Below are 57,554 nucleotides of genomic sequence, written 5' to 3' on the forward strand. Positions count from 1 at the left end.
ACAAGCTTACCCTGGAGGCATGTATTTAAGTGCTGATCAGCCTACTCATTCGCTGCGTTCAACAAAAGTTGACGGAGAAGAACTCATCTTAATTGGCGGAGAAGGCCACAAAGCTGGACAAGGAATTAATACTATGTTCCACTATGAGTCCCTTCAGAGGTTCGCCGAAGAAAATTTTACTGTTCAACATTTTCGTTATAAATGGTCTGCACAAGATTTATTTACGCTTGATAAAATTCCATATATCGGTCCCATTAAAGAAAGCAAGCCAAATATCTTTATTGCTACCGGATTTAAAAAATGGGGCATGACTCATAGCACCATTGCAGCACATATTATTCGAGATGCAATAACCGGAAAAGACAACCCATATGCAGAGTTGTATAATCCATCTCGTTTTTATGCGGATCCTAGCCTTAAGCATTTCTTTCGTCAAAATCTTGATGTGGCTGAACACTTTATTACCGGTAAGTTTTCAATGCCTGAAAAAGGACTGGATCAGCTCCAAAATGATGAAGGGTCGGTCGTATATGTAAACAGCAAACGTACGGGGGCTTATAAAGATCCTCAAGGGAAGCTTCACTGCGTTGATACTACATGCACGCACTTAGGATGTGAAGTGAATTGGAACGCTGGTGACCGGACGTGGGACTGCCCTTGTCACGGTTCTCGTTTTTCTTACGACGGTTCTGTGGTAGAAGGCCCTGCTAAAAAGCCGCTTACACCAGTGGATGTCAATTCAAGCGATAAAAAAAGCACGCCATAGGGCATGCTTTTTTTATCATTATCAATGGATTCACATTTGAGTTTACTCTTTACATCCTTCTTTTCTAAAGTATCGATTATACACCAAAACCATTGCATAAATGACTAAAAAAGAAAACGTAAAGATAATTAACCTTCCAGATTCAGGGACATGATCAAGATAGTCTGTTTCAAAAAACATAACAAACATCAAAAATGGCAATAGAAATAAAAACCAAATAAAATCTCGATCCATAAACATTTTTATAAAAAATAAAATGGCCCCGATGTAGACAATCATCAAAAACATAATCATTCACCAAATTCTATTTAATACTAGAGGTGTTGTAATGATTATATCGGATTTCTCCGGCGAAATATAGAGTCATTGGTTTTAATTTTATAAATTCCTTACAACTTTCAAACTGCTATTTTAACATAATAAGGGAATTTACTGCTGTAAAGACTCTAAGTGAGCAAAGAACTGCGGGTAAGAGACGGATACCGCGTCACGATTTTCAATAATTGTTTCCCCTTCCGCAATACAAGAGGCAACAGCGAGCATCATACCGATACGGTGATCTCCGTGGCTGTTTACATTTGCTCCGTGAAGTTTTGTGCCTCCGTGAATAATCATTCCATCTTCCGTGGCCTCAATATTAGCGCCCATTTTTGTTAACTCATTCACTACCGTATCAATACGGTTTGTTTCTTTGACTTTTAACTCTGCAGCATCTTTAATAACCGTGATTCCTTCTGCTTGCGTGGCAGCTAGTGCAATAATCGGAATTTCGTCGATTAAACGTGGAATTAAATCGCCGCCTACTTCTGTGCCTTTTAAATGAGAAGCTTCTACAACTAAATCTGCATAGGGTTCCGCTGTTTCTTTTGTTTCTTTGACTGTCTCTATCGAAGCACCCATATTTAAAAGCACATCTAAAATACCCGTTCGAGTCGGGTTCATCCCCACTTTTTGAATTTCAATACGGCTGTTTGCAATAATAGCCCCCGCTACTAAAAAGAATGCAGCTGACGAAATATCACCAGGCACTTCTACATGCGTTCCTTTTAACGTTTGACCGCCTTCAATTGAAACCGTTAAGCTTTCTTCTTCGACTTTAACACCAAATGCCTCTAGCATACGTTCTGTATGATCACGTGATTTCGCCGGTTCCGTTACAGAAGTTGTTCCTTCCGCCTGCAGTCCAGCAAGTAAAATAGCTGATTTTACTTGTGCGCTCGCAACGGGAGATGTATAGTGTATACCTTTTGCTTTCCCACCTCGTATAACAAGCGGTGTAAAATTAGCGTCTTTTCGGCCATCTAAATGAATATTCATATCACGAAGCGGACCGGTCACACGCTTCATAGGGCGTTTGGCAATAGATTCGTCTCCAATCAATGTTGAATGAAAGGGTGTATTTGCTAAAATCCCCATCATGAGGCGAATTGTTGTGCCTGAATTTCCAACATCTAAAATATCGGAGGGCTCTTTCAGCGCTTGTATACCTTTTCCTTTTACCACGACGCTTTGTTCATCAATCATTTGAATATCTACACCTAGTTTTTGAAAGCAGGAAATGGTGCTAAGGCAATCATCTCCTGGCAAAAATCCGTTAATCGTTGTTGTTCCTTCTGCAATCGAACCAAACATAACGGAACGGTGAGAAATAGATTTATCTCCTGGAATTTGAATCGTTCCTCGTAAAGCTTTTACTGTCACAATATCTCTCTCCTTTTATGCGTGAAGCGAATCACGAAATTCTTTGGCATCTGAAAAGTAATCAAATAATTCGTGACCGTCACCTTTTTCTACTAATAGTTTTACTTGTTCCATTTCTTTCATCCAGTCATCAAGCAATGTTAAAAGCATAGAACGGTTTTGTTTTAGTATATCTCTCCACATATGAGGATTGCTTGAAGCAATTCTCGTAATATCTCGAAAACCGCCTGCTGCCATTTCCGTGACAAGATGATTCTGTGCTGAATATCCTTTTACTTGTCTTACAAGACTGGTCGCAATCACATGAGGTAAATGACTGACAACTCCAGTGATTTGGTCATGAGTAGCTGCATCAAGCGGTACAAATTGTGCACCTGTAGGCTCTAGCAAATGCATAAGCGCATCTATTTTTTCTTTTTTCTCATTTTCAAACGGCGTTAAAATATAGCGCGCCGAACAAAATAAATCCGCTCGTGCATTGACTGCACCGCTCGTATGAGAACCAGCCATCGGATGCCCCCCAATAAATGAAATACGTTTCTTATTCAGCGCTTGGGCTGCTTTCATAATTTCACCTTTGGTACTTCCGACATCCGTTACGATAACCGTTTCTTTAAGCTTCCAAGTAGAAAGGTCGTGTATCCATGCTGTCGTGTACTCTACTGGAGTAGCAAGCACGATATAATCTGCTTGAGCTGCTTCTGTTTTTATATCTTCAGCTACATAATCAACGATACCTAGCTGGTTGGCTACTTGTACTTCATTTGTATTGATATCAGCTCCAACGACTGTGACGTGACGATGCTTCTTCATAGCTAGCGCTAATGATCCTCCAATAAGGCCGACGCCAATAAGTAATACACGTGTTTTCACCTTTCATTCTCCTCTATTCATTAAAATTGCTTTGCGTATTCTTCATGTTTTTTTACGTTTTCTTGAATTAACTGAATTCGATCTGCCCCAAATTGATCGATAATAGCAGATGCTAGTTCCCAAGCAATCACTGATTCTGCTACAACCGCTGCCGCCGGTACTGCACAGCTGTCTGAGCGTTCAATACTTGCAGCAAATGGCTCTTTTGTATCAATATCTACACTTTGCAGCGGCTTGTATAAGGTAGGAATAGGTTTCATGACACCTCGCACAACAATCGGCATCCCAGTTGTCATGCCTCCTTCTAAACCTCCAGCATTGTTCGTTTTACGCGTATAGCCGTTTTGTTCATCCCATAGAATTTCATCATGGACTTCACTTCCCGGTCTGCGAGCTGCTTCAAATCCTACGCCGATTTCAACGCCTTTAAACGCGTTAATGCTCATAATAGCAGCAGCTAGCTTTGAGTCTAACTTACGATCATAGTGCACGTAACTTCCCACTGCAGTAGGCATTCCTTCTACTACTACTTCCACTACGCCACCAATGCTGTCTCCATTTTCTTTTGCATCATCGATTGCTTTCATCATTTTCTGTCCCGCTTCTTCATCTAAGCAGCGAACAGGTGATGCTTCTGTTTTTTCCTGAAGTTCTGTCAGTGAATCATATGCCGTTTTTTCAGCTTTCACACCGCCGATTTCAAGTACGTGACATGCAATATTTACGCCTACAGCTTTTAGTACTTGTTTGGCAACTGCGCCTGTGGCTACTCGTACCGTCGTTTCACGAGCAGATGAACGTTCCAATACGTTTCGCATATCTCTGTGACCGTATTTAATCGCTCCATTTAAATCCGCATGACCTGGACGAGGTTTTGTAATTTGTCGCTTTACTTCTTCATCATGATCAACTGGATCAGCACCCATAATATTTCTCCAGTGAGTAAAATCTTTGTTTTCAACGACTAAAGCAATGGGTGAACCAAGCGTCTCACCGTGGCGAACCCCGCCTTTAATCTGAACTTGATCTTTTTCAATCTGCATGCGGCGTCCGCGCCCATGTCCCTTTTGTCTTCTTGCTAAATCTTCATTAATCTGTTCGGCTGTTAATTCAAGCCCTGCCGGTACTCCTTCAATAATCGCTGTTAATTGAGGTCCGTGCGATTCTCCTGCTGTTAAATATCTCATATTATCGATTCCTTTCTGTTATAAAAAATAAAAAACTCGCCCCTACGTCATAGGGACGAGTTTTTCTCGCGATACCACCCTAGTTGCAAACATTGCTTGCCACCTCGAATTGTTAACGATCCGCTGACCGCTCTGTAAAAGAGTACTCAAAGAGTGTAATTCGCTCACATTTGTGTACTGACTTCCACCAACCGTCAGCTCTCTGAGACAGGGAAATGTTTGCTACTAGTTTCTCATCACTGTATCACTATGAAATTAAGATAATTTTACTGCTGCACCTTTTAATTCTTCCATGAATTTGTGGAATTCAGGAATGTTCATTTGCTGTGCTGAATCTGATAGTGCTACTGCTGGGTCTGGATGAACTTCTGCCATTACAGCATCTGCGCCGATAGCAATCGCTGCTTTTGCACATGGTAATAGTAAGTCTTTGCGTCCTGTTGAATGTGTTACGTCTACTACAACTGGTAAATGTGTTTCTTTTTTCAAGATTGGAACAGCTGAGATATCTAATGTGTTGCGTGTTGCACGCTCGTATGTGCGGATACCGCGTTCACAAAGAATAATGTTTCCATTTCCACGAGACATAATGTATTCAGCAGCGTTAATGAATTCTTCAATTGTTGCTGCCAATCCACGTTTTAAAAGAATTGGTTTGTCTACAGAACCTGCAGCTTTTAATAGCTCGAAGTTTTGCATGTTACGTGCACCAATTTGAATCACATCTACGTAGTCTAGAGCCGTTTCAATATCTTGAGGAGAAACAATTTCACTAATAATTGATAGGCCTAGCTCATCGCCTACTTGACGTAAGATTTTTAACCCTTCCACTCCAAGACCTTGGAAATCGTAAGGTGATGTACGTGGTTTGAACGCTCCGCCGCGCATTAACGTAATGCCTTGTTCTTTAAGCGCTAAGCCCACTTCTTTTACTTGTTCGTAGCTTTCTACTGCACATGGTCCCATTACAAATTCTAAGTTTCCAGGTCCTACTTTTGTACCGTTGATGTCAACGATTGTATCTTCTGATTTCTTTTTACGAGATACAAGAAGTGCTTTGCGGTGATCGTCTTCTTGAAGCTCTAAGCTTGCTTTGAAAATTTCTTTGAAAATATGCTGAATTGTTGAAGCTTCGAATGGTCCATTATGGTTAGCTAAGATTTGATCTAACGATTTACGTTCACGAACTGGATCAAAGCGATTCACACCTTGTGTACCTTTTACTTTTCCGATTTCTTGTGCGATTTCACCGCGTTTATTTAATAATTCTAAAATTTCTAAATTTATTTCGTCGATTTGTCCTCGTAATTGTTCTAGTGATTTTGTCATTTTAAAAATCCTCCTTTGATTTTATTAACCTTGAACGGATCTTCTCGTTTAGTTTGTATTGAAAAATCCGTTTTACACCTACACAGCCGCTTATGCGGATATACAAAAAGTCCCTACTGATTGTATCAGTAGGGACGAATTGATCGCGGTACCACCCTAATTGCAAGCATTGCTTGCCTCTTCATTAAGATAACGGCTATTGCCGCTTTTGACTATCGCCAAAAGAAAGCTCCAAGAATGTAATTCGCAATCTCTTTTGTACTGATTCGCACCAACCATCAGCTCTCTGAATACAGGGAAGATTTTGCTACTATGCTCTTTTCATCGCTTGTAATGGATATAAAATTATAATGGGCCGAAATACAAAAAGTCCCTACTCACCCTTAAGATTTTTCTTAAGAGTCAGTAGGGACGAAAATTCGCGGTACCACCCTAGTTGCAAGCATTTTGCTTGCCTCTTGATTAAAATAACGGCCAGGCCGTCTTTTCCTGCTCGGAAAAGATGCTCAAGGAATGTACTTCGAAAAAATTTGTGTTCTGACTCGCAGCAACCGTCAGCTCTCTGTTACAGGGAAATTTTTTCTACTAGTGCTCCTATCAACGCTCAGTATTGACTATGTATGTGTACTTGGATAATCAGTTCCGATCGTTTGAAACTGTTTGTCGCTTCCAAGTTGTGTGTAATGTTGTGTGATGTTGATTTGTATTATGAATGGTTTTTTTATCTTCGTCAACACTTTTTATTAATTTTTTTTATTTTTTAAAAACCATAGCTCCTTCAAACCCATCTCTATCAAGAGTTTTGCTACTCTAATTTTTTTCAAACTTGTATTCCATTTCAGATTCATATTCAATAAATCCATGTTTTTGATACAAGCTTTTTCCAGCGGAAGAAGCATTTAACCATATTCGATTTACACCATTTTTTTGGCAGTACTGCATCAAATGTTTTAAAATAGCTGAAGAATAGCCGTGCTTTCGGTGATCAAAAGCTGTATACATATTCATAACATATGCTTCTTTTCCTTGGAGGTTACTCGGTGAAGGCGGACGTATAAAAAAGACGATGCTTCCTGCTGATACAATTTCTCCATCCGCTTTTAAAATAGCCGTATAGCTATGTGGATTATTTATATTTGCAGTAAAATATTCTTCTGTAGCTTTTTGAAACAGCTCCTCGTTCCCGTTTAATTCTCCCAGTTCTTTCATGAGCAACATTCGCAGTTTAACCAAATCCTGAACGTTTTCTAGCGCTGCTTTTTCAACCATGGCTTCCCCTCTTTTCGTCTCTTTTACACAAAAAAACTCTCATTATTTGAGAGCTTCATTTAAGCAAGAAAAACAGCTCCGTATACGAGTGCTCCGACAATAACGAACGCTGGATGCACACGCAATTTTTCCAGTAATAGAAAGCTGGCTGCTACTAAAAATAAAGTTTGCCATATCCCTGAATCACCGTATGAATTCATAAAAAATTCATATGCCATCAAGCCCAGTAAAATGGCGATAACGGGACGAATGTAGTTCGTCATTTTCTTAACATTTGGCGAATCTTTATACTTAAATAATATTCGGAGTAAAATAACTAAAAGTAAAACCGACGGAGCAATCGTTGCAAAAAGAGCAATCACCGAGCCTAAAATCCCTGCCTGCTGATATCCGATAAACCCCGCCATTTTTGTTGCAATCGGACCAGGAAGCGCATTTCCAATTGCCAGCATTTCACTAAACTCTTTGACTGTAAGCCAATGATAGTGATCCACGACTTCTTTTTGAATAAGCGGAATCGACGCAGGTCCGCCTCCATAGCCTAAAATATTTGAAACAAAAAACGCCATAAATAGCTGAATATAAATCATACTGATTCCCTCTTCTGCTTGTGTTCAGCACTTTCGCCTTTTTTTCCTTTTCGTTTTAGCGGAATCCAAGCTGCCGCCATAAGAACAATAATAATGACCGCTGGATGGATATGGGCAAATTCCATTAATCCTAAGCTAATGATCAGTAAGATAATAGCTGGCGTCCATCCTAAACCAGACGTTGATTTTTTAAAAAAGTCCCACGTCATAACCGCGAGCATAACTCCCACTACAGGAACAACTGCTTTGGTCATGCCCATAACCCACGGCTGATCTTTAAATTGCGTTAAAGTTGTTAACAGCAATACCATTAAAAAAACGGTTGGAATAACGGCTGCAAATAAAGCTGTCCCGAGACCCAAAATACCGCCGACTCGATAGCCGATGTATCCAGCCAGCTTTGTAGCAATAGGCCCAGGCAGCGTATTGGCGATTGCTAATAAATCGCCAAATTCATCGTCATCCATCCACTTGTACGTATCGACCACTTCTTTTTTCACGAGTGGAATAGCTGAAGGTCCGCCTCCGTAGCCGAGCATACCTGAGCGAAAAAACGCTATAAAAATATCCAATTGTCGCATTTCTCGCGCTCCTTTCTCTGTGATCTAATAAGCAACGACCGCTCCGTCTGTTCGCGCTTCTGTGCCGCCGTATAATACACCGGTTTGTTCATCTCTTAAAATAATCTGTCCTCTTCCAAACGTATGTCTGCTCGTAGCCACATGAATATCATGCCCTTTGCGTTCTAATGCTTCTACAATATGTGAAGGCAGTTCTTTTTCCACAAGAACCTTTTTATGTTCAATCCACTGCCATCTTGGTGCATCTAAAGCTGCCTGAGGATTTAGATGGAAATCGATCATATTCATGACGACTTGCACATGTCCTTGAGGCTGCATGAATTTGCCCATTACACCGAATGGACCTACAGCGCTTTTATTCTTTGTTAAAAATCCAGGAATAATAGTATGGTAGGTTCGTTTTCCAGGCTCTAATCGGTTATGGTGCTGTGGGTCTAACGAAAAATTATGCCCACGGTTTTGCAGGCATATGCCCGTATTAGGTACGACAAGTCCTGAGCCAAAATCCATGTAATTACTTTGAATGAATGATACCATGTTTCCTTCTCCATCAGCTGTCGCTAAATAGATCGTGCCGCTATGAGACGGCTGTCCGGCTTCGGGAACAAGCGCTTTTTCGCCAATCAGCCCTCTGCGCTTGTTTGCATAAGAATCATTCAACAAATCTTCAACTGCTACTGTCATTTTATCAGCATCTGTAATGAATTTTTGTCCATCTGCAAACGCTAGCTTCATGGCTTCAATTTGCTTGTGATATGTATCGACAGAATCTTTGGCATCGAAAGAAAAGCCTTTTAGCGTATTTAAAGCTAAAAGTGCAATAAGGCCTTGGCCGTTTGGCGGAATTTCCCACACATCATATCCTCGGTAAGAAGTTGAAATTGGCTTCACCCACTCTGCTCTAAAAGCTGCTAAATCTTCTTTTGTTAAAAATCCGCCGTATTTTTTCGAAAAAGCTGCTATTTTATCAGCTAAATCCCCTCTGTAAAAAGATTCCCCATTCGTTTCGGCAATTTCAAGCAGCGTAGCAGCATGGTCCGGTGATCGCCACACTTCCCCTACTTTAGGAGCTGATCCATTGTTGGTAAACGTCTCAAACCAGTGCTTATATTCGTCACCTTTTAACGCATGTGTAAATCGTTCAAACGCTCGTTCCCAATTGTACCCTAAAATCGGGGAGATTGGGAACCCTTCTTGTGCATACGAAATAGCAGGCTGCAGCACTTCTTTTAACGACAGTCGCCCAAAGCGGTTTGACAGTTCCGCCCACGCGCTGGGGGCACCTGGGACCGTAACAGGAACAAAACCGCGAGCCGGCATCTCTTTTATCCCCATGGCACGCAGAGCCTCAATAGAGATAGAAGCAGGAGCAGGACCGCTCGCGTTGAGTCCGTATAGCTCTTCATTGATCCACACAAGAGCGAATGCGTCTCCGCCAATTCCATTTGACGTAGGTTCTACAACCGTTAAACAAGCCGCGGAGGCAATAGCAGCATCTACCGCATTGCCTCCTTTTTTCAACATTTCAAGACCCGCCTGAGCAGCAAGAGGCTGACTAGTTGCTACCATTCCGTTTTTTCCAAACGTACACGTACGCTGCGATGCATAGGGGTGTGTAAAAAAGTATTCGCTCATAGAAAATCTCCTCTTTTCTTTATATGATGAATAAAACGAATCTTTACAGACTAGACAACGCTACCTCTTCCTCGTAAACTTCTAAAGCTGCTTGCAAAGCAGCACCTGCATTCACGCTTGCGCCGTTTCGAATAAGCACTGCTTCAAGACCAGCCAATGTAAAGAGAACGTTGTCTTTTCGACAGCTGTATCCCATTGTACCGATACGCCATATTTTTCCGTGCATCGGCCCAAAAGAACTTGCAATTTCAATTCCAAATTGTTCAAGAAGCGTAGAACGAACTGCCTCTCCGTCAATACCTGGGGGAATTAAAACACAAGTAACGGTTGGAACTTTTGAATGCTCATCTCCGAATAACGATAATCCCATTGCTTTAATACCGGCTACAAGTGCTTTTTCATGGAGGCGATGCCTTGCAAACCTTTCCCCTAATCCTTCTTCTAAAATAACGCGCAGCCCTTCTCTTAAAGCATAGAGCATCGACGTTGCTTCTGTGTGATGATTTAATCTGCGCTCACTCCAATAGTCTTGAAGCTGACTCAAATCAAAATAGTTGCTGATAATATTCGGACGCAGACGAACAGTTTGAGCATCTGCTTTTGTCGCAATTCCTTTTTCAACTTTTTTACGTTCCATAATAATTTTTTCTATACGATCATTGTACGTAATAGGTGCCATGCCGGACGGAACAGATAAACACTTTTGTGTACCTGCAATCAATGCGTCAATGTTCCACTCATCTACTTTTACATCCGTACCGCCAATAGTGGCTACTGCGTCGACGATAAATAAAACATCTTGGTTGCGACATGCAGCACCAATTTCTTTAAGAGGCTGCATTCTTCCTGTAGACGTTTCACCATGAACCATTGCAACAATTTTCGGATTTACTTTTTTTATTTCACGGATAACTGTTTCAGGGTCAAATACTTCTCCCCATTCGCATTCAATATTGTGTACATCAGCTCCGTAGCGCTCGGCAATTTCCGTTAATAAATAGCCGAAGCGGCCGAAAATCGGGACGAACACTTTATCGCCAGGCTCAACTACACTTGCAAGAACTGCCTCAATCCCAGCTCTAGACGTTCCATCAACGGGAAAAGCCCATTTGTTTTTGGTTTGAAATAGTTCACGAAGCATTTCCATGGTTTCGTTCATAATGTGCGTAAATGCGGGGTCAAACTGACCTAAAATAGGTGTTCCTAATGCTCTTAATACGCGGGGATCTGCTTCTACGGGTCCGGGTGTCATAATCGTACGCGGCGGTGTATGAAGCTGTTTTGTTATAGTCATGTCAAATTCCTCCTAGTAGGCAAGTTTATATAATAGTTCTATTAAGACCTTTACTCCTTTTTCTAACTGTTCTCCTTTGGTGAATTCCTTTGGGGAATGGCTGATTCCATCTTGGCTCGGTACGAATAACAAACATGTGGGAACTCTTCGTCCGAATACCTGGGAGTCGTGTCCTGCACCGCTTACTAATTCTCGGGAGGAGATATTCTTTTCCGAGGAAATAATTTTGGAAAGTTCAGATAATTTCTCGCTCATAGCGACAGGTTTTTCATCCATCCAGCAGTCGATATTCACTTCTAAATCCCCTGCTGTTCGCTTTATAATTTCCTTCATTTCTCGTTCTGCTTCTTGTAAAACCTCATACTCATGATGTCTTATATCGACCGTGAATTCTACATATCCTGGTATTACATTCGGTGCATTTGGAGAAAGTGTAATTTTGCCAACCGTTACGTATAAAGCGTTATGATATTTTTCGCTCAATTCAATAAATGCTTTAGCAAGTTTGCAGCTCACATAAAATGCATCTTTTCTGATGTTCATCGGGGTTGTGCCCGCATGGTTACTTTCACCTTTAACAGATACTGTAAATCGTTTCTGCCCGACGATACTAGAAACAATTCCGATATCGCAACGAGACATTTCAAGCTGCTTTCCTTGTTCGATATGCAGTTCAATAAAAGAAGCGATGTCCGTGCGGTATGGCTCGCTGTGGAGGCTTTTTCCGAAATTGAGCTGCTTCATTGCGTCATCCAGCTTAACCCCTTCTTTATTTATAACATGTTTTGCATCACTTTTGCTGTGTAATCCATTCATATTACCTGATCCCCAATACGTAAGAGGAAATCTACTGCCTTCTTCTTCACAAAGTGATACGACCTCTAAGGTTTTTGTAGGGGAGCCATAATGCGCATATAGGTACTGCAGAGCAAGGATACCTGCCACAACACCAAATGCCCCGTCATATTTTCCTCCGTTTATCACGGTGTCGATATGGGATCCTGTTAAAATAACTTGTTGTTCTGAACCCGTTCCTTGCAACCGTCCAAACAAATTTCCTACATCATCGTAATACGTTTTGAGGTGAAGCCCCTTCATTTTTTCTTCCAATGCTTTTTGAGCTGCATTCCACTGTTCCGTATATAAAAGCCTCGTGACGCCTTCTTTTTCATCTAACCCAAACTGTGACAACCAGCTAATGTTTTCTTCGATTTGCTGACAAAGCTTAGATTTTCCCGTCATATCTGCAACCATTGCTACCCCTCCTGCTATCTTCATTTTAAGAAAATGACCGATTGTTTTCATTGACACTTTCTACAATGATTTAGTGTTTTTTTGACTGTTATCACTAAATACGTAAAGTTTTATATACGTCATTTTTTCTAACATTATATGTTATTTACTTTATCTTACAGGATTGAATACACTTCTTCATTAACAATTTATACATTTTTTTCTGAAAATTTTATTTATTTTAACTAAACTTTCTTATAAAATAAAAGATAGATAAAGATATGCGCAGGGAAATGTGAGAATTTTTAACAAAAGGAGTAATGAATAATGGAACTACAAACTCTTTTACGCATTCCAATTTATGAAAAAGCATCTGTAGTAGCCGGGCAAAAAGGAGTCACCCGCAAAGTACATAACGTCAATATGATGGACGCACCCGATATTTTATCTTTTTTAAAAGAAGGAGAATTTTTAATTACAACGGGTTATCATTTCAAAGAACATGAAGAAAGCTTAGCAAAACTTGTAGAAGGAATGGCTAAAAAGAAATGTGCAGGATTGGCCATCAAAACGAAGCGCTTTTTCGAACACGTGCCTGCTTCTATTTGTCAGCTAGCTGATGAACTTCACTTTCCGATCATTGATTTCCAAACGGACGAAACGTTAGGAGCGGTTATTAACGAATCTCTCAGCTTTATTTTAGATAAAAAAACAGCCAAACTTCAGCAAGCGATGGTCACACATCAGCTATTTTCTTCGTACATCTTACAAGGAAAAGGCATTGAGAAAATTATGCAATCTATTCAAACGCTATGCAATGCTCACGTTGCCCTTTTTGATACCCATGGCCATGAACTCTTTTATACAAACAAACGCGAACCCTTTTCACTCCCGATGGAAGAAGCGGTAGCGGGCGCTAAGCAGCTGTTTTTACGAACGGTAAAATATACAACCTTTTCCTTTTTACACACAAAAAAAACCGTTACGCTTTTTCCGATTGCTACTCATACAAGAAAATACAGTTATTTACTTATTGAACACCAAGTTTCTGTATCCGCTTCGGCGCTCCTAACGATTGAACAAGCGACAAACGTTTTATCCTTCGAAATGATGAGACAGCAGGCTTTGTATGAAGCTGAACGGCGACGAAAAAACGATTTTTTCAATCAGCTTGTTAACAATTATTATAAAACGCTTGAAGATGCTTCCTTTCAAGCACAGATGATGGGCTTATCAGCAGGAAACAGCTATATTTGCGCCGTCGGGAAAATCCACTCTACATTCACGCCTTACAGCGATGATGATATGATCTATGAACTCCTTCACTATGAGTTATCAGCAGGTCATACAGAGGCCGTTTTGTTTTTTTATGACAATCTTTATATTCTTTTGTTTACACCTCATTCTCAACCGATGATTATAGAATGCTTGCATCGCTTGCAGGAAGCTGTTTACCGTCATTACGACAAGCGAATGTCATTTGGAGTTGGAAACCAAAGCCAATCCCTACTTACAATCGCTGACTCATATAAAGAAGCTGTTGAAGCTCTTGAAACCATCCATTTTAAAGATCAGTCGAAGCTTATTCAATTTTATCAGCCAAAACAGTTTAAAGAGCTGCTGAGGTTGCTTCCAGCAAACGATTTACAGGATTACTACTCTCAAACATTAGAAGGTTTGCTGCAGTACGATAAGAAAGATCGCTCCATCTTACTTGACACGCTTGAAACATACCTAAATTCCAATTGCCAAATCTCAGAGACTGCTAAGCAGTTATTCGTTCACCGGAACACGGTGATCTATCGAATTGAAAAATGCGAAGAATTATTAAAAAGACCTATTCACACGTCAGAGGAAACTCTTCGGCTGCGCGTGGCTTTTCAAATTTTTTCTCTTGTGCATGCTAATTAAGTATAAATACAATAAAAAACGCCTGAGTGGATACTCAAGCGTTTTTTATTGTATTGCATATTTTTTATTTTGCTTTTAATTTAGACTGTACTGATTGTAATTTCCCAGCCATCGTATGATTTTCTTTATCACGGCGATCATCAATTCGTAAATTTGTACATACGCGCTGAATGCCATTTTCAAAAGGTACTTCATGCATCTCTTGAACAATGTTTAGCAACGTGCTTAATTCCCCTTCAATCAATGTATTCATAGGGGTTAATTGATATGTAATTTCATCTTCATGCTTGGCCAACACTTTTTGAATATCAGCTACGTACTGACTCACGCTTGGCGTTTCCGTACCTACCGGAATAATGGTTACATCTACAATAGCCATGTTATACACTCCTTTTATTTGTTCCCTAGTTATCATACCAAATCGCGCAAAAATTTCCTACTTTTACGTTTATGGTGCATAGAAAAAAGGAATAGTTCTACAACTACTCCTTTTTGTTACACTCTTATAGGTAACGCTTTGCTCCTAAGTAACGTTTTGACCAGTAAGAGTTGCTTAGTGATGTGATTGTCACGCCTGTTGAAGAACCTGCATGCATGAATTGACCGTTCCCGATATAAATTCCAGCATGACTAGCTCCTGGTTGGTACGTTTCAAAGAAAACGATATCGCCAGGCTGAGGTGAGCTTACACGCGTACCAGTTTGATAGATGCTAGCAACTGTACGAGGAAGACTTACACCTACTGCATTGCGATATACATAGTTAAGGTAACCACTGCAATCAAAGCCTCCAGGCGCAGCTCCGCCCCAAACATAAGGTGTTCCCATAAAACGTTTACCATATGAAATAACTTTTGAAGCTGAGCTTGAGCTTGTGCTGCTTCCTGTTGATGTTGAAGGTTTTGAGCTGCTAGAGCTGCTTGAATTTAATTTATTCAGCGTATCTGGACCCGCTTCTCCGTCTACTAATAAACCATTTGCACGTTGAAATGATTTTACTGCACTTGTTGTAATTGAGCCAAAGTAGCCTGTTACACCAGCTGAGAAGTAACCTTTATTTTTTAGTTTTTGCTGAAGGCTGCTTACTGCTGAACCTTTCATACCTTGACGTAAAATAGTTGAGTTGCTAGAGCTAGAACCACCAGTTGAAGCGCTAGAACCGCCATTTTTTAATTTACTTAACGTAGCTGGACCCGCAATTCCGTCCACAGACAGTCCGTTTGCACGTTGAAATGCCATTACTGCATTTTTTGTAATTGAACCGAAGTATTGAGTCGTAGTTCCTTTAAAATAGCCTTTATTCTTTAGCTGCTGCTGTAAAGATTGTACATTTGGTCCAGTTGAACCAACGCGCAGCAATGAACTTGAGCTAATTGATGAACTTGATGAGCTTCCGCTTCCTAGCAGCTTATTAAATGTAGATGGACCTGCAATACCATCTGCAGATAAACCATTTGCACGCTGAAACGACTTTACTGCGCTAGTCGTGATTGAACCGTAATAGTTTGTTGTTGTACCGTATGTAAAATAACCTTTGTTTTTTAATTTTTGCTGTAATTCTTTCACATCTGAATTACTTGTTCCCGGGTGCAGCGTAGCATCTCCTAAAGCAGCTTCACTAATTGTAGGTACTACTGTTAAAGATCCACATAACGCTAACGAATATATCAACTTTTTCATAAAAAAAGGTTCCTCCAATGCCATAATCTACTAATCTATAAGACGTTTACATTGTAACAACACATTATTACAAAATAACATCACTAATATTACATTTATGTTACAGGAAACGACAGCAACACAGCTGTATGGTGTATATTGTCGTAGTTTATTGTCGTTTAGCACTTAATAAGTTCGACAAAAAAGCTAATATATTCCAATATTATTCCTTTTCCTACACTAATAATAGGTAAAAAATCACCCGTAACATTATCTTTATATTTCAAAAAAAAACAATTTATTTTTTTTTGAAATGTGAAACTTTTTTTAAATTTATTCGTTTAGCGGATTTGTTCCCCTCTCTAGTAAAACAGTTTTTCTTCTAAAAATTTATATTATTTCCATATTAATGAATAAAAAAGCGAGGGCTGAAAAAAATAGTCTTGTTATGTTTGAAACAAGGAGGATTATTTTATGAGCCATAAAGGCATTCATGGTACAAATGTTAGCGGATCGGGTGACTCGGAAGACAAACGCTATGCAGCCGGAGAAAACGAGCAGACGCTTACAACGCGTCAAGGTCACCCCATTCGTGATAACCAAAATTCTCGAACGGTAGGAAACAGAGGACCTGCTACTCTTGAAAATTACCAGCTGATTGAAAAACTCTCGCATTTTGATCGTGAACGTATACCGGAACGTGTTGTTCATGCCCGGGGAACGGGAGCTCACGGATATTTTGAAACGTACGGAAAGCTTGGGGACGAGCCCGTTGAAAAATACACCCGCGCAAAAGTTTTTTCAGGAGCAGGCAAACAGACGCCCATTTTTGTGAGATTTTCTACCGTAACTCATGGAAAGGACTCTCCAGAAACAATGCGAGACCCAAGGGGGTTTGCTGTAAAGTTCTACACAGAAGACGGAAACTGGGATTTAGTAGGAAATAACCTTAAAATATTTTTTATCCGCGATGCTATTAAATTCCCTGATTTGATTCATGCTTTTAAGCCCGATCCTGTGACAAACCGTCAAGATACCGAGCGTATTTTTGATTTTATTTCTCACACTCCTGAGGCTATGCATATGATTACTTTTTTATTTTCACCTTGGGGAATACCTGCTAACTATCGGCAAATGCAAGGTTCCGGTGTTAATACATATAAGTGGGTAAACAAAGATGGCGATGCGTTTCTTGTGAAATACCATTGGGAACCAAAACAAGGAATTAAAAATTTGACCCAAAAGCAAGCAGAAGAAATTCAAGCTAAAAATATCAGTCACGCCACTCAAGACTTGTATGAAGCGATTGAGAGCGGTAACTACCCCGAGTGGGAACTTTGTATACAAATCATGGAAGATGGAGAGCATCCCGAACTGGATTTTGATCCCCTTGATGACACGAAAATTTGGCCGGAAGACCAATTTCCATTTCTTCCAGTAGGTAAAATGGTCCTAGATAAAAATCCAAGCAACGTATTTGCTGAAACGGAGCAAGTCGCATTTGGTACGGGTGTGCTTGTAGACGGGCTAGATTTTTCTGATGATAAAATGCTGCAAGGAAGAACGTTTTCTTATTCCGACACGCAGCGTCACCGGGTGGGAACAAACTACTTGCAGCTGCCTATTAACGCGCCGAAAAAACATGTAGCAACAAATCAACGCGACGGTCAAATGGCCTATCATGTAGATGCTGCTCCAGGTCAGAACCCGCACGTGAATTACGAGCCTTCTTCTCTTGGAGGTCTTCAAGAAGCGCATAACCATCCAAAACCTCATCAGCCTTATGTTGAAGGAAATGTAAAAAAAGAAAAAATTGATCGTACAAATGACTTTAAGCAAGCTGGTGAACGCTATCGTTTACTAGAGGACTGGGAACGTGATGAGCTTATTCAAAATTTAGTAGACGGCTTAAAATGTTGTCATCATACCGTTCAAACAAAGATGATTGAGCTTTTAACTCAATGTGATTTTGACTATGGCAATCGAGTAGCAAATGGCATTGGTCTTCTGATGCATGATGATGGTTCCCTAGAAATTGAAATGGGAGCAGAAATGACTCCTACATACGGGAAACTGCCAAAAGAAGGCGGTTCACCGTTAGGAAGCAACAAAGCTGCTGATGCGGTAGAAGAAGCTAATGAAAAAGGACACGATGCTCATCCTTATTAACAAAAAACATCCTGCAGCGACAGCAGGATGTTTTTTGGGTTAAACGCTTATGACCAAGTAACGGCAAACACGTGGTAGTCATTTTTTAACTGTGGCGCATCAATGGGTGTCCCGTGCTGATATCCTTGTTTCACTCTTTTAGGATGTAAGGGTTGAACCCATTCTTTCACTTGCTGTTTTGTACCATTTGCTAAAATATATACACAATCAGAAAATGCCCCGTCATTGTTTGGACTATCAACTTTTAGTACTTCCACTAACACATCTTGGACACACGTTTTTCTCTGAATACACATAAGCGTATGGTAGATAATATCAGCGGACACATCGTTATTTAAACGAAAGCCCACCTTTTTTTGTTCAAAAAAAGACGAGAATGAGACGATTGGTAATGTCTTTTTTTGTTCATACGCTTGAGATAAAATCTTGACAAGAACTTCTCCACTCAAGATGATCCCTCTTTCTAAAAAACGCTTCATCACAACATATGTGAGCATTGATTATGCTCATAGGATAATATATTATCATAGTTTAATTCTGTGGTGTTAGTCTTTTTTGGGGTTTTTACACTGGGAATTATACCCGCCTATTTCTTGCGTTTCCCTGACGTTCTCGCTACTAGCAACAGAATTATTAATAAAATAAATACCCCTGCCCCTACAAACATATCATACAAGAAATCAAGCATCATACTCCTCCTCTTCCTTCAAAAAAACGCTGTTAAAACCAAGCGTTTTAACAGCGTTTTTTCGTTAGATAAAGCCTAGCATATTAATAAATACAATGATAATTAAAACAGGTGCAATGTATCGAATAGCAAGAAGCCATAAAGAGAACCAGCGCTTCACATTCGTTGAACCGTGCTTAAATTCTTCAATTAGCACATCTTTTTTCATTTTCCAAGGAACAAAGATGGCGATTAAAAGAGCACCTAGTGGCATAAGGATATTACTTACAAGAAAATCGAAAGCGTCAAAGATGCTTTTTCCAAAGATCGATACGTCACTTAATAAACCATACGATAGCGCTGAAGGTATTCCTACCACGAAGATTAGCAAGCCCGAAATCCAAGATAGCTTTATACGCTTATGCTGCTCTCCTTTGGCTAAAGAAGCAACAATAATTTCTAACATCGAAAACGCAGATGTCAAAGTGGCAAATAAAAACAGCGCCAAAAAGAAAGTTTGAAACACAATTCCGAACGGAAGCTGTTCAAAAATAGAAGGCAATACAATGAATAAAAGACCTGGTCCTTCCGTCGGTTTTACACCCATTGAGAAGACCGCAGGGAAAATTGCCAGTCCTGCTAGTAAAGAAATCAAAATATTTAACGCTGAAATTGAAATAGCCGATTTTGGCAAGTTTTGCTGCTTAGATAGATACGAACTGTACGTAACCATAACTGAAACGCCTACGCTAAGCGAAAAGAATGCTTGTCCCATGGCAAACAAAATGGTTTGGGATGTAAGCTTTGAAAAATCTGGATACAAAAAGAAAGATACGCCTTCCATCGCCCCGTCTAATGTTAAAGAACGAATAATGATAATAATAAATAAAATAAAGAGAGCAGGCATTAAAATTTTGTTTGCTTTTTCAATACCATTTTGAATGCCTCTTGCGACTACAACAATTGTTAAAAGAAGAAAAACAAATTGAGAGATAACAGCACTTGTTGGATTAGCAATGGTCGAGTTAAATAAACTCCCGTAGTCCCTTACTCCATTCAGCTGACCCGTGACGCTTGCAAAAATATATTGTAAAATCCATCCTCCTACTACACTATAGAAAGATAATAAAATGAAACATGTAATCACACCTAAATACCCGATTCCTTTCCATAGAGAACCGGGAGCAACTGCATCATAAGCACGAATTGCTTCCTTTTGTGTATGTCTACCTAGTACAAATTCAGCAAGCAAAAGCGGCAAACCAATAATTGCTGTAAACAAGATAAACAGTAAAAAAAAGGCCCCTCCTCCGCTTGTTCCGGCTACATAAGGCAGTTTCCAAATGGCTCCGATTCCAATTGCGGAACCGGCAGATGCCAAGATAAAGCCGAGTTTTGATGTCCATTGTTCGTTTTGACTCATTTTTTCTCACCATTTTTCTTTATTTATTCTGATTTGTCATACTATATCATACAACCCTTCTATCGAAAAGGGTTTTTGTTGTTTTAACCCCCATCATGTGTTATGAATAGTATGTAGGTTTCATGATTTATTTTCGTAACTAAAAAAAGTTTGACAGTTAGAGGTACAAAAAATGACAAATCAGCAAGTAATACAGCAACAATTTTTAGATAAGTTCCTTGATTTCATCTTAGTAAAATGTCCAAACTGCGAACTATGTGCGCGAGTTGTAAAACTGGATAAAAAATTGAGCGGGTCAACGCACTCATGCACGTGTCCTCACTGCGGTTATCTAGACGTAACCAATGCTGATAGCCAAGGACCGTTAGAATTTTCTGAAGCATTAGATCCTTTTTTTCAGCTTCCGCTTTACTTAGAAACGATATGCCCTGAACGTCGACTATGGGCTTATAACTTAGATCACCTTCAGTATATTGAATCTTATATTGAAGTTAAAACATGCGGGGCTTGTTTCGACGAGCTGTCGGTTGAACATTCATTGCCGGATTGGGTAATTCATAAGCAGAAAGAAGCATTAAACGAAATTCAACGTTTAAAAGACACCGTCTTTTGCACATTCAAATGAAGATAGAAAAGAAACGTTGCCGAAGAGGCAACGTTTCTTTTCTTACGAAGAACTTTCTTCGGTAAGTTTTCTTCGGTAGTCTCCGGCCTTATCGAACTCTTTTGCGGTGCCGACGAAAAAGTAGGTTACCGTATGATTTTTGTTGCCTTGAGTCGTTCCATGAATCATCTTCCCCTGCTTCAATTGCTTTCGCTCTCCATTTTTATTTACATAGAAATATTTATTTCTTGCCCAGCCGCCGCCGCTTAAAAGCGTTTTGGTTTTCCCGACTCCCTGGTCATTTACTTTAAATACAGTGTAGTCTCCTTCTGTCTTGCTGGGATTTCCGTTATCTTTATCATATTCGACCATAACCCATCCTTTGTACCCTTCTGGTATAAGGAAAATGCTCGGTTGAGACGTTTCATCTGGGCGTCCACATCCAGCTGCGATTATAATCATTAAGCACAAAATGAGCCACCTTTTCACTTTTCCCAACTCCTTTCTTGATAAAAGACGTGCCTCTATACTGCTTTTAGTTTTTGTTGAAGGTAAGATTATATTCTTTTTGTATCCCTCAATTTTTTCCAGTTCATCCAATCAAATATGCTATATTTACGTATCGTTTGTCACACACTATTAGCAGGCGTTTACAATTTACATGGGAGGATAACAAAAATGAGCTATGTTTTTTTATTTATTTTGCTCTTTGTCATTCCGCTTTACACACAGCAAAAAATTGTTCGTGCCGACCGTGAAAATACACGTACATTATTACTAAGTAAACACGAGCAATCTGGATATAAAAAAAGCGATTCCCCGTAAAACAGGAATCGCCTTCTTTTAATATGTTAAGCTTCCGGCCACAATAAGACCGACGGCAACCGACGCTGCAAAAAGAGTTACTCCAACCGCTACATTTCCTTCTTCTACTTTTTTGGCTAGGCTCGTTTTAGGCGTCATGATAAATTCAATAACCCAATATGCCACTACTTGAGTAATGATACCTACTACTCCCCAAAGAGCTGCATCTACCAAATTTAAGCTGTTGCTCCATACAGTAAAAATGACAATAGCAAGCCCAATTCCTTTTCCCCATAACTTCAAAGCGACAGCCACATTGCCTTTTTTTATGAGTTCACGGTCATTAAACTTTGTTGTTAATTCAAATACCATAACTCCGATAAATAATAGCCCTAACCCTACCGCTACGTGAGATAAAAAGCTCCCTATACTAGCCCAATCAATCCATTGTGTCATTTTTATTCCCCTTTTCATTTTAATCCAATCGGCAAATAATACGATTCGTTATCCGTAATTTGATTTCCAGCTCGTATGCCTACTGCGCTTGCTTTTCCATTTAATAAAAAGCACCCGTACATGATATGGGCCTCTATTGTTTGCGTTTGAGTCTTCATCGTTGCAGTTGGCAATGGAATAAACTGTTGATACACAGCCGTGTATTCTTGATATGTCTTATGCTGATCTTCGTCTATTTTGATTCCATCTTTATTATAAATTTCAACGGTATCTCCCTCACGACCAAAAGATGGTTTCTTCACAAATGCTTGTTTTCTTTCAATAAATGGATCTTCTTCTAAATACGTTGGTAAAAAGTACGTTTCAATGATGTGATGCTCTTCTTTAGTGAAGAAAGGGTGATGTTGTTCATACAAAGCCCAAATGAGTGCTTGCACGGCTTTGGACTGCAGTAAAAATGCAGAAGGCGGGTTGATTATGGCTACTTTTTTTTGCTGCGCCAATGTTAAAAGCATATGTCCGACTTTTTCATGCGTGCTCGGATCTTCATCTTCAATTAAATGTTCAAGCGGATACGTTTGGCGATAAAGTACGTCTATTTTTTGTCCATATTGATCATACACGCCCGCTTCTATATGTTCACCTTCTTCCACTGTAAAGGAAGGGACAATTCGAAGCTGCGATAATGGAACGTATGTAGCATCTACATCGGCTAGCTTCATTAAATAAAGAGTCGTTAGCTTATCTTCTTCATATGTATCATGAGAAGAAAAAACGACGTTTGGATAGTTCGTACTATCGAGCTCGTTATAAGCTTCAAAAATGGCGTGTTTTAATGCTAAAGCAAGCTTTTTTTCCTCAAGCTTATTAGGGTTTTTTACTTGAAAATGACGACAGACTAACTCATTTACATGAAATAATTCTTTAATAAACGTAGGCGTATCCGCATTTAGTTCTAAAAGCTTAATTTGATCAGTCGTAACAGCAAAATCAAGGCGCGAAATCACACTTTCTGTTTCCATCGTTTTCAGTCGTAGGTACGGGAGGCTGTCTTTTGGAAATCCTAAAGAAAAAAGCGTCTGATCATCTAACGAACGAAGTAAAGGTGCAGTTTTAAAAAATAATTCCCCAATTTGATTTGCAGCTTCTTTAATAGAATCAATGATATGAGAAGAATTCATATGTACGTCATAAAGAGCATACTCTGTTCCATATAAATCGTGCCAAAAATCTTCAATTTCTTTATAAAACATTTCTCGCTTTTCCTTATGCATTACCCGCCAAAACCGCCTTTAGAGCCGCTCCCAATTCCAGATTTATACGAGCTGCTTGATTTAAATGATTTATAGGCCGATGATGAGGTCAGCTGTTTTTTAGAGCCGTAGTAGCGGCCTCCGTGATAATATGAGCCGCTGTGCGAAGAAGAAGAATCTGAACAGTAGTACGTTTGCGTATCTTCATCCCATTTCCACTTGTCACACGATTTATCTTTCGGTTTAGCTGGTCTTGCCTGATCAGTTGAACTACAGGCAACGAGCGATGTCATTAAAGCTGTGGTCAAAACCCCGGCCATCATTTTTTTTGTTTTTGACATTACGCCTTTCCCCCTTCATACGTTACGCCTGTTTTTGTTACGTATAAACTGTACACGCTGCGATCTTCATCAATTTCCGCAGAGTCTCTTTCCCATTCCCATCCATTATAGTAGGTATACACTGTTCCGATATAGCTTAATACGTCCAAGTGCGTATAAAATGAAGAGACGAATAAAATCGGATGTCCTCGAAGAGAATTCAGTTCGCGGACTTCTAATGTAATCTCTCTGTGATCATCTTCTGCTTGCTCTTTCGGTCCATGTTCATGTTCTTTTACATAAATAATATGTATATCATCTTCGACTGCAGATGAAGTTTGTTTATACGTTAATCCTTCTTTAACAAAAAATTCGCATTCTCTTCGTGCTAAAATTTGTTCAAGTTCAATAGATTGATAGTGATAAATAGATACAAATGTATCATCAAACTTTAGCAGTCGGTATTCTAACTTTCCCATTGTGCAACTCCTTTTGTGACTTTTTTGTGAACGTTCTTTAATAAATACGTACAGATTTTCAAAAAGTTTCAATTTTTCTCATATTAAAAGGTTTAGCTTTAAATAAGCTAAACCTTTATTTTTTTATCACATCTGTCACAACTTCATAACCGCCTGTGTATGGGTCGAATACATATTCAAGCATGCCGTTTCCACGATTGACTTTAAATAGATAACGGTATTTTTTAGGGCTGTCTTTTGCTGGATATACGTATTTTCCTTTTTGGAACTGACTTAGCAAGAGCTGTTCTCTTTGCGCAAGCATTTTTTTTGCTTCATTATAACCATACAGCGGGAGATTTTTGGCATAGAGAACCGGTACAAATACAAGCACAACGACTGAAATCGTAATAAGCCCTTGTTTAAACCACCGCATAAATCTCTTTGGATTTCGAGAAAGTAACATTGTGATGACAATTACTACTAACAAAGGAACAATATATACTTGAACATACGGAATGTTTGCAAATACAGGTCGATTAATCAATAAGACAATTACTTCGATAGCTGCTACTAATACTAAAATAAAATAGACCACTTACTCTTCACACCTCGACGATTCAATGAATTTTATATGTGTTAGAAAGTATTCCCACTCATGAATGAACTCGTCTATTGTATCATAAGACGCAAAAAAAATATCTACGGTTCTCTATTTTACGGAATTCAGATAATAAAAGAGATTAAGGCATAACGAAATCACCCCAATCTAAAGACGAACAAATGGGATAATGCGCTAATATGGATCCCTTGTTACACCGCTGTTGATTTCCGTACAAGGCTTCGTTTTCCGAGGGCGACCACTTCTGCCGGGTCTCACCTGTTCCGCTTTTTACGCATAAGTCCTCGCCTTGCCCTCCAGCCAACAGCTAGAGGCCACTACATACATGAAACTGCCTTCACTCTAACCATAAAAAAATCTGAACACATTTGATTCTCTATCCAGAATCAAACACGTTCAGATCTTTCTTTAACTGAGCTACTTTTATTCCATCCTTTTTATTATGAAACTTCTACGTTTCGATTTTGATTATATTTTTTTCCTTGTAACAGTGAGTAAATGATCGCTGCTGCCCACACGATAAGTATGAATGCATATACAGCTATCTGAGTAGAGCTGCTTGATACCCAAGTGTTTAAGAGTGTTCGAGCATTTGTTAAAATGATAAACCCACCAACAAGTGAACCAAGCAAGTGAGCCGGGATAATACGAACAAACCATGCAGCAATCGGAGCCGCGATAATTCCGCCAATCATAAGGGCGCCTACCCAGAACCAGTTTACCTGCTCCCAGCCAAGAGAGATTAAAAAGCCAAGTGTAGCCGAGACGGCAATAGCAAATTCACTTGTATCCACGGTTCCAACGACTTTCCGTGCTGTTGTGCCTTTTTTAGCCAGCAATACAGGCGTTGCTATCGGTCCCCAGCCTCCTCCTCCTGTAGCATCAGCAAATCCAGCAATTAATCCCAGCGGAATGGACTGTTTCGTCGATAAAGGTTTGGTGCTCTTTTCTTCGTTTGTTTTAAACGTAAATAAAAAACGAAATAACACATAAACTCCTAGGAGCAATAAGAATGTTGAAACGTAAGGTCTTACTGCATCTCCAGGTAAATTACTTAGAAAGCAGGCTCCTACAAAAGCTCCGATGGAACCTGGGATAATTAGTTTTAACACCATCGATTTATCTACATTTCCAAATTTAATATGCGAAACACCAGAAGCTGCTGTTGTTACAACTTCTGCTAAGTGAACAGATGCGGAAGCCACAGCTGGTGCAATTCCAAACGTTAAAAGCAGCGTAGTTGATGTCACCCCGTACGCCATTCCGAGTGATCCATCAATTAACTGAGCTAAAAAGCCAATAAGTGCAAACGTAATTAACTTTTTCATGTTGTCCCTCCACTTTCATCTTCTGTTAGAAAGCACAAAAAGGCCTCCAACAGTTGTTTGCTAGAAGCCTTCGGTATGTCCGATCAGCTGTCCGTTTTATGAATAAGTTGTTTATATTGTAATCCTAACTATTCCTAGAATTCAACTGTGTTTTTAGTTTTTCTTTTAGTCTATGTACGCTGCTTGGTTATAGTATCAGTAAAATAAAATTCTTCTTGTTAAGTCAACAACATAAAAACGACCGCTCACTTAATAAGGGTGGTCATTTTTATGCGTATCTTGCCAGTGAGCTAGCACTTCAGGTGGCAAACTCACATCTTTATCTAATGACGTCACATCCATAGAAGCGGGCTCATCGCTATTTATCACTTTTTCTACCCAATCTGGCTGTACAACTAATGCTTGTTCAATCGTAATTAAAGCCAGCCCTTGCTCAAAAGCTTCTGCTACTTCTGTTGCCGTAAGTCCTCCTGTACCCACAAGAGGGACCCGGTGATTGACGTGCTTAATAATCGAAGAAAGCAGTGAACGATTTTCTTCCTTATTTAAGGTAGGTTCATGCAAAGCACTGATATGTAAATAATCGATTTCTGTATAAACAAGACGATCAATCCACTCAAATGTATCTTCCACTTTAGTTCCTAAATAGCCTTTTTCTTTGGGCGCTAATGTATATCCCACAATAAATGGTTTGCCCGCATGTGCTGCTCGACGCGTCACTTCACGAATAACTTCAAGTGCAAAAGTGAAGCGGTTTTCTGCGCTTCCGCCATAAGAATCACTTCGTTCATTGGCTTGCCTTGATATAAACTGCTGCAGTAAACATTCATTTCCCCCGTCAATTTCTACTCCATCAAACCCTGCTTCCATAGCTCTGGTGGTAGCTTCGCCAAACGCTTGAACCATATAAGTTATATCGCGATCGGTCATTTGAACAGGCTTTTTCCCTTTACGTTTATGAGGCTTTTCACTTGGGCTAATGGCTTGCCACTTATTTTCCATTTCTACACACTTTCTGCCCCCGTGCGATAGTTGAAGAATCGCTTTAGCTCCTCTTCTATGAATCATTTGGGTTAGTTGATGAAGCTTTCGTATGACCTGATCACGATGAATTCCGATTTGACCATGTGCTACTTGGCCATTTTCTGTGATAAACGCGGGGCCGATAATTACCGTACTGACGCCCCCTACTCGTTTTTCGTAAAAAGACATATCAATATCAGATATTTCTCCGTTTTCCCGTGAAGCGTATGTGAGGATAGGTCCCATTGCTAATCGGTTTTTCATCTCAAGAGCATCAACAAATTTAAAATGTTTAAATAATTTTTCATAGGCTGTCTTCAATTAATTCACACCTTTTTTCCTTAGCTTACCCATCTAGAAGCTGAGTAGACATAGGCACAAAAAAAGAAATACCTTTGCCGGCATTTCTTTTTACGTCGTTTTTCTTATTTTTTTGACGGGGTAAAATACAAATTCGCTTTTTCCGACAATCCGTTTTTCATCAATAAGACCTAGACCGTTGCGGCTATCCATACTGTACAGACGGTTATCACCCATTACAAATACTTCGTTTTTAGGTATTTGAACGGGTTCAAAATCTCCTGTTAGCTCCATATCCATGTTGTTGGCAATTTGACGATTCGTTTTTAAATAAGGTTCACTTACTTTTTTATCATCAATATAAAGCTGATCTTTTTTCATTTCGATTTTTTCACCTGGCAGACCGATTACTCTTTTTACATAATGCTTATTCTTAGCCTCATCTTTAATAATCACAATATCTCCGCGGCGAATATCATGGAGCGAATACGACAGTTTATTCACAAACAAACGCTCTCCGTTATGCAGCGTTGGGTTCATTGAAGCGCCTTCTACAATATACGGAGAAAATAAAAATGCGCGAATCATAAATACTAGAGCGATAGCGAAGATAATAGTTTTGAATATGCTGCGTAATTGATCGCTTTTTGTTTTTTCCGTAGTCAATATACTTTGTCTCCTTTGTACAGCTCACTTTTCTTATGTAAAAAAGCAAGAAACCTCTTACTTTAACACTTATTCTAACTTAACCGTAGAAAGAACTGAAATCAAATGTTTTATGTTATGTAAAAAAAGAACCTCTAACAAATGTTAGAGGCTTACATTACGCAAGTTTCGTCTTTACATCTCTTATTATAACATTAATTATATAAAAAGAGACTACCTTTTATGTAAAAATTATGTTTTTTACGTAAACTTAACTAAATCTTCACATTTAAAGGCGCTTCTCCACGTATAAAAAGTTGAGAGATACAATACTCTATAATCTCTCTTCGCCGCACGAGCCCAATAAAAATGTTTTGATCATCTACAACTGGTACAAAATTTTGTTCCGCCGCGCGTGACAAAATACTTTCCATTTCGTCATTAATGGTGATAGGTTCATAATCGCGATGCCTTGGGACCTCTTCAATTCGCAGGTGTTCTAACTCATGGAGTTCTATATGTTCTAGGCTTTTTATTTTCCATAGCAAGTCTCCTTCTGCCAAAGTCCCTACATATTCTCCTTTTTGGTTAATGAGCGGTACAGAAGAGTAGCGATGATACTCCATTTTCTCCAATGCTTGACGGACAGTTGACCGTGTCGACAGGGTAACGACTTCTTTTTTGGGGAGTAAAAAGAACGCAATATTCACTCATATTCTCCTTTTATTATACATCCATTTTATTGTTATTGCTTTGCTGAATCTGAAACAATATGAATGTCGATGTTATGAGTCTGTCTCATAATCGTATTCACAATAGACCCTTTTCGAATCTCTTCCCACCTTGTCCTCGCTGATTGCCCTAGTAAGATTTGAGTAACGCGATACTGCTTGGCTACGTTCACAATCACTGCAGCTGGTTTTTGCTTTTTAGCTTCTTCAACAATTAGCGATGCGTGAAAGCGATCAGCAAATTCCTGCCACTGTTTGATTTGGGCTTTTTGCCTTTCTGTTTGCTCGCCTGTAAAAACATGGAGCAGCAGCAAATCTGCTTTCAATCGGTTTGCCATTCTCCAGCCTCTTCGAATCAATTTTTCAGCTGTTTCACTGTATTGAATGCATACTAAAATACGTTCGCAAATACCTGTTACGCCAATTTCATGGGAATGAATGAGCTTACCGTCCACTTCATCCGCTATTTCTCTAAGCGTTAATTCACGAAGGGCATGGAGATTTGCGAGCTTAAAAAAAGACTGCAGGCTTTGTTCAATTTTATGAACTTCGTATATTTTGCCTTCACGAAGACGCTTTTGCAGCTGTTCTGGCGTAACATCGACAAGCTGAATTTCATCTGCTTGCTGGATAAATAAATCTGGCACTGTTTCACGAACTTTTACCTGGGTAACAGCATATACGAGATCGTGCACGCTTTCCATATGCTGAATATTCATTGCTGACATGACTGAAACACCTTGGTTGAGCAGGTAAGAAACATCTTCAAAACGTTTTTTATGGCGGCTTGTCGGCACATTTGTATGAGCGAGTTCATCGATAATTACAACTTTTGGCCGCCTTCTTACAATCGCCAGCAAATCAAGCTCTTGTAATTCTTTTCCTTTATAAAAAATAGTTTCTTTTTGGATTACTTCTAGATTTCCAATCATCGCCTCAGTCTCATTCCTGCCGTGTGCTTCTACATATCCAACTACGACATCTACGCCTTCTTTGACTAAATCGTGCGCATCTTGAAGCATTTTATACGTCTTTCCTACTCCCGGCGCCGCACCGATGTAGAGTTTAAGCTTTCCGCGCTTCTGATCATGAAGTTCACGCAATAGTTCTTCCGGAGTTTTTCTTCGAAAGTATGGATGAGCTTCTTTTTCTTTCATTGTTCAGGCCCCTTTATCACACTCGCTTCAATACATGAAGCGAGTGCATGTAATTAGCGCTCTCGTTGAACAGCTAAATTTAGCTCTACTACATTTACTCGTTTTGCACCAAAAGCTCCTTGCTGAGTGTGTTCTTTGATCAGCTCTTTTAGCGTGTTGGTGTTAATATGCGCTGTTTTTGCTACGCGCTCTACTTGTGCATATGCAGCTTGTGGCGTAATATCCGGATCGAGTCCAGAAGCCGAATTTGTGACGGCATCAATTGGAATTCCGCCTTTTGGTAACTCGTTTTCTTTTTTCCACGCCGCTACTGATCTTTCGATACGATTCGTAAGATCTTTATTTGAAGGTGCTAAATTCAACGACCCAGATCCTGCCCCGTTATAATCGATACTAGAGACTCTGCCATGAAAAAATGCATTGCTCGTAAACTGCTGCCCTATCAGCTTAGAACCGATAACTTGATGCTTGTTTGAATAGATTAAGCTGCCGTTTGCTTTATTTGGAACAGCCGTCTGAGCAATGCCTGTCATCACAACAGGATAAATAAGACCACAAAGAATTATCATCATAATTGTTAAGCGAACAATAATGCTTCCCGTTCGTTCTGTTTGTATCATCGTTTCTTCTCCTCTACATTACAAATGAAAGTAGTAAGTCAATTGCTTTAATCCCAATGAAGGGAACCAATACCCCGCCTAATCCGTAAATGAACAAATTTTTTCGCAGCAGGGCGTTAGAACTCATCGGCTTATACGCAATTCCCTTCATGGCTAAGGGAATTAACAGCGGGATAATGACTGCATTAAAAATAAGCGCTGACAATACGGCAGATAGAGGTGAATTCAGCTTCATTACGTTAAGAGCTTCCATTTGCGGAATCGCTAAGGTAAACATCGCTGGAATAATGGCAAAATATTTAGCAACATCGTTTGCGATGCTGAATGTAGTTAAGGCACCCCTTGTCATTAATAGCTGTTTTCCAATCGAAACGACTTCAATAATTTTTGTGGGATCGGAATCTAAATCCACCATATTTGCTGCTTCTTTAGCTGCTGAGGTTCCGCTGTTCATTGCTAAGCCAACATCAGCCTGAGCAAGTGCAGGGGCATCGTTTGTCCCGTCACCTGTCATGGCAACTAGCTTTCCTTGCTGCTGTTCATATTTAATCACTTGAATCTTGTCTTCTGGCTTGCATTCCGCAATAAATTCATCTACTCCAGCTTCTTTTGCAATGGTTGCTGCGGTTAATGGATTATCTCCTGTACACATGACTGTTTTAATGCCCATTTTACGAAGTTCATCAAAGCGTTCTTTCATTCCTGGTTTTACCGTGTCTTTTAAATAAATCAAGCCGTAAATTTTATCATCAGCGGCGACGGCAAGCGGCGTGCCACCAGCTCCTGCAATTTCGTTTGCTTTTTGCTGCAAATCAGAGGGAATCTTCCCGCCATTTGACTCTACCCATGCCGTGACGGCGTCCACTGCCCCTTTCCGTACAGATACATTCTGTAGGTCAATGCCGCTCATTCGCGTTTCAGCTTTGAATTCTACAAACGTTCCCTGCGTTTTTCTAAGATCTTCTACTCCCATACGGTTTTGAATAAAATCAACAACTGAGCGCCCTTCTGGTGTTTCGTCGTAAAGAGAAGAAACAAACGCCCATTTGTAAAGTTCACGTTCGTCTGTGCCTTCTACAGTCGTTAATTGATGAGCCATTCGGTTTCCAAACGTAATGGTGCCGGTTTTATCTAAAATAATTGTGTTGATGTCACCAGCTGCTTCTACTGCTTTTCCTGACATGGCAATCACGTTAAACTGCGTAACTCGATCCATCCCAGCAATTCCAATGGCTGACAATAATCCTCCAATCGTCGTAGGAATGAGGCAGACGAGCAGTGAAATTAAAATAGCCGTGTCGAGCTGAAAATGTAAGTAGTTTGTAAATACAGGAAGCGTCACAACAACTAATAAGAAAATAATCGTCAGACTTGTTAAAACCGTATTTAGCGCAATTTCATTTGGCGTTTTTTGACGCTCTGCTCCTTCAACAAGCGAAATCATTTTATCTAAAAACGATTCACCTTGTTCACACGTAATTTTAACTGTAATTTCATCGCTGACAACTCTTGTACCTCCAGTTACAGAGTTAAAATCCCCGCCTGCTTCTTTCATAACAGGTGCCGATTCACCGGTAATGGCCGATTCATCAACGGACGCCAGTCCTTTAATGATTTCTCCATCTCCAGGAATCATTTCGCCTTGTGAAACGACGACGATATCTCCTTTTTTTAGGTGCGATGCCGACACTTGTATCATTTGCCCGTTTTGAAGTTTATTAGCTGTAATGTCACCTTTCGATTGCTTTAATGAGTTTGCCTGTGCTTTTCCTCGGCCTTCTGCTAATGCTTCTGCAAAATTAGCAAAAACAATTGTGAAAAATAACACGAGGGATACGGCAATATTAAAGCCTGCGCTTACTGTACTTTCTCCGAAAAGGTCTGGCACAACAGCTAAAAAAAGCGTAATAACAAACCCGATTTCTACTACGAACATGATAGGGTTTTTTATCATCGTTCTTGGTCTTAGCTTGATAAAAGCCTGCTTTACTGATTGAATAAAAATCGATGAAGTTTGTTTATCTACAGCACCTTGAATGTGACTGTTACGATCAAATTCAAGATTATTCGTAAAATTCCGTTTATTCATTATAATCCTCCGCTTTCTTAATTACAGTGTCAAATACTCAGCAACCGGCCCAAGTACAAGCACTGGGAAAAACGTAAGTGCCCCTACAATAACGGTAGTTCCAATTAAAATGCCGCTAAATAAAGACGTATCCGTTTTAAATGTCCCCGGTGTTTCAGGAACAAGCTGCTTAGATGCTAGTGAGCTTGATACCGCCAGCATCGTAATTAGTCCGAAGTAACGTCCAATATACATAACAATTCCCGTAGAAATGTTCCAAAACGGCGTTGCGTCACCGAGTCCTTCAAAACCAGATCCATTGTTTGCTGCTGACGATGTAAATTCATACAGTGCCTGACTTAAGCCGTGAAAGCCTGGGTTTGATATACCTTCTATTCCTAAATGAGTAGTGAGCGCTACGGCTGTTCCTCCTAAAATTAACAGCGGCTGCAGAATAAGCGTCACGGCGATTAGCTTCATTTCTTTTCCTTCAATTTTTTTACCTACGTATTCCGGGGTTCTTCCAACCATTAAACCTGATAAAAATACGGCGATGATGACGTACATCATGACATTCATAAATCCTGCTCCAACACCGCCAAATACGGTATTTAACATCATATTTCCAAGTGTCAATAACCCGGTAAGAGGCGTAAGGGTATCGTGCATCGCGTTAACCGCGCCTGTTTCACTTGCTGTCGTCACGATGGCGTACAGAGTTGACATACCGACACCAAACCGGACTTCTTTTCCTTCCATATAACCGCTCGCTTCATTTAGATGAAAAGCATCAAGTCTAGGGTTACCGCCCCACTCTGTTACAAACGCTGTGCTTAAGATAACGATAAACAGCATACTCATCGCTACAAACAAGATGCGACCTTGTTTACGCTGTCCGATCATTTTTCCGTACGTAAAAGGAAGTGCGGTTGGCAATAAAAGCATAAGGACAATTTGTAATACATTGCTCAACGCGTTAGGATTTTCAAACGGATGGGCTGAATTGACACCAAAAAACCCTCCTCCGTTGTTGCCTAGCTCTTTGATTGAAAGAAAAGAAGCAACTGGTCCCCTTGCTATTTGCTGTGTTGCCCCTTCTAATGTATGGGCAGTCACCGTTCCGCTTAACGTTTGAGGAACACCTAAAAACGCAAATAAAATGCCTGTTATAAAAGCGATAGGAAGTAAAACACGCGTAATTGATTTCACAAAATCAACAAAAAAGTTTCCCATTTCCTGCCCTGCCAACCCACGAATAAAAGCGATTGCTACTGCAAGTGCCGTTGCTGGTGCAGCAAACATCATAAATACAACGGCGGCCATCTGCGAGAAATAAGACAAACCTGATTCACCGCTGTAGTGCTGCAAGTTCGTATTTGTCATAAAACTAATGGCCGTGTTAAAAGCAAGGGCCGGATCCATTCCTTTAATGTGGCTTGGGTTAAGCGGCAGTACCCCTTGAAACCGGAAGATAAGATACACCACAAAAATCATAAACGTATTCGCCAAAACGAGAGCAAGTGCATATTGCTTCCACGTCTGATTATGCCCTTTAATTCCTGCCGCTTTAAACATCACCGATTCTATCTTCCCTATCAAGCTAGTGTTTTTATCGTTTGAAAACACATTCGCTATATAAATACCTACGGGCTTTGCAATAAGCGCTACAAAAACAAGCAGCAGCGCAACTGATAGTAGAAAAATCCCCACGTTTTATTCCTCCGCTTATTAAAATTGTTCTGGATTTAACAGTACATATACTAAATAAATTAAAACGAGAACTGAAATACCTAACAAAATGAACGACATGTTCACTTCTCCTCTCTTTCGTCTACTACATGAGACGACCAGCAAATAATTCCGTACATAGCAGCTGTTAATATGGCAAGCGTTCCAAGCATGATCATATCCAAGTTGCTCCCTCCTAACTGTTTCTTACCACCAATGATTAAGTGTAGTGACTGTTTCTGTGCGTAAAGCATCACGCCCAAGTGAGCTAGCTGCGAAAGGTTATTTTTGATTGTTTATTCCTCACGTATTGTTGATCTCGTTTTAAAAGCCCTACTATATCCTCTTTACGGTGCAGACATAACCTGCTCTCCTATTTTTTTCATTAAAAAAACCGCAGAAGAGAGTCCTCTTCCGCGGTTTAATGCACGACAAATAAGCCGTGATCGACACGAATTTTTTTACTCCCAAAACGCTTACGGAGTTAGCTGTCGGATTCGGGTTATGGAAGTAACCCTACTCAGTTAAGAGATTCACCCCTAGTACATACGTACAAAATATTGGGTCCCCCGCTCATAATTGATTAAGCGTATATTTGTTATTTAATTTTTAGGCTTAATTATGTTTTTTACTGCTGCGTTTAATACTTTGATTAGCTAACGTAGACAAATAGCGGTTTGCTAGATCAAAAGATTGCTGATCGCATATTGCCCGATATTCAATCATTTGAATCATTTGCTTAGATATATGCATCTTGACGCTCCTTTCACCTATATTTTGAAAGGAACGCGCTATCCGCTGTTATAGAAAACGACCACCATTACACCATCCTCTCTCTTAACGCTTACGAAGTTAGCTGACGGGTTCGGGTCAAGAAAGTAACCCTACTCAATTATGAGATTCACCCCTAATAATTGGGTCCTCCGCTCTTTCCCTCTCTTTCAGGAAAGACTCAGCGTTTCACTGTGGAACGTTTCATGAGAGTAATCTTACTCCTGTTAAATTTTACTGTCAACAACATTTTTTGAAATTTTAAAAGCTTTATTTTTTGCTGTTTATTCATTATTTTAAAATAATAGATTCAAAGAAAAAAAAGCGTTCTTATCTCCTCGATAAGAACGCTTTTTTTAGCTCATTTTCTCAATTTCATTTACAAGAATTGAAATGGCATCCGTTTTTGTTGCTTCACGCATTGTACGCTTCATCGTACTTGCCTGCTGCTGAAGCTCATTTACTTCACGCAAAAACAGCTCTTTTGTTAACTGTTCTTCTTCTACAACCATACAGTAGCCTTTTTTCTTAAAGGATTGTGCATTTAAAATTTGATCTCCGCGACTTTGTGCTTTTGATAAAGGAATAATCATCATCGGTTTATGAAGAGCTAAAAACTCAAAAATGGCATTGGATCCGCCGCGTGTAATCACATAATCAGTTGCCGCTAGAACATCCGGAAGCTGTTCATTTACGTATTCTAACTGACGGTAGCCCGACTCTTTTTCAAGGCTTGTATCAATATTGCCTTTTCCGCACAGGTGTACAATTTGAAATTTCTTTTGCAGTTCAGGCAAGGATTCTCGAACAATTTCATTGATGCGGCGTGCTCCTAAACTTCCGCCCATAATCGTTAAAATTGGGCGCTTATCATAAAAGCGAAGCCAGCTTTCCCCGTTCGCTGCGCTTCCGCTAAATAATTCTTTTCGAATAGGTGAACCAACAACCTGCACTTTTTCTTTTGGAAAATAGTTTGCCGCTTCATCAAAAGAAGTAAAAATTTTAGTGGCAAATTTCTGCGCAATTTTATTTGCCAGTCCCGGTGTTAAATCACTTTCATGAATGAACACGGGAATGTTTAGCGATTTAGCAGCCATTACAACAGGAACTGTGACAAAACCGCCTTTTGAAAACACAAGAGAAGGCTTTAGTTTTTTCAGCACGCGACGTGCATCGCCAACTCCTTTTGCTACTCGAAATACATCTTTTACATTTTCCATATCTACGTAGCGACGCAGCTTCCCGCTTGAAATTGCATGATATGGAACGTTTAATTTTGTAATTAATTCTTTCTCGATACCATTGTGAGAACCGACATAATGGATATCCCATTTTTCACTGTCTAATTCTTTCATAATGGCAATGTTTGGTGTTACGTGTCCAGCTGTTCCGCCTCCGGTAAAAACGATAACTTGCTTACTCATTTTTTCTTCCTCTCTTTACTTCACTTAATTGATCTGTTTTGACATCAATTTTTATCTGATCTTTTTAGCATGCAATCTGACATGTAAAACGATGGTTTTATTATAGCATTTTTCTTTTTACATATGTATGATAAGGCGTATAAAAGCATGCTATACTTTTCATAGGGAGTGATGATAATGAACAAATCTGCACCTGTAGTAAAAGGTGATACGGTGGATTCCGAAACGCGCTGCATGCACTACCGTACGGATAAAGATATTATTGCAATAAAATTTTATTGCTGTAATACATATTATCCATGCTATCAATGTCATAACGGACATGCGGATCATGATATTAAAACGTGGCCAAAAGCTATGTTTAATGAAAAAGCTATTCTTTGCGGAGTATGTAAACATGAGCTATCAATTCATGAATATTTAACCTGTAACTCGACTTGCCCTCACTGTCGTTCTTCTTTTAATCCCGGATGCAGCCTGCATGGACACATTTATTTTGAACAAAAAAGCTGAACAAAACGTCGTTCAGCTTTTAAAATAACTGCTCATCTATATTTAAAATGGAAGGAAGCAGACCTGGGAACAAGTCCTCAAGTTCTTCTAAACGCAAGGAATAATAGTGCTGCGTACCTTCTATACGTAGTTTGATAATTCCAGCTTCGCGAAGTACTTTAATATGATGTGATAGCGTTGATTTTGATACATTTAATTTTTGATAATACGAACAGGTCTGCTCCTTTCTTGTCGCTAAACACTGTACAATTCGCAGCCGGTTAGGATCACTCAACGCGTGTAAAATAGGCGTTAATTTAATTTCAGATTTCGGTGGTTGATAAGGTTTTCTCATGCTTAAAATATAACACAGCTTCTTTTGTGTATCAATGTTCGATAACTTTCGAACTAAATTCCTTGCACTGTTATTTAATCGGTGTTATAGTTTCATTGTTCGATGATATTCGAACTTATCTTCATTTTAATCATAAATTGAATGAAAGATCAAAAACAAAACAAATAATATAAAGCACCATCATTATTAAAGGAGGAATCACCCATGATTCATTTACAAGCTTCAATGAAAGTTAACCCAGCAAAAAGAGAAGAATTTTTAGAAAACGTACAAGAACTAATTAAGCATTCTTTACAAGAAGAAGGAAACAGCAACTATCAACTATTTGAAGATGCTTTTACACCTAACACATTTATGATGATTGAAGAGTGGAAAAGCGAAGAAGCAATTCAAGCACACAATAAATCAGCTCACTTCCAAAGTTTTGTAGCATTTGCTCAAACTGGCGTACTTGTAGCACCTTTAGATGTAAAAACATTACAAGGCTAAGAATAACTTCTTTGAAAGGATGACGCATCATGAATGAAGCAATTCATACAATTCAAGATCATCGTTCTATCCGTCAGTATACAGACGAAGCAGTAAGCGACGAGCATTTAGATACGATTATCCAATCTGCTCAGTCAGCCGCTTCTTCTATTAATGGACAGCAAGTTACTATTATTAGCGTCCAAGATAAAGAAAAGAAGAAAAAACTTTCAGAGCTTGCCGGTAACCAAGCGTGGATTGACCAAGCTCCTCTATTTTTAATCTTTTGCGCAGATTTTAATCGTGCTAAGATTGCAGCTGAGCTTAACGATGCTCCTCTTGGCGTAACTGATGGGCTTGAGTCAATTTTAGTCGGAGCAACCGATGCTGGAATTTCGTTAGAAGCAGCAACAGTTGCAGCCGAATCACTCGGTTTAGGTACAGTCCCAATCGGAGGAATTCGCAGAAAGCCGCTAGAAGTCATTGAACTGCTGGATCTACCGGAATACGTATTTCCAGTAAGCGGTCTTGTGGTTGGACATCCGGCAGATCGTTCTGCGAAAAAGCCTCGATTGCCACAAGCTGCCGTGCACCATCGTGAAAGCTATAATCACGACTTAAAGTCATTGATTCAAGACTATGATGCTGAAATGGCAGAGTATATGAAAAAGAGAACAAATGGTGCTGATGACCGCAACTGGTCACAAACTGTATCAGCTATTTATAAAACAATTTATTATCCAGAAGTTCGAGCGATGCTTGAAAAACAAGGATTTAAATTCGAATAACCAAAAGCTGCGATGAACATCGCAGCTTTTTTATCTACTTTAACAGCGTGCTGAATAGACTAAAAGTAATACTCAATAAATGAGGTGTTGATATGGAGTTTATTTTAATTTGTAATTTTCTTTTAGGTGCAACCGCAGCGTTTTTATTGGTGCCGGCTGTTACAAAAAAGCACACTCTTCACGTGACTTTACTTTCTCTCCTTTTCCTCCTTTCAATTGTCCCGACTTTTCTTCTCGCTAATCCACATATCGGCGTTTTACCTTGGGCTATTCGAGACGGTCTTCTATTGTTCGCTGCTTTCCTTTTCTTTTATTTAACCTTCACTTTAAACAGATGGAAAACGCTTTTGTTTTTTCTTTTCTTTTTACTGTCAATTGCTCCTCTTGCCTACGTCGTATACGATAACTTTGTCCATACGTATGCAGATGCCAATATTGGGCTTGGTTTAGGCTTTTTACTGACATGGCTCTTAACAGCTCTGTACAATATTTTGGCTATTCTTCGATTTTTTCGTCAGAAATCTCAGTAAACACATCAAAAGTTAACAAACAAACGAATAGTTGATTTTATTTAGTATACGCTAACAACTGCACAGTCCTTCTCTTTACATAAAGCTGTGTATACTAAAAAAGGAGTGATACTTGATGAAACGACTATTCGTAATGGTAGCAGTAATTGCCTTCTTGGCACTTAGCCGCATGTTAGTATTTGCCGCTGAAACACCTCCTGCTGCAGATGAGCGAACAGCTCAAAATGCAGAAGTTCGCATCGTTCATGCTTCACCGGATGCTCCGGCTGTAGACATTTTTGTGGATGACAAAGCTTTAGTAGAAGGAGCAAAGTTTAAAGATGTCTCCAACTCCCTGCCTTTGTCAGCTGGTTCTCATAAAGTAGAAGTATACGAAGCGAAGACAAAAGGAACAAAAGATTCCATCATTGAAGCTACCCTTGTTGTAGACGGTGGAAAATCGTATACAGTGGCCGCTGTAAATAAAGCAGAAAACCTTGAACTACAGGCTTTCACGAATAATAAGCAAGGAATGGATGGAAAAGCAAGCTTACGTGTTGCTCATTTATCTCCTGATGCTCCTGCGGTAAACGTAGGTCCTAAAGGTGCTGCTCCTTTATTTAAAGATCTGTCTTTTAAAAGCATTTCAGGTTATCAAGTAGTAAATCCGGGTTCGTATGATTTATCTGTTTCCACAGCAGATGGAAAAGAAGTACTAAGTCTTCCTGGAACAAATCTTCAAAGCGGTAAAAACTATACGGTTCTCGCAGTAAATACTGCTGACAAGCTTGAGACCATTGTTTTACAAGATAATTAATTAAAAAACGTCATTTCAATTGAAATGACGTTTTTTATAGACTGCGCTGAATAAATTCTTCTTTTTTGTACTCATAGGTAGAAATATCGTTCCACAATCGTTTTGAAAGCTCGTATTTCATACCTTCATATTTTTTTCTAGCACGTTCGCTCGAGCGTAACTGCTCCCTGAAATTAATTCGTTCATTCCAGTAAGGTGATTCACTGACCGTTACGTACACATGACTTCTTCTAGCATCATGCGGAATGAGCTTACGGGCATTTTTAGCTGTCATAATTGGAGGGTAGTGTGCAGCTGGAACGCCTTCTTTTAATAAGACAAACATCTCTTTTTCCGCTACATATACGTGGGATTTATTTTTTAATATAGCGCGCACTTCATTTATGTCTTCTTCACGTTTGACTCCGATTAAAATATCAACGATTGGTGAACCTGCCAATCCTGGAACGGACGTGCTTCCAATATGTTCGATGTCTACTGAAAAGTCTTTTAGTGTATTAAGCAACGCTTCTTTTTCCATTTGATACAAAAGCGACCACTTTGTTTCATACTGAACAATCTTTCGCATATCAGTTTCCACCCTTTCACTTTTTTATACTGTACCATGTTTTAAAGTAAAAAGAAAGAATTTTCTAACTATTTACTTTTAGTTTATGCTAAGAGCTTTACACCCCTATAGACAGGCTTTGTATTATTTTATATATTTTTGTTATTTTTATTCTACATGTTTCATAATTGTGGATGTTTCCTCCTTCAAAAGATAGATACGCTTTTATTTTCTATTTTTCCTCTATCATATTCACACTCAGCTGTTTTATACTATTTTACGTTTTTGCTAGTAGAAGACATATCCTCAAAATGCAGATGAACAAAGGATTAAAGGTCTTTAATATCGCTAAATTCCACCTTTAATATAATTATATTTTACATTAATGTAAAATTTTATAGTCAAGGATGGCAGATAGTTCAAATTCATTATACAATTGAATTTCGACATATAGTATGATGGATAATATCGGTATTATGAGATAATAGTAGATTTCACTCAAAATTTTGGACTATTTGCCGATATATGCTTTGTATACCAATAACCTTATGTTGAAATTTGTAATTTGCAAGGAGGAAAAAATGAATAAAAAACATGTCATGTACACAGCCGTTTCTTCTGTTCTTTTAAGCTCTTCATTGCTTTTGCATTCAATTGATGCAGATGCAGCTGAATCGGCCAAAGTAACTGCTACATCGTTAAATGTACGTGCAACGCCTAGTACAAGCGGTGCTATCGTTGGAAAAATAACGAAGGGAAACACCGTTAATATAGTAGATGAAAGCAAAGGATGGGCTAAAATTACCTATAACGGTAAAGACGCTTGGATTTCATCTCAATACATAAATAAAACGCAAACAAACAGTACGTCTACCGAAAATTCAACATCGAAGTCAGCGATCGTTAATGCCAGCTCATTAAACGTTCGGTCTTCTGCAAGCACAAGCGCGTCCATCGTGACGAACTTACCGCGAGGTTCCAAAGTAACGGTGGTAAAAGTCAGCGGATCGTGGGCACAGATTAAAACGGCAAGCGGCCAAACGGGCTGGGTGGCAAGTCAGTACTTACAAGCAGGCTCGGATTCTTCTACGCCGACTAATGATTCAGGTTCTACGTCAGCCAAGTCAGCGACCGTTAATGCCAGTTCATTGAACGTTCGGTCTTCTGCAAGCACAAGCGCGTCTATCGTGACGAACTTATCGCGAGGTTCCAAAGTAACGGTAGTAAAAGAAAGCGGGTCGTGGGCACAGATTAAAACGGCAAATGGCCAAACGGGCTGGGTAGCAAGTCAGTATTTACAAGCAGATTCCGGACAGTCTTCACAAACAGCCCAGTCTATTCAAATTACAAAAGCTTCAAATTTGCGAAGTCAGCCGAGCTTAAATGCGGGAATCATTCGTGTAGCAAGAGCAGGTGAAAGATTCAAAAAAGTAAATGAAACGAATGACTGGGTGCAAATTCAATACTCTGCGAGTCAAACAGCATGGGTATCAAAAGGGTTAACAGCTGCGGCTGGTTCTACACCTTCAGCTAGTTTTCCTTCTCCTTCTGCTGCTTTAAAAGATAAAATTATTGTAGTAGACGCTGGGCACGGCGGATATGATCCTGGCACTTCAGGCAAGTCATCGATTGAGAAAAGTTTAGCGTTAACAACAGCAAAACTTGTGGCAAGCCGCTTAGCTAATGCTGGAGCAAATGTATTTATGACGCGTTCAAACGATACTTTTATCTCACTAAGCGGACGAGTGAACGTTAGTGAAGCAAAGCATGCAGATGCATTTATCAGCATTCACTATAACGCTTCTACTGCATCTTCTGCAAACGGCATCGCATCATTTTATTACAGTGAATCCAAAGATAAAGAATTAGCAAAATACATTCAAGAAAGCATGGCTGAAAACGCGCCTTCTATGAAGGATATGGGGGTTCGTTTTGGAGATTATTATGTTACTCGAGAAAACAACCAGCGGGCTGTACTTCTTGAATTAGGCTTTTTATCAAATGCTCACGATGAGCAAATTGTTTCTTCTAACGCGTATCAGCAGCAAATATCTACAGGTATTTACCAAGGAATTGCTCGATATTTTGCAGCTAATAAATAATAAAAGCCCTCATTATGAGGGCTTTTATACTACCAGCTTGCTTTTTTAACACCTGGAATTTGCCCTTTGTAGGCTAATTCCCTAAAAGCGATGCGTGACATTTCAAATTTTCTAAGGTAGCCTCTCGGACGACCAGTAACGCGGCAGCGATTATTTAAGCGCGTTGGCGAAGAATCTCTAGGCAATTTTTTTAACGCTTCGTAATCTCCTTTTTCCTTCAGCTCTTGGCGCAATTGCGCATACTTCGCTACCATCTCTTGACGCTTTTGTTCTTTTACAACTTTTGATTTTTTAGCCAAATTCTTTGTCATCCTTTCGATTTATTACTTTTTTATTTGAAATACGTAATCATTACGATTTAATTATTTTGAGCAAGTTACTCCTTTAATCTAATCATATTCTCTTCATTCTTTCAACTTATTTGCTTCCACATTCACATGTAGCCTCCCCCCAGGCTGCTGCATAAACATAAATAAAATTGTATGTCAAATGTAATTAATTCCTTCATCTCCTATATCATACAAAGAGCCCTAAATATTCCATATTGTAGGAGGATTTGTATTTACAGATAATATTTCAATAATATTACAGTTCATTTACATATTAATAACTTCGACAAATTTAGCGGTTATCTAGTATATAATCATCTTAGAAATTCCAAAAATAATATTTTGCGTACTCAATAAAATATAAAAGTAAAGGTGATTAAAAATGAAATCGACTGGTATTGTAAGAAAAGTAGATGATTTAGGTCGTATCGTAATTCCTAAAGAGTTAAGACGTGTTCTTGAAATAGATGTAAAAGATCCTGTTGAAATTTTTGTCGAAACAGATCGAATTATTTTAAAGAAATATGAGCCGAACGGTGCTTGTGCGATTACTGGCGAAGTATCTTCTGACAACGTAACAATCGCAGATGGCAAATTAACTTTAAGCCGCGAAGGTATGGAGTTATTGCTTGAAGAGTTAAAACAACGTAATTTCTAATAATAAGAAAAGCAGCTGCTCATATGCAGCTGTTTTTCTTATTGATAAAGTTTTTTCTTCGCTTTCTGATTTTCAAATGCTATACTCAGAAGCGAATACATAATAAAGGAGCCTTTTATCATGACAGTTGAACAAATGCCCCATCACTTTTTAGCACATCGAAACGTAACTAATGAATTAATCAACAAAATTGAAGCAGGTCACTACGAATACAAGCCTGCCCCGACATCTATGTCCGCTTTTGACTTATCTACGCATATTTTAACATCCTTTTATGCATTTGCATCAGTGGTAAAATCCGGTGATTTATCTCCACTTGGTCAAAAAGCTGATTTTAGCGGTAAGTCATTATCAGATCTTTCAGCTGAATATACCCAAAAAACAGTAGACGTATTACGTTCACTAAGTGAAGATGATTTAAACAAGACCATTGACGCAACTGCAGCGTTTGGAAGAAAGCTTCCCGGAAGACAACTTTTACAAATGGCCATTGATCATGAAATTCATCATAAAGGAAATTTATACGTCTACGTACGTGAGATGGGTCATACAGATCTTCCTCTATTTGTTCAGTTCGGTTAATGGTTAGAAAATAGTTCGTGCTTGTAAGCGCCCAAGCTAGAAGTTTGGTGCGCTTTTTCTTTGGAGTTTTCGGCATAATAAGTAAGATATATGGTATAATTCTATCAATAACTTCATATCTACTATTCAAAGCTTGTTTCTTCTTATAAAACGATAGTCATCATCTTTTACAAAGGAGGAATCACTTCATGAGTCAAACTGTTAATCAACAAAAAATTGCTCAAGTGTATCATCTTCCGTTTGTTTCTTCATTTGGAGGAAGTGCTATGAACCTTCTTTCTCCTCAAGCTGGCGAACATATTTTAGATATTGGCTGTGGCACTGGCGAATTTATTTCGCAGCTCAATAAGCTTCATGTCCATGCAACAGGCATCGATTGCTCTGAAAATATGATTGAACAGGCTCGTCATCAGTACCCGACTCTATCCTTTGAACAGTTAAATGCCCTTAACCTTCCTTATTGCGAACAATTTGACGCAGTTTTTTCCAATGCAACTTTACACGACATCCGTCCCCCTCACCTTGTCATTAAAAACATTTACAATGCTTTAAAACCAAATGGCCGATTTGTAGCAGAATTTTGGGGAAAAGGAAACATGGACGAAATTTTCACAGAAATCATTCGTCAATTTAAAACGTTTGATATCCCTTATAACGATGTAGATTTCCCATGGTACTTTCCTTCTGTAGCTGAATATTCTTCTCTTTTGGAATCACAGAATTTTCAAGTCACCACGGCCATTCACTACAGCCGTCCCTTCTTGTTAAAAGGGGAAAACGGCTTGCGTAATTGGCTAGAAACAAATGCAGCCCCTCTTTTTGCTCACGTGACGACAGAAACTAAAAATGTCCTCATTACGCGCTTAGAAAATCGAATGCAAGATAAACTGTTTCAAAATGGATCTTGGCTAGCAGAAGCCAAACATATACGTGTACATGCTGTAAAACGAGATTAAAAAATGGACGTGATTCTATTCACGTCCATTCTCGTTAAAGTGTAGCCAATATCCTTTTCCTCGAATCACTTCGATTTCTAAATATGTTCCTATTTTTTTGCGAACCCGGTAAATCAGCGCATTCAGCTCTTCCGCTGCTACTAGAATTTCTCCATTTGACTCTACTCGTTCAGGCCAAACGCTTTTTTTTAATGCTTCTTTTGAAACAAATTGATTGTTGTATTCTAGAAGATAAGCTAAGCACGCGTATTCTTTATCTGACAGAATATACGTTTCCTCTTTTACTTTTACTTTCTGCAAAATTGGATCTAATGTGTAAAATGGTTTATTTATTTGTTTTAGCAAAGGTCCTAAATCGAGGGTTGCATCCATATCATCATTTCTAAATACTAAAGCTGCCTCTTCATTTGCTAAGGTAATGACATCCTGCTCTTTCAATAAACGAGGGGTTCCAGGCTGTAACTCTTCTCCATTTACTTTTGTCCCGTGTTTACTAAACAAATCTGTAATGAAAAAGGCATTGCTTTCGTAAGTTACTTCAAAATGCTTGCGTGAAATGTAAGCACTTTGAAAGGCCAGATAAGGCTCCCATTCTTCACTGCTTCGTCCGATAATACAGGCTTTATCTTTTGGAATAGGCACGGAAGCTCCTTCATAAAAAGGAGCACCGTTCCGAATAATCAACATACCGTCCATTGTTTGCTCACACTCTTTTTTAAAATTTTCTGACTCTTATCATGTAATTATAACACTCACATTTATTGAGATTTCTTCCAACTTTGGATAACATCATAGTATAGTCAGTTATATGATAAAGGTTGTTGCCATGTAAGTAAACCTTTAGAGCAGTCCTTTTCTAACTGAAAAAATACGTATTCTTTGCCCTGCTGGAACGGGGATACAATTTTTTTGTAAAATAATTTGATTTTTAGTAACTTTGACATATGTTCTCTCTTTTTAAAGCAGAGTAAAATAGGAAAATACGTGAAATATTTACATAATGGAGGAAAACCAATGGGACGTTTGCCAAAAGATAGAGAAATTCAAGCGATTAAACGACGCGTTGCACTGGTATTGTTGATTATTGGATCATTTATTCTAACAGGTGCTAGCTTTAGCATTTATTGGTTTATGATGTTAAAAATATAAGGTTTTTTTATAAAATAAAGAAAAAAGACATGGTTTTGTTGAATTGCTCCCATGTCTTTTTTAGGTTCATTCTTTCTCAGACACTCCCGCAGATTGAAACGTGGCCATATTGGCAATCATCAGTGAAGCCGAGTGCAGCAGCGGAAATGTAACAGCAGCTCCACTTCCCTCACCTAACCGAAGATTGAGGTTGAGGAGCGGTTTCTTGCCAAGAAGCTTCATTGCACACGCATGACCTTGTTCAACAGATTCGTGACTAGCAAACATATAGTCTCTTGCTTGTGTATTGATTTCTGTCGCTAGAAGGGCTGCAACTGTACAAATAAAACCATCTACCAAAATAGGAATACGGTGAGCAGCTGCCGCCAGCATAGCACCTGTCATCCCGGCAATTTCAAGACCCCCTATTTTACTGATAATATCAATTGGATCCTGAGGGTTGATGTGCCTGTTTTGCAGCGCTTCTTCAATCACGTTGACTTTGTGGCGCAGTTGTTCATCAGAAATCCCTGTGCCCATTCCTGCAAGCTTAGAGACTTTTTCTCCTGTCAATACAGCTAAAATAGCCGTGCTTGACGTAGTATTTCCGATGCCCATTTCTCCTACAATCAAACATTTAATTCCTTGGGCAATAAGCTCTTCAGCTTCTTCATATCCGACTTGAACAGCCAATTCTGCCTCACTGCGCGTCATCGCATCTTCTTTATAAAAACTTGCTGTGCCCAGCTTCACTTTGCGTTGTACAAGGTCCTTATGGGAAAGGTCAGAAGCAATGCCGATGTCAATCAGTTTGAACTGTGCATCTATTTGCTGACTAAACACGTTAATAGCTGCTCCTCCCTGCAAAAAATTCAGCGCCATTTGTGCCGTTACGTCTTGCGGATAAGCTGAAACTCCTTCTTTTACAATTCCATGATCGCCTGCAAATACGAGGACTCCTGGCGGCGTGACCGTCGGAAAAACTTCCCCGGTCATGGCCGCTAATTCAACTGCTATTTCTTCGAGTCTTCCAAGGCTTCCTATCGGTTTGGTTAATGTATCAATATAGCGTGCCGCTTTTTCGCCAGCGCTTGTTTGAAGCGGTGGAATATAAACGTTTATCATATGTACAGCTCCTTTATTTCAGCAAATGTCTACCGTTTAATTTAACAGGATTTTGTTTATTCTGGCTAGTCTTTTTTAAAGTAGATAATTGGATAGAGTTCCCAAGACTTAGTTATACTAGTAAGAGTTGCGTATAGGCAGTATTTTGAAAGGAAAGATTTTATGACAACGAAACAGCACAAAAAGGAAAAGGCAGGTCGGCTCATTTATCGCTACATTATGATGTTAATTGGGGCTTCCTTGGCTGCCGTTTCTATTGAATTATTTTTAGTCCCAAATTCCGTAATTGATGGCGGTATTATCGGTATTTCTCTAATTTTAGTTTACTTAACGAAATTGCCGTTCAGTCTTCTTATCATCATTTTTAATCTCCCTTTTTTATATAGTGGATACAAACAAATTGGTCGTAACTTCTGCTTTTCATCTATGTTTGCAGTCGTTGCTTTATCCATTGTAGAATCTCAATTGCACCATGTTCCAGCTGTAACATCTGAACCGCTTCTTGCTACTGTATTTGGCGGACTGCTGTTAGGAGCAGGTGTAGGAACGGTCATTCGTCACGGTGGAGCGTTAGACGGAACTGAGATTTTAGGTATTTTATTAACAAAAAAAATTCCGTTTTCTGTGGGCGAATTTGTGATGTTTTTAAATATCTTCATTTTCGCTTGGGCAGGGTTTGTGCTAGGTTGGGAACAGGCTATGTACTCGATCCTTACGTACTATATTGCTTCTAAAACAATCGATGCGATTATTCAAGGGCTTGATGAAACAAAAGCAGCTTTTATAGTTTCAAATCACTATGAAGAGCTATCAGACGCTATTACGCATCGTTTAGGCCGCGGCGTGACGAAACTGTATGGTAAAGGCGGATTTGAAGGTACAGAAAAAGAAGTCATATACGTAGTTGTGACGCGTTTAGAGATTACCAAGCTTAAAACCATTATTTCCGAAATAGATCCACATGCATTTACAACCATTATGGATACCCAAGAAGCGCAGGGTGGCAAATTCAAATCAGCCATCCACTAACTATACATAAGCGTGGATGTCCCTGAGCATGCTAATAGCTGACTACCCGTAAAGGAGCTCACCACAATGAAAGAACAAATGTCCAACTTATTTCACCAATTAAAACAGTCGGTTTCCGATGTATCTGATAAGTTATATGACAAAGTACATACGCTGCAATCATCACCAGGAGTGAGTGTGTTTGAACTATATGAATGGATTAAAGAAAACCCAAGCACAAGCGTACAAAAGCAAACGCTGCTCGGAATTTCGTACTCTTTCTATACACTCCACGCAGACGGCGTTTTTTTCTATATGGAAACGAAATATGATTATTTACTTTACATGACTATTTATAGTCCAACACGTCATTATTTCACCTATCATTCTTACAGAGATTCTTTATCAACCGTGACTCCCTTGGCGTTTCCTATTACTAAATAATAAAAAGCTCCTCAATCGAGGAGCTTTCTTTATATGATTATCTTCCTTTTCGGACTTTAAAGATAAACAGCGCAAGCAAAAAACCGCTCGTCGCAGTTACTATTTTCCACGCGTTTAAGATTGGATTTTTTTTCAAGGTCCTGCTCCTTCCTTGCGGCTATACTAAAAATAGGATGGCCGCCTTTCAAACAGCTAGTCCAACTTCCCCCTACTATTGATACGATCATCTAACATATAGCCCACCGACATTTTCATCAATTTCACTTTTCATACTATAACATATTTTTGCCATTTAGTAGAAGTCTTAAAAGTAAAAGCTGCACTTCTCTTAAAAAAAACGGTATTGAACCCCTGCATTTTCTTTACCGTTCATTTTTTGAAAAAGGTTTTGAGCAACTTTATTTTCACTGCTGCACTCAGCGGTCATCCCTGCAAACTCATACTTTTGAGAATAGGCCAAGCAGATCTTAAACAAACGTTCACCAATTTTATTACCTCTGTTTAAAGGAGATACGTACAAGTCTTTTAAGATCGCTGTTTCTTTAAAATAATAGGTGCTCCACGATACGTACACCGTCGCAAAACCTACTAGTTTCCCTTCTAATTCAGCAACAAACTGGATACCATAGGAAGGATTATTCAATAAGCGCTTAATATGTAAAGTTAAAGCTTTCCGGGAAGGGGCAGGCTGCTCACAGAATTTTACTATATATTCTTGCATTAACGTAGCCAGTCGCTCTCGATCAGTTTCAACCCCCTGTCGAATGACAACCATTTAATCACTCCTTTTAGCTCAACGCTCTTAACATAATTCGATAGCCATATTTTTTTTCCTTTTGTTTTCGTGAAAAGCTTCCTACTTTTACACAAGGGGTATTTAAAGCAAACAACCTTATACGGCTTATGGTTGAGGAGAGAAAATACGATGTTTTAAAAAAGGTTGCAAATAGCAAGCAACCTTTTTTAGTTAGCAAGCGCATAATTCCGTAAGAATAAACCTACACAGCCGCTGATTACAATCAGTCCTCCTGCTGTTAGAAACGCCGCCGTCACATTTAGCGAAGCAACAGCTCCAAGCAGCAGCACCGAAAGTCCAAACGTCACATATGAAACGCTCAGCGTAGCGGAAAGCACCTTAGAAAGCTTTTCTAAAGGACCGGCCGTTTGTGTAAGCGTGTAAGAACACGTAGCGCTTATTTGAAGGGCAATGCCAATAGCAAAACTAAGTAAAAGTGAAAGAAAAGGAGCAGACATCACTCCGAACAATAATGTAAAAAAACCTGATAAAAGACTGCCTAGTGTTACGATATGATAAAGACTTTTCTCTTGTTCAACTGAAATCTTCAACAAAACGAAACCTCCAAGAACCGTTCCAACAAAAAAACTGCTGTTGATATATCCCCACCAAGCTTCATTTTTATTTAATATCTCTTTCACAAACACGTAGACAATTGCTGATGCCCAAACGCCGGCAGCCATTCCTTCTAAAACCTCCATGACTAATAAAACCCGCAGGCGCGGATAATGCCAAATTAGTTTCCATCCCTCTTTTAACCCTTGTTTTTGCTTCGTTTTAGCAGAATGAGCGTTAATGCGAATGGCCTGCATAAATACAAGTGACAAACTGAATAACGAAAATGACAGCCATAAAAGGCCAGTAGCAGCCCAGCTGATGATCAGAAAGCTTCCAAGCGGATAGGCTGCAATTTGAATCGTTTGATCGGTGACATTAAACATACTGTTCCATTTTAACAGCTTCTCTTTATCTACTAAATGAGGAAGCATAGAGCTTTGAACCGGAGCTGCCCACCCATCGAAAAAAGCAATAAGCGCCACGCAGCACAGCATGCTGATAAGCGACATATGCCACAAGAAAAACATAGACAAAACACTGGTTTTCAACAGCTGAGACACAACAAGAATACGCTTAGCCCTGTAGCGATCTATAAGAAAAGGCACAGTAAAACTGCTCAAAAACTTAGCAGCCGTAATGGTAAACGGAATGCATGAAAGCAGCACAGGAGAACTATTTTGAGCATAAAGAATGCTGATTAACGCAACAATATATAATACATCTGCTAAATTGGCTTGGCTTTGACCAACCCATAAAAAAAGTACGGAACGATTTTTCACGACAATCCCTCTTTCTTTTTAGTATGACTGAAAAGAAAGAGAATCCTACACGTAATCAACCCCTTTATATAGCGGCTTGCTTTTATAGACTTATTACAATCGTATGCTTTTTACAAAACACAACTTATATATATATTAAAAAATACAAACAGTTAAACAGTATCATAAAAAATCAAGAAATTGTCGTGAAAACGAAGTTAGATTAACTATAGAATATCAGAGTTATAGAATCAATACTTTTTACATAATTTTCTTTTTTCTTCTTCTTTACTTCTAAATAACCTAAGCTTGCCATATACATAGATGGACGAGTACTCCTATTAAAATTTAACGTATAGGGTGAGGAATATTTTTTCGAGAGTGGTTTCGATTTGCTGTGGCAGCTTATTAATTGGACTAGGGCTAAACGGATTTATTGCTCCGTATCACTTACTAGACGGTGGACTTATAGGATTTGGGCTTATCGTATATTATGTGTTTGGAACTCCTATCGGAATGTCCATTTTCTTTTTGAACGTACCTGTCTATTTATATGCTTTTTTTCGTCATCGTCAAAACTTTTTTTATGGAAGTATAGGTTTATTTGTTTCTTTTTTTATGACAGAATGGCTGTCTATTCTCGAAGGTACGCTGGAGCTTCCTTTGCTTTTTAGCTCATTGCTTGGAGGCGCACTCGTAGGAATGGGAATAGGACTGATGCTTCGCTACGGGATCAGTTCGGATGGGCTTGATTTAATTGCTATTATTGTATCAAAAAAATGGAAAATCAATATAGGAATAACCATTTTTATCTTAGACAGTACGATTATGATAGTGGGCTTACATATTATCGGATTTACTGCTTTTTGCTACTCCATGCTTGTTATTACGATGAGCAGCATAATGATTATGCTCTTTACTTCTCCACGATGGCTATCTTCATAAAAAAAACGCTGGAAGTTCCAGCGTTTCTTTATCTGTTTCCGACTATCATATTGATGTGATTGTGGAGAACCGTAATCGTTGAAGGTGTTGTCGTTTCTTTTTCTCCATCACAATCTACCGTTTTTTCAGGAGTAGTTTCGATATGGACTTCTTTTGCACGAAAATGCATAAGGTTGCTTTCGGGGTTAAGCTGTTCCTCATCAGGGCTTGTTTGTAACCATGCCATAACCGGCTCGATTCCCATTTCTTTAATAACGAATACATCTAATAATCCGTCTTGAAATGAGCTGTTTCCTAGCATAGCACGAGTTCCTCCTAAAAAAGGACCGTTTCCAATTAACACCATAACAGCTTCTCCTTCATAAGAAGCTTTTTCGCTCGTCATTTTTAGTTGAAAAGGCTCTGCTTGATTTAAGGTTCTACCTACGCTCATGTAGTAAGAGAGCTTACCAAATTTCTCTTTATTTTCTTCTAAAATATTTTCAGATACATCAGCTACGAGGCCGATTCCCCAAAAGTTTAAAAAATAATCTTCGTCATGTTTTCCAACATCCACTGCCTCCGTCTGCTTTTCTATAATTTGCTCCACTGCTTTTAAAGGATTTTGATTCATTCCAATTGCACGCGAAAAGTCGTTGCATGTTCCACCAGGTAAAATAGCAAATACAGGACGTTGCTGCAGCGGAGCAAGAGCATTGATGAGCTCATAAATTGTCCCGTCTCCTCCTGCTCCAATAATGACATCCGCTTTGCCTTCCAATTTTCTTACCAGATCGGCACCATCTCCAGGTTGCTCTGTTTTATATAAAGTAACCGTCTCAAATGCAGTGTTTAACCGATCACATATAAAGTCAATTTCATTCACTAATTTCTTGTTTCCTGCGTTTGGATTCAAAATCACTGCTGCCTTCATCTTTCTCTCTCCTCTATTCATATCTTCCGTTTCACCTTTTTTCCCTTTATTTTAAAAAAACAAACCTTTTCAAATATGAACGTTTTATGAAACCATTCCAATAGTACTTTTTTTACTTTCAAAACCTGCTATAATAATTTTCGGACTTGTATTAACAAAAGATGGTTATTGAGAGGAGCTTTCTATACGTGTCAATAAAATGCATGACGCAGCTATTTGCAAGTTGTTTTGTTTTTTTACTTTCCTCAGTCGCTACCTGGTATAACGGCTCTTCGATGCTTGAAGGACCTTTATCAGCTAGTTTGACCGGAGGGCTAACAAAGTCCTCGGCGGTTCATCACTATTCTCACATCGATTATTTGTTATATACAATTAAATTCCACCCTCAGTTTCCAATTATGATGATGGTGAGCGGAATTTATTTGATTGTATTACTATCTATTATTGGCTTCAAAAAGCGGTATGGATTGATTAGCTCCTGCTGTTTATGTATCACGGCTCTCTTATGCTACAGCAGCTACAAACTTTCACATACCCCTACCGAAGGTGAGCACGCCATGATTACATCTAGCTTAGCTGCAGCAAGTTTATGCTTAGCAGTCGGATTATTCTATTTATTAAAACGATTTTATTCTCAAAAAGAATATATTTAACCATATGAAAAAACGTCGGATTTACCGACGTTTTTTATGTGAAAGCGAGTTTATTTATTGATTTTGTTCAACTGGCGTATAACCTATATAAGCAGACTGAGGTCGGTAAATACGATTATTTTCTGACTGTTCTACGACATGAGCTGTCCAGCCAACTACACGGCTTGCTGTGAAGGTTGGTGTGAATAGTTCAGACGGAAGCTCAACCGCTTTCATAACCGCTGCAGCGAAATATTCTACATTGGTATAAATGCCTCTACCCGGCTTGTATTCATTGAGTAATTCAATGGTTTTATCTTCAATTTTAACAATTAAATCAAATAGCCCGTTGTCTCCTGAGATTTGTTTCGATACTTCTTTTAATGCTTCTGCTCTTGGATCATGTGTACGATAAACACGATGACCAAATCCCATGATTTTCTCTTTGTTATCTAATTTTTTACGAACCCAGGGCTCAATATTCTCTTCACTTCCAATTTCATCAAACATGGTAATAACACCAGAAGGAGCTCCTCCGTGAAGCGGACCTTTCATCGCGCCAATTGCTCCGCAAATAGCTGAAACCATGTCAGATTCGGTAGATGAAATAACGCGCGATGAGAAGGTTGAGGCGTTCATCCCATGCTCAATTGTCAAAACAAAATATGCGTTCAGCGCAGTAACCAAACTTTGATCTGGAATTTCTCCGTTAATCATGTATAAATAGTTTGCTACATGATCCAAATGCTCGTTAGGCTCTACTACTTCTAAATCATTCATTTTACGATACCAATAGGCAATAATAGTAGGTGTGACCGCTGTAATGGCAAGCGCCTGCTCTTTTGTCGGAGGCCAGCTGTATGAAGGGTCTCCTAAAGCTGAGATACATGTGCGAAGCGCGCTCATCACTTCTGTATCTTTTGGCAAACAGTCCATTAACGCAACAATATTAGCCGGAAGCGTACGATGAGTCACCATTTTTTGTTTAAATGCTTTTAACTCATCATGATTGGGCAGCGTGCCGTTCCAAATTAAATAAGAAACTTCTTCAAAAGAATAATTGATCGCCAAATCTTTTGCCCAATATCCGCGATAAATCAGCTGACCTTTCTCTCCATCAACATGCCCTACTTTTGTTTCAGCTGCAACGATTCCTTCTAGTCCTTTAACGTATGTCATCTCAACCACTCCCCCAATTATTTTTAACAAACAGGCCCTTTTTTCTATGTACGGCTCGTTTGCAGAATGAATAGACTCACCTTAGTGGTGCACTATACCATTTTATTCCTCTTTCTTAATTGTCAGAACAGTATACAAAATGAACATTTCAACACGTGTTATTTCTGCGCTCGCGGCTTTGTTTTACGGGAGAAAAAAATATTTTTCTAGAATTTTCTTCGAGGGTGATTTTTTGTTAACGCTTACAAATATGCGGGTTTCTAACGTATTTAGAGGAATTTCATGTGCTATTTTTAGATGAATCACTATTCACTTCCTTATGTAAGAGTTTACATTTATTTGAATCATAAGTAAAATAGATAAATAGAATAAATAGTATGAAAACTAAGAATACTAGTGAGGAGAATTTATGGATATTCGAGAACTGCAACATTTCATGGAAGTAGTTAATCAAAAAAGTTTCACGAAAGCAGCAGCTGCAATTCATCTGTCTCAGCCAGCATTAAGTAAAATTGTAAAAAAACTAGAAGAAGAACTCGGCGTAGATCTTTTTGATCGCTCTACCCGAAAGCTGACTTTAACCGATGCGGGACAGATTGTGTATGGGCAAAGTCAAAAGCTAGTATCCACTCTTCACGAGCTGCATGCTTTGTTAGATGATTTACGAAATCTCCCTACAGGAGATATTAAAGTAGGAATTCCTCCTTTAGTAGGGACTGTTGTTTTCCCGATGATCGCAAAAAACTTTACATCAAAACATCCTCAGGTGAAATTAGAGCTTGTGGAGCTTGGCGCAAAGCGAATTGTCGAACTTGTAGAAAACGAACAAGTAGACCTTGGCATTATCGTGCTGCCTATTCAAAACCCTCTTTTTCACGTCTACCCGTTTATTGAAGAAGAGTTTAATTTATACATTCATCATGAGCATCCGCTGGCAGCTAAATCAATTGTTGCTTTGAGCGAGCTTAGAGAAGAGCCGTTTGTCCTGTTCAGCAAAGATTTCTCTCTTCATGATCGCATTATTCATGAGTGCATTCAAGCGGGTTTTCATCCAAAAATAGCGTACGAAAGTTCTCAATGGGATTTAATTATTGAACTAGTCGCTTCTGAATTAGGTATTGCAATTTTACCGAAGTCCGTGTTTCCAAAGATCAATAACCCTTTTATTAAAAGTATTCCAATTGCCGCACCTACTCCAATGTGGGAGCTAGGCATCATTTTGAAAAAAGATCGCTATATGTCATATGCTACACGGGAACTTTTATCCTTCCTAGTAGACCAAGACATCATTTTGCCGTCTCATACGATGTCAGCAAATTCATAATAAAACAGCCTCTTCTTTTATTAAGGAGAGGCTGTTAGTCATCTTTTATATCTTTCTTCAATCTTTTTTGTCTTGCGATCAACTAAAAACAAGTCAGCAAATGGCGACTTGTTTTACAGCTGCTTTTTGAATAGCACACTTTTTTTAAAATGTACTCTCAAAGCTTCACGATTGGCCATAAACACTCCTATTAAAATAAGAAGGCCTCCTCCAATAATAGAAGGCGTGATAGCTTCATTTAAGACTACATAACCGATTAACATCGCGATTAAAGGAGATACATACAACCAAGTAGATGGAAAAACCGGATTTGTTTGGGCGATTAGCCAATAATATAAGCCGTGTCCAGCAATTGAACCAACAAAAATTAAATATACAATAGACCATACTGCGTTCCAAGGCATAATAGTTGAAACATGGATCTGCTCTGTACATAAAGAAAGCACCAGTAGAAATATTCCTCCGTAAAACATTTGAATACCGTTAATTAAAAACGGTGACACTCCTTTTAGTTCATTTAACAAAGCTTTCGAATAATTGCTGCCTATGCCGTAAAATACCTCTCCTACTATGATAATGATACATCCTAACGTCCACGAATAAGACATAGTAGCTGTCACATTTGGAAGTGAAATACAAATAACACCGGTAAAAGCCAGAAGCAAAGCGAATAACTGCTCTTTTTTTAATTCCATTTTTCTTTGCATCACTTGAATAAGCAATATCATCATTGGGCCAGTAGCAGATAAAACAGCTGCAAGACCCGATGTCACATGTTGTTCTGCCCAATAGAGTGTTGAAAATGTCATAAAGGTCAAACAAAACCCTACCATCATCACTTTTTTTGAAAATAATAACGAGCGTCGAACTTCTTTTTTATATGCAAAGTACGAGATTACTAATATTCCTGCTAAAAGAAAGCGAGTTCCAGCTGAGAAAAGTGGAGGCATTCCCGCTTCAATCCCTAATTTAATAGTTAAGAATGTCGTGCCGAAAATAAAACAGATAAGTACGTAATTAATAATAATCATATATCTTCCTCCTTTAAACATGCCACGAGTATAAAAGAAAGGAAGTATAACAGTAAAACCTTCACTATAACAGTTGCTGTTTTTCCAGTTGCGCCCATGCTTATTTTGAGGTTAACTAAAGAAAAAGAATAGTTAGGTGACACAATGAGATTTAATGTACATAAAAAATCTTCCACCCCCATTTATCAGCAAATCTATGAGCAGATTCGTTATCGCATCCAAACGAGCATGATAAAACCTGGTGATCAGCTCCCTTCTTTACGCAAGCTATCACAAGAGTTAGAAATAAGCTTATTAACGGTACGAAAATCGTATCAGCTCTTACAAAAATCAGGATTAATCGTAATACAGTCAGGAAAAGGAGCTTTTGTTAAAGGGGTTACTAAACGTTCTTCCAAGGTATTAAATAATTTTTCATGGCAAGATGAATTAAACGTAAATATTACGCGCTCTCAGTATAGCTTAAATCGTGATCGTAAATATTATGATTTCTCTCAGGCTATTCTTTTCCC

The 57,554-nt window shown here is 39.0% G+C and carries 62 protein-coding genes, 1 pseudogene, 2 riboswitches and 3 other annotated features (2 of these 68 only partly in view); of the genes and pseudogenes, 21 read left to right on the forward strand and 42 right to left on the reverse strand.

Translation table 11 applies throughout. The annotated features are described in order from the left end of the window. A protein-coding gene (locus MMB68_RS07230) for an FAD-dependent oxidoreductase (RefSeq protein WP_081085270.1) crosses the window boundary here: on the forward strand, nt 1-766 show its 3' portion. It extends 779 nt beyond the left edge of the window; only the last 766 of its 1,545 coding nucleotides appear in the window; the start codon falls outside the window, past its left edge; the stop codon is at nt 764-766. Between the two features lie 42 nt (nt 767-808). Here the strand turns inward: MMB68_RS07230 and MMB68_RS07235 are convergent, their stop codons facing one another. From MMB68_RS07235 to allC, 11 genes are all read right to left on the reverse strand, one after another. Continuing rightward, complete coding sequence (locus MMB68_RS07235; protein WP_013057694.1) at nt 809-1,054, reverse strand: hypothetical protein; 246 nt, start codon at nt 1,052-1,054, stop codon at nt 809-811. Nucleotides 1,055-1,195: 141 nt separating this feature from the next. Next, a complete protein-coding gene (gene aroA, locus MMB68_RS07240) occupies nt 1,196-2,467 on the reverse strand; it encodes a 3-phosphoshikimate 1-carboxyvinyltransferase (protein ID WP_221784356.1) in 1,272 nt (423 codons plus the stop codon). Between the two features lie 15 nt (nt 2,468-2,482). Continuing rightward, nucleotides 2,483-3,340: a prephenate dehydrogenase gene (locus MMB68_RS07245; RefSeq protein ID WP_050689831.1), complete on the reverse strand. Its 858-nt coding sequence runs from the start codon at nt 3,338-3,340 to the stop codon at nt 2,483-2,485. A gap of 20 nt (nt 3,341-3,360) precedes the next feature. Further along, nucleotides 3,361-4,527, reverse strand: coding sequence for a chorismate synthase (gene aroC, locus MMB68_RS07250; protein WP_221784355.1), 1,167 nt, complete (start codon nt 4,525-4,527; stop codon nt 3,361-3,363). A gap of 48 nt (nt 4,528-4,575) precedes the next feature. Next, nucleotides 4,576-4,776: a binding site (T-box leader), on the reverse strand. A 6-nt stretch (nt 4,777-4,782) separates the two neighbouring features. Then, nucleotides 4,783-5,856 carry a bifunctional 3-deoxy-7-phosphoheptulonate synthase/chorismate mutase gene (locus tag MMB68_RS07255; RefSeq protein ID WP_013057698.1) on the reverse strand — a complete coding sequence of 358 codons (1,074 nt, stop codon included), beginning with the start codon at nt 5,854-5,856 and terminating at the stop codon, nt 4,783-4,785. Between the two features lie 127 nt (nt 5,857-5,983). Further along, nucleotides 5,984-6,190, reverse strand: a binding site (T-box leader). Between the two features lie 70 nt (nt 6,191-6,260). Then, nucleotides 6,261-6,466: a binding site (T-box leader), on the reverse strand. Between the two features lie 200 nt (nt 6,467-6,666). After that, entirely contained in the window at nt 6,667-7,125 is a 459-nt protein-coding gene (locus MMB68_RS07260; protein WP_221784354.1) for a GNAT family N-acetyltransferase, read from the reverse strand. Between the two features lie 59 nt (nt 7,126-7,184). Next, a complete protein-coding gene (locus MMB68_RS07265; RefSeq protein WP_028409146.1) occupies nt 7,185-7,715 on the reverse strand; it encodes a chromate transporter in 531 nt (176 codons plus the stop codon). Further along, on the reverse strand, nt 7,712-8,296 hold the full coding sequence (locus MMB68_RS07270; RefSeq protein ID WP_013057701.1) for a chromate transporter: 585 nt from the start codon (nt 8,294-8,296) through the stop codon (nt 7,712-7,714). Before MMB68_RS07270 ends, MMB68_RS07265 begins: the two co-directional genes overlap by 4 nt. 24 nt (nt 8,297-8,320) lie before the next feature. Further along, nucleotides 8,321-9,931: a gamma-glutamyltransferase gene (gene ggt / locus MMB68_RS07275; protein ID WP_221812728.1), complete on the reverse strand. Its 1,611-nt coding sequence runs from the start codon at nt 9,929-9,931 to the stop codon at nt 8,321-8,323. A 43-nt stretch (nt 9,932-9,974) separates the two neighbouring features. Next, the gene (locus MMB68_RS07280; protein WP_221784352.1) at nt 9,975-11,225 is read right to left on the reverse strand and encodes a pyridoxal-phosphate-dependent aminotransferase family protein; all 1,251 of its coding nucleotides are present in this window, start codon (nt 11,223-11,225) and stop codon (nt 9,975-9,977) included. Between the two features lie 12 nt (nt 11,226-11,237). Then, nucleotides 11,238-12,479 (reverse strand): allantoate deiminase, encoded by a 1,242-nt coding sequence (gene allC / locus MMB68_RS07285; protein ID WP_269871713.1) that lies wholly within the window; start codon nt 12,477-12,479, stop codon nt 11,238-11,240. 306 nt (nt 12,480-12,785) lie between these two features. Between allC and MMB68_RS07290 the strand changes: the two genes are divergently transcribed. After that, nucleotides 12,786-14,369 (forward strand): PucR family transcriptional regulator, encoded by a 1,584-nt coding sequence (locus MMB68_RS07290; protein WP_277548491.1) that lies wholly within the window; start codon nt 12,786-12,788, stop codon nt 14,367-14,369. 64 nt (nt 14,370-14,433) lie between these two features. Here MMB68_RS07290 and MMB68_RS07295 read toward each other — a convergent pair whose 3' ends face one another. After that, nucleotides 14,434-14,748 (reverse strand): MTH1187 family thiamine-binding protein, encoded by a 315-nt coding sequence (locus MMB68_RS07295; RefSeq protein ID WP_013083795.1) that lies wholly within the window; start codon nt 14,746-14,748, stop codon nt 14,434-14,436. Between the two features lie 124 nt (nt 14,749-14,872). Then, the gene (locus MMB68_RS07300) at nt 14,873-16,048 is read right to left on the reverse strand and encodes a C40 family peptidase (protein WP_025751189.1); all 1,176 of its coding nucleotides are present in this window, start codon (nt 16,046-16,048) and stop codon (nt 14,873-14,875) included. 453 nt (nt 16,049-16,501) lie between these two features. Between MMB68_RS07300 and MMB68_RS07305 the strand changes: the two are divergent. Continuing rightward, nucleotides 16,502-18,026: pseudogene (locus MMB68_RS07305) on the forward strand (catalase); the annotation flags it as partial. A 217-nt stretch (nt 18,027-18,243) separates the two neighbouring features. Here MMB68_RS07305 and MMB68_RS07310 read toward each other — a convergent pair. Both MMB68_RS07310 and MMB68_RS07315 read right to left on the reverse strand, forming a co-directional pair. Continuing rightward, nucleotides 18,244-18,645: a hypothetical protein gene (locus tag MMB68_RS07310; RefSeq protein WP_013057709.1), complete on the reverse strand. Its 402-nt coding sequence runs from the start codon at nt 18,643-18,645 to the stop codon at nt 18,244-18,246. 303 nt (nt 18,646-18,948) lie between these two features. Beyond that, a complete protein-coding gene (locus tag MMB68_RS07315; RefSeq protein ID WP_029714612.1) occupies nt 18,949-20,286 on the reverse strand; it encodes a sodium-dependent transporter in 1,338 nt (445 codons plus the stop codon). A gap of 172 nt (nt 20,287-20,458) precedes the next feature. On the opposite strand from MMB68_RS07315, the gene MMB68_RS07320 reads away from it, so the two are divergent. After that, complete coding sequence (locus MMB68_RS07320) at nt 20,459-20,911, forward strand: hypothetical protein (RefSeq protein ID WP_221784347.1); 453 nt, start codon at nt 20,459-20,461, stop codon at nt 20,909-20,911. Between the two features lie 42 nt (nt 20,912-20,953). Here MMB68_RS07320 and MMB68_RS07325 read toward each other — a convergent pair whose 3' ends face one another. Beyond that, nucleotides 20,954-21,379, reverse strand: a complete 426-nt coding sequence (locus tag MMB68_RS07325; protein WP_014459441.1) for a DUF6843 domain-containing protein — start codon at nt 21,377-21,379, stop codon at nt 20,954-20,956. Between the two features lie 189 nt (nt 21,380-21,568). Here MMB68_RS07325 and MMB68_RS07330 point away from each other — a divergent pair, with 189 nt between their 5' ends. Further along, the gene (locus MMB68_RS07330; protein WP_221784346.1) at nt 21,569-21,715 is read left to right on the forward strand and encodes a hypothetical protein; all 147 of its coding nucleotides are present in this window, start codon (nt 21,569-21,571) and stop codon (nt 21,713-21,715) included. A gap of 18 nt (nt 21,716-21,733) precedes the next feature. Here the strand turns inward: MMB68_RS07330 and MMB68_RS07335 are convergent, their stop codons facing one another. The 16 genes from MMB68_RS07335 to MMB68_RS07405 all read right to left on the reverse strand — a co-directional run bounded on the left by MMB68_RS07335 (nt 21,734) and on the right by MMB68_RS07405 (nt 36,598). Beyond that, nucleotides 21,734-22,150, reverse strand: a complete 417-nt coding sequence (locus tag MMB68_RS07335) for a DUF350 domain-containing protein (protein WP_153254876.1) — start codon at nt 22,148-22,150, stop codon at nt 21,734-21,736. A 14-nt stretch (nt 22,151-22,164) separates the two neighbouring features. Next, nucleotides 22,165-23,424: a glutathionylspermidine synthase family protein gene (locus tag MMB68_RS07340; RefSeq protein WP_277548493.1), complete on the reverse strand. Its 1,260-nt coding sequence runs from the start codon at nt 23,422-23,424 to the stop codon at nt 22,165-22,167. Further along, nucleotides 23,424-23,744 carry a hypothetical protein gene (locus MMB68_RS07345; RefSeq protein WP_153254878.1) on the reverse strand — a complete coding sequence of 107 codons (321 nt, stop codon included), beginning with the start codon at nt 23,742-23,744 and terminating at the stop codon, nt 23,424-23,426. Before MMB68_RS07345 ends, MMB68_RS07340 begins: the two co-directional genes overlap by 1 nt. Further along, entirely contained in the window at nt 23,744-24,202 is a 459-nt protein-coding gene (locus tag MMB68_RS07350) for a hypothetical protein (RefSeq protein WP_277548494.1), read from the reverse strand. Before MMB68_RS07350 ends, MMB68_RS07345 begins: the two co-directional genes overlap by 1 nt. A 115-nt stretch (nt 24,203-24,317) precedes the next feature. Then, the gene (locus MMB68_RS07355) at nt 24,318-24,779 is read right to left on the reverse strand and encodes a hypothetical protein (protein WP_013057717.1); all 462 of its coding nucleotides are present in this window, start codon (nt 24,777-24,779) and stop codon (nt 24,318-24,320) included. A 464-nt stretch (nt 24,780-25,243) separates the two neighbouring features. Beyond that, a complete protein-coding gene (locus tag MMB68_RS07360; RefSeq protein WP_013057718.1) occupies nt 25,244-26,131 on the reverse strand; it encodes a sulfite exporter TauE/SafE family protein in 888 nt (295 codons plus the stop codon). 249 nt (nt 26,132-26,380) lie between these two features. Next, nucleotides 26,381-27,475, reverse strand: a complete 1,095-nt coding sequence (locus MMB68_RS07365) for an oxidoreductase (protein WP_277548496.1) — start codon at nt 27,473-27,475, stop codon at nt 26,381-26,383. Nucleotides 27,476-27,565: 90 nt separating this feature from the next. Further along, a complete protein-coding gene (gene lepB, locus MMB68_RS07370; RefSeq protein WP_028412768.1) occupies nt 27,566-28,120 on the reverse strand; it encodes a signal peptidase I in 555 nt (184 codons plus the stop codon). A 254-nt stretch (nt 28,121-28,374) separates the two neighbouring features. Further along, complete coding sequence (locus tag MMB68_RS07375; protein ID WP_221784342.1) at nt 28,375-28,809, reverse strand: CBS domain-containing protein; 435 nt, start codon at nt 28,807-28,809, stop codon at nt 28,375-28,377. A gap of 35 nt (nt 28,810-28,844) precedes the next feature. After that, nucleotides 28,845-29,987 (reverse strand): KdpD-like non-kinase potassium sensor, encoded by a 1,143-nt coding sequence (gene kdpDN, locus MMB68_RS07380; protein ID WP_221784341.1) that lies wholly within the window; start codon nt 29,985-29,987, stop codon nt 28,845-28,847. Nucleotides 29,988-30,040: 53 nt separating this feature from the next. Then, nucleotides 30,041-30,607 (reverse strand): potassium-transporting ATPase subunit KdpC, encoded by a 567-nt coding sequence (gene kdpC, locus MMB68_RS07385; RefSeq protein WP_277447611.1) that lies wholly within the window; start codon nt 30,605-30,607, stop codon nt 30,041-30,043. Nucleotides 30,608-30,620: 13 nt separating this feature from the next. Beyond that, complete coding sequence (gene kdpB, locus MMB68_RS07390) at nt 30,621-32,696, reverse strand: potassium-transporting ATPase subunit KdpB (RefSeq protein WP_277548498.1); 2,076 nt, start codon at nt 32,694-32,696, stop codon at nt 30,621-30,623. Nucleotides 32,697-32,717: 21 nt separating this feature from the next. Continuing rightward, nucleotides 32,718-34,379 (reverse strand): potassium-transporting ATPase subunit KdpA, encoded by a 1,662-nt coding sequence (kdpA, locus tag MMB68_RS07395; RefSeq protein WP_277548781.1) that lies wholly within the window; start codon nt 34,377-34,379, stop codon nt 32,718-32,720. A gap of 24 nt (nt 34,380-34,403) precedes the next feature. After that, nucleotides 34,404-34,484, reverse strand: a complete 81-nt coding sequence (kdpF, locus tag MMB68_RS27515) for a K(+)-transporting ATPase subunit F (protein ID WP_063611563.1) — start codon at nt 34,482-34,484, stop codon at nt 34,404-34,406. Between the two features lie 378 nt (nt 34,485-34,862). Further along, a riboswitch (cyclic di-AMP (ydaO/yuaA leader) is annotated at nt 34,863-35,003 on the reverse strand. 15 nt (nt 35,004-35,018) lie between these two features. After that, a complete protein-coding gene (locus MMB68_RS07400; protein WP_221784338.1) occupies nt 35,019-35,156 on the reverse strand; it encodes a hypothetical protein in 138 nt (45 codons plus the stop codon). A gap of 72 nt (nt 35,157-35,228) precedes the next feature. Then, a riboswitch (cyclic di-AMP (ydaO/yuaA leader) is annotated at nt 35,229-35,371 on the reverse strand. A gap of 159 nt (nt 35,372-35,530) precedes the next feature. After that, nucleotides 35,531-36,598 (reverse strand): undecaprenyldiphospho-muramoylpentapeptide beta-N-acetylglucosaminyltransferase, encoded by a 1,068-nt coding sequence (locus MMB68_RS07405; RefSeq protein WP_029714620.1) that lies wholly within the window; start codon nt 36,596-36,598, stop codon nt 35,531-35,533. Nucleotides 36,599-36,775: 177 nt separating this feature from the next. On the opposite strand from MMB68_RS07405, the gene MMB68_RS07410 reads away from it, so the two are divergent. After that, entirely contained in the window at nt 36,776-37,111 is a 336-nt protein-coding gene (locus MMB68_RS07410; RefSeq protein WP_050689852.1) for a CHY zinc finger protein, read from the forward strand. Between the two features lie 19 nt (nt 37,112-37,130). Here MMB68_RS07410 and MMB68_RS07415 read toward each other — a convergent pair whose 3' ends face one another. Continuing rightward, on the reverse strand, nt 37,131-37,445 hold the full coding sequence (locus MMB68_RS07415) for an ArsR/SmtB family transcription factor (RefSeq protein WP_221784336.1): 315 nt from the start codon (nt 37,443-37,445) through the stop codon (nt 37,131-37,133). A gap of 204 nt (nt 37,446-37,649) precedes the next feature. Here MMB68_RS07415 and MMB68_RS07420 point away from each other — a divergent pair, with 204 nt between their 5' ends. The 4 genes from MMB68_RS07420 to MMB68_RS07435 all read left to right on the forward strand — a co-directional run bounded on the left by MMB68_RS07420 (nt 37,650) and on the right by MMB68_RS07435 (nt 40,027). Continuing rightward, nucleotides 37,650-37,934, forward strand: coding sequence for a putative quinol monooxygenase (locus MMB68_RS07420; RefSeq protein ID WP_013057729.1), 285 nt, complete (start codon nt 37,650-37,652; stop codon nt 37,932-37,934). A 29-nt stretch (nt 37,935-37,963) separates the two neighbouring features. Next, nucleotides 37,964-38,701 (forward strand): oxygen-insensitive NADPH nitroreductase, encoded by a 738-nt coding sequence (gene nfsA, locus MMB68_RS07425; RefSeq protein ID WP_277548501.1) that lies wholly within the window; start codon nt 37,964-37,966, stop codon nt 38,699-38,701. Between the two features lie 92 nt (nt 38,702-38,793). Beyond that, nucleotides 38,794-39,231 (forward strand): hypothetical protein, encoded by a 438-nt coding sequence (locus MMB68_RS07430; protein WP_221784334.1) that lies wholly within the window; start codon nt 38,794-38,796, stop codon nt 39,229-39,231. Between the two features lie 115 nt (nt 39,232-39,346). Beyond that, nucleotides 39,347-40,027, forward strand: a complete 681-nt coding sequence (locus MMB68_RS07435) for a DUF4397 domain-containing protein (protein ID WP_221784332.1) — start codon at nt 39,347-39,349, stop codon at nt 40,025-40,027. 34 nt (nt 40,028-40,061) lie between these two features. Here the strand turns inward: MMB68_RS07435 and MMB68_RS07440 are convergent, their stop codons facing one another. Beyond that, nucleotides 40,062-40,595 (reverse strand): GrpB family protein, encoded by a 534-nt coding sequence (locus MMB68_RS07440; protein ID WP_028412757.1) that lies wholly within the window; start codon nt 40,593-40,595, stop codon nt 40,062-40,064. Nucleotides 40,596-41,155: 560 nt separating this feature from the next. On the opposite strand from MMB68_RS07440, the gene MMB68_RS07445 reads away from it, so the two are divergent. Beyond that, complete coding sequence (locus MMB68_RS07445; protein WP_277548502.1) at nt 41,156-42,676, forward strand: N-acetylmuramoyl-L-alanine amidase family protein; 1,521 nt, start codon at nt 41,156-41,158, stop codon at nt 42,674-42,676. Nucleotides 42,677-42,705: 29 nt separating this feature from the next. Here MMB68_RS07445 and rpsN read toward each other — a convergent pair whose 3' ends face one another. After that, entirely contained in the window at nt 42,706-42,975 is a 270-nt protein-coding gene (gene rpsN / locus MMB68_RS07450; RefSeq protein ID WP_013083817.1) for a 30S ribosomal protein S14, read from the reverse strand. A 412-nt stretch (nt 42,976-43,387) separates the two neighbouring features. Here rpsN and MMB68_RS07455 point away from each other — a divergent pair, with 412 nt between their 5' ends. From MMB68_RS07455 to MMB68_RS07465, 3 genes are all read left to right on the forward strand, one after another. After that, nucleotides 43,388-43,663 carry an AbrB/MazE/SpoVT family DNA-binding domain-containing protein gene (locus tag MMB68_RS07455; protein ID WP_013057736.1) on the forward strand — a complete coding sequence of 92 codons (276 nt, stop codon included), beginning with the start codon at nt 43,388-43,390 and terminating at the stop codon, nt 43,661-43,663. A gap of 120 nt (nt 43,664-43,783) precedes the next feature. After that, nucleotides 43,784-44,245 carry a DinB family protein gene (locus MMB68_RS07460; RefSeq protein ID WP_277548504.1) on the forward strand — a complete coding sequence of 154 codons (462 nt, stop codon included), beginning with the start codon at nt 43,784-43,786 and terminating at the stop codon, nt 44,243-44,245. Between the two features lie 188 nt (nt 44,246-44,433). Then, a complete protein-coding gene (locus tag MMB68_RS07465) occupies nt 44,434-45,201 on the forward strand; it encodes a class I SAM-dependent methyltransferase (protein ID WP_221784327.1) in 768 nt (255 codons plus the stop codon). A gap of 15 nt (nt 45,202-45,216) precedes the next feature. On the opposite strand, the gene MMB68_RS07470 is transcribed toward MMB68_RS07465, so the two are convergent. Next, on the reverse strand, nt 45,217-45,897 hold the full coding sequence (locus MMB68_RS07470) for an FHA domain-containing protein (RefSeq protein WP_221784325.1): 681 nt from the start codon (nt 45,895-45,897) through the stop codon (nt 45,217-45,219). A gap of 288 nt (nt 45,898-46,185) precedes the next feature. Between MMB68_RS07470 and MMB68_RS07475 the strand changes: the two genes are divergently transcribed. Beyond that, entirely contained in the window at nt 46,186-46,350 is a 165-nt protein-coding gene (locus tag MMB68_RS07475) for a hypothetical protein (protein ID WP_221784323.1), read from the forward strand. Between the two features lie 66 nt (nt 46,351-46,416). Here MMB68_RS07475 and cobT read toward each other — a convergent pair whose 3' ends face one another. Further along, nucleotides 46,417-47,454 (reverse strand): nicotinate-nucleotide--dimethylbenzimidazole phosphoribosyltransferase, encoded by a 1,038-nt coding sequence (cobT, locus tag MMB68_RS07480; RefSeq protein WP_221784321.1) that lies wholly within the window; start codon nt 47,452-47,454, stop codon nt 46,417-46,419. A 162-nt stretch (nt 47,455-47,616) separates the two neighbouring features. Here cobT and MMB68_RS07485 point away from each other — a divergent pair, with 162 nt between their 5' ends. Next, nucleotides 47,617-48,483, forward strand: coding sequence for a YitT family protein (locus MMB68_RS07485; protein ID WP_013083822.1), 867 nt, complete (start codon nt 47,617-47,619; stop codon nt 48,481-48,483). A gap of 66 nt (nt 48,484-48,549) precedes the next feature. After that, complete coding sequence (locus MMB68_RS07490) at nt 48,550-48,906, forward strand: hypothetical protein (protein ID WP_050689861.1); 357 nt, start codon at nt 48,550-48,552, stop codon at nt 48,904-48,906. Between the two features lie 328 nt (nt 48,907-49,234). Here MMB68_RS07490 and MMB68_RS07495 read toward each other — a convergent pair whose 3' ends face one another. Next, on the reverse strand, nt 49,235-49,681 hold the full coding sequence (locus tag MMB68_RS07495; protein WP_269871701.1) for a GNAT family N-acetyltransferase: 447 nt from the start codon (nt 49,679-49,681) through the stop codon (nt 49,235-49,237). Between the two features lie 188 nt (nt 49,682-49,869). After that, the gene (locus MMB68_RS07500; RefSeq protein WP_277548505.1) at nt 49,870-51,039 is read right to left on the reverse strand and encodes an MFS transporter; all 1,170 of its coding nucleotides are present in this window, start codon (nt 51,037-51,039) and stop codon (nt 49,870-49,872) included. Nucleotides 51,040-51,399: 360 nt separating this feature from the next. On the opposite strand from MMB68_RS07500, the gene MMB68_RS07505 reads away from it, so the two are divergent. Then, complete coding sequence (locus tag MMB68_RS07505) at nt 51,400-51,963, forward strand: YitT family protein (RefSeq protein WP_029322703.1); 564 nt, start codon at nt 51,400-51,402, stop codon at nt 51,961-51,963. A gap of 28 nt (nt 51,964-51,991) precedes the next feature. Here the strand turns inward: MMB68_RS07505 and MMB68_RS07510 are convergent, their stop codons facing one another. Further along, nucleotides 51,992-52,876, reverse strand: a complete 885-nt coding sequence (locus MMB68_RS07510) for a diacylglycerol/lipid kinase family protein (RefSeq protein ID WP_277548506.1) — start codon at nt 52,874-52,876, stop codon at nt 51,992-51,994. 188 nt (nt 52,877-53,064) lie between these two features. On the opposite strand from MMB68_RS07510, the gene MMB68_RS07515 reads away from it, so the two are divergent. Beyond that, entirely contained in the window at nt 53,065-53,529 is a 465-nt protein-coding gene (locus MMB68_RS07515; protein ID WP_223260182.1) for a DUF4306 domain-containing protein, read from the forward strand. Between the two features lie 54 nt (nt 53,530-53,583). Here the strand turns inward: MMB68_RS07515 and MMB68_RS07520 are convergent, their stop codons facing one another. Beyond that, a complete protein-coding gene (locus tag MMB68_RS07520; protein ID WP_016764746.1) occupies nt 53,584-54,687 on the reverse strand; it encodes a citrate synthase/methylcitrate synthase in 1,104 nt (367 codons plus the stop codon). Between the two features lie 409 nt (nt 54,688-55,096). Between MMB68_RS07520 and MMB68_RS07525 the strand changes: the two genes are divergently transcribed. Next, a complete protein-coding gene (locus MMB68_RS07525; protein WP_013083830.1) occupies nt 55,097-56,011 on the forward strand; it encodes a LysR family transcriptional regulator in 915 nt (304 codons plus the stop codon). Between the two features lie 113 nt (nt 56,012-56,124). Here the strand turns inward: MMB68_RS07525 and MMB68_RS07530 are convergent, their stop codons facing one another. Continuing rightward, complete coding sequence (locus MMB68_RS07530; RefSeq protein WP_277447606.1) at nt 56,125-57,042, reverse strand: DMT family transporter; 918 nt, start codon at nt 57,040-57,042, stop codon at nt 56,125-56,127. Between the two features lie 144 nt (nt 57,043-57,186). Here MMB68_RS07530 and pdxR point away from each other — a divergent pair, with 144 nt between their 5' ends. Beyond that, on the forward strand, nt 57,187-57,554 hold the beginning of the coding sequence (gene pdxR, locus MMB68_RS07535; RefSeq protein WP_269871697.1) for a MocR-like pyridoxine biosynthesis transcription factor PdxR. 1,066 nt of this gene lie beyond the right edge of the window; the window shows 368 of its 1,434 coding nt (coding positions 1-368); its start codon is at nt 57,187-57,189; its stop codon lies off the right edge, out of view.

It is taken from the genome of Priestia sp. Y58 (assembly GCF_029522095.1).
GTDB lineage: Bacteria > Bacillota > Bacilli > Bacillales > Bacillaceae_H > Priestia > Priestia megaterium_E.

Coding starts and splice junctions, on each gene's coding strand:
- MMB68_RS07235 (WP_013057694.1), bottom strand. CDS start 1,054: ATGTTTTTGATGATTGTCTACATCGGGGCCATTTTATTTTTTATAAAA.
- aroC (WP_221784355.1), bottom strand. CDS start 4,527: ATGAGATATTTAACAGCAGGAGAATCGCACGGACCTCAATTAACAGCG.
- MMB68_RS07255 (WP_013057698.1), bottom strand. CDS start 5,856: ATGACAAAATCACTAGAACAATTACGAGGACAAATCGACGAAATAAAT.
- MMB68_RS07260 (WP_221784354.1), bottom strand. CDS start 7,125: ATGGTTGAAAAAGCAGCGCTAGAAAACGTTCAGGATTTGGTTAAACTG.
- MMB68_RS07265 (WP_028409146.1), bottom strand. CDS start 7,715: ATGATTTATATTCAGCTATTTATGGCGTTTTTTGTTTCAAATATTTTA.
- MMB68_RS07270 (WP_013057701.1), bottom strand. CDS start 8,296: ATGCGACAATTGGATATTTTTATAGCGTTTTTTCGCTCAGGTATGCTC.
- ggt (WP_221812728.1), bottom strand. CDS start 9,931: ATGAGCGAATACTTTTTTACACACCCCTATGCATCGCAGCGTACGTGT.
- MMB68_RS07280 (WP_221784352.1), bottom strand. CDS start 11,225: ATGACTATAACAAAACAGCTTCATACACCGCCGCGTACGATTATGACA.
- allC (WP_269871713.1), bottom strand. CDS start 12,479: ATGGTTGCAGATATGACGGGAAAATCTAAGCTTTGTCAGCAAATCGAA.
- MMB68_RS07290 (WP_277548491.1), top strand. CDS start 12,786: ATGGAACTACAAACTCTTTTACGCATTCCAATTTATGAAAAAGCATCT.
- MMB68_RS07295 (WP_013083795.1), bottom strand. CDS start 14,748: ATGGCTATTGTAGATGTAACCATTATTCCGGTAGGTACGGAAACGCCA.
- MMB68_RS07300 (WP_025751189.1), bottom strand. CDS start 16,048: ATGAAAAAGTTGATATATTCGTTAGCGTTATGTGGATCTTTAACAGTA.
- MMB68_RS07315 (WP_029714612.1), bottom strand. CDS start 20,286: ATGAGTCAAAACGAACAATGGACATCAAAACTCGGCTTTATCTTGGCA.
- MMB68_RS07320 (WP_221784347.1), top strand. CDS start 20,459: ATGACAAATCAGCAAGTAATACAGCAACAATTTTTAGATAAGTTCCTT.
- MMB68_RS07330 (WP_221784346.1), top strand. CDS start 21,569: ATGAGCTATGTTTTTTTATTTATTTTGCTCTTTGTCATTCCGCTTTAC.
- MMB68_RS07335 (WP_153254876.1), bottom strand. CDS start 22,150: ATGACACAATGGATTGATTGGGCTAGTATAGGGAGCTTTTTATCTCAC.
- MMB68_RS07340 (WP_277548493.1), bottom strand. CDS start 23,424: ATGCATAAGGAAAAGCGAGAAATGTTTTATAAAGAAATTGAAGATTTT.
- MMB68_RS07345 (WP_153254878.1), bottom strand. CDS start 23,744: ATGTCAAAAACAAAAAAAATGATGGCCGGGGTTTTGACCACAGCTTTA.
- MMB68_RS07350 (WP_277548494.1), bottom strand. CDS start 24,202: ATGGGAAAGTTAGAATACCGACTGCTAAAGTTTGATGATACATTTGTA.
- MMB68_RS07360 (WP_013057718.1), bottom strand. CDS start 26,131: ATGAAAAAGTTAATTACGTTTGCACTTATTGGCTTTTTAGCTCAGTTA.
- kdpDN (WP_221784341.1), bottom strand. CDS start 29,987: ATGAAAGAAAAAGAAGCTCATCCATACTTTCGAAGAAAAACTCCGGAA.
- kdpC (WP_277447611.1), bottom strand. CDS start 30,607: ATGATACAAACAGAACGAACGGGAAGCATTATTGTTCGCTTAACAATT.
- kdpB (WP_277548498.1), bottom strand. CDS start 32,696: ATGAATAAACGGAATTTTACGAATAATCTTGAATTTGATCGTAACAGT.
- kdpF (WP_063611563.1), bottom strand. CDS start 34,484: ATGTCGTTCATTTTGTTAGGTATTTCAGTTCTCGTTTTAATTTATTTA.
- MMB68_RS07400 (WP_221784338.1), bottom strand. CDS start 35,156: ATGCATATATCTAAGCAAATGATTCAAATGATTGAATATCGGGCAATA.
- MMB68_RS07405 (WP_029714620.1), bottom strand. CDS start 36,598: ATGAGTAAGCAAGTTATCGTTTTTACCGGAGGCGGAACAGCTGGACAC.
- MMB68_RS07410 (WP_050689852.1), top strand. CDS start 36,776: ATGAACAAATCTGCACCTGTAGTAAAAGGTGATACGGTGGATTCCGAA.
- MMB68_RS07415 (WP_221784336.1), bottom strand. CDS start 37,445: ATGAGAAAACCTTATCAACCACCGAAATCTGAAATTAAATTAACGCCT.
- MMB68_RS07420 (WP_013057729.1), top strand. CDS start 37,650: ATGATTCATTTACAAGCTTCAATGAAAGTTAACCCAGCAAAAAGAGAA.
- nfsA (WP_277548501.1), top strand. CDS start 37,964: ATGAATGAAGCAATTCATACAATTCAAGATCATCGTTCTATCCGTCAG.
- MMB68_RS07430 (WP_221784334.1), top strand. CDS start 38,794: ATGGAGTTTATTTTAATTTGTAATTTTCTTTTAGGTGCAACCGCAGCG.
- MMB68_RS07435 (WP_221784332.1), top strand. CDS start 39,347: ATGAAACGACTATTCGTAATGGTAGCAGTAATTGCCTTCTTGGCACTT.
- MMB68_RS07440 (WP_028412757.1), bottom strand. CDS start 40,595: ATGCGAAAGATTGTTCAGTATGAAACAAAGTGGTCGCTTTTGTATCAA.
- MMB68_RS07445 (WP_277548502.1), top strand. CDS start 41,156: ATGAATAAAAAACATGTCATGTACACAGCCGTTTCTTCTGTTCTTTTA.
- MMB68_RS07455 (WP_013057736.1), top strand. CDS start 43,388: ATGAAATCGACTGGTATTGTAAGAAAAGTAGATGATTTAGGTCGTATC.
- MMB68_RS07460 (WP_277548504.1), top strand. CDS start 43,784: ATGACAGTTGAACAAATGCCCCATCACTTTTTAGCACATCGAAACGTA.
- MMB68_RS07465 (WP_221784327.1), top strand. CDS start 44,434: ATGAGTCAAACTGTTAATCAACAAAAAATTGCTCAAGTGTATCATCTT.
- MMB68_RS07470 (WP_221784325.1), bottom strand. CDS start 45,897: ATGGACGGTATGTTGATTATTCGGAACGGTGCTCCTTTTTATGAAGGA.
- cobT (WP_221784321.1), bottom strand. CDS start 47,454: ATGATAAACGTTTATATTCCACCGCTTCAAACAAGCGCTGGCGAAAAA.
- MMB68_RS07485 (WP_013083822.1), top strand. CDS start 47,617: ATGACAACGAAACAGCACAAAAAGGAAAAGGCAGGTCGGCTCATTTAT.
- MMB68_RS07490 (WP_050689861.1), top strand. CDS start 48,550: ATGAAAGAACAAATGTCCAACTTATTTCACCAATTAAAACAGTCGGTT.
- MMB68_RS07495 (WP_269871701.1), bottom strand. CDS start 49,681: ATGGTTGTCATTCGACAGGGGGTTGAAACTGATCGAGAGCGACTGGCT.
- MMB68_RS07510 (WP_277548506.1), bottom strand. CDS start 52,876: ATGAAGGCAGCAGTGATTTTGAATCCAAACGCAGGAAACAAGAAATTA.
- MMB68_RS07520 (WP_016764746.1), bottom strand. CDS start 54,687: ATGACATACGTTAAAGGACTAGAAGGAATCGTTGCAGCTGAAACAAAA.
- MMB68_RS07525 (WP_013083830.1), top strand. CDS start 55,097: ATGGATATTCGAGAACTGCAACATTTCATGGAAGTAGTTAATCAAAAA.
- MMB68_RS07530 (WP_277447606.1), bottom strand. CDS start 57,042: ATGATTATTATTAATTACGTACTTATCTGTTTTATTTTCGGCACGACA.